This window comes from Micromonospora sp. BL1 (genome assembly GCF_003667485.1).
Classification (GTDB): domain Bacteria; phylum Actinomycetota; class Actinomycetes; order Mycobacteriales; family Micromonosporaceae; genus Micromonospora; species Micromonospora tulbaghiae.
This window is the reverse complement of sequence record NZ_RCVK01000131.1, coordinates 1-48,420: the sequence shown is the minus strand read 5'-3', so window position 1 is coordinate 48,420 and position 48,420 is coordinate 1. Positions and strand designations below refer to the sequence as shown.

At 73.6% G+C, this 48,420-nt stretch carries 49 protein-coding genes and 1 pseudogene; 26 read left to right on the top strand and 24 right to left on the bottom strand.

The window, feature by feature from the left end; all coding sequences use genetic code 11:
- Nucleotides 1-180 precede the first annotated feature (180 nt).
- Nucleotides 181-1,227, top strand: a complete 1,047-nt coding sequence (locus EAD96_RS02645; RefSeq protein WP_121683133.1) for a zinc-dependent alcohol dehydrogenase family protein — start codon at nucleotides 181-183, stop codon at nucleotides 1,225-1,227.
- 62 nt (nucleotides 1,228-1,289) lie between these two features.
- Here EAD96_RS02645 and EAD96_RS02640 read toward each other — a convergent pair whose 3' ends face one another.
- Both EAD96_RS02640 and EAD96_RS02635 read right to left on the bottom strand, forming a co-directional pair.
- The gene (locus EAD96_RS02640) at nucleotides 1,290-4,520 is read right to left on the bottom strand and encodes an Ig-like domain-containing protein (protein WP_121683132.1); all 3,231 of its coding nucleotides are present in this window, start codon (nucleotides 4,518-4,520) and stop codon (nucleotides 1,290-1,292) included.
- Nucleotides 4,521-4,775: 255 nt separating this feature from the next.
- Nucleotides 4,776-5,327, bottom strand: a complete 552-nt coding sequence (locus EAD96_RS02635) for a winged helix-turn-helix domain-containing protein (protein ID WP_120570770.1) — start codon at nucleotides 5,325-5,327, stop codon at nucleotides 4,776-4,778.
- 259 nt (nucleotides 5,328-5,586) lie between these two features.
- Here EAD96_RS02635 and EAD96_RS02630 point away from each other — a divergent pair, with 259 nt between their 5' ends.
- Nucleotides 5,587-9,984, top strand: coding sequence for a S8 family serine peptidase (locus EAD96_RS02630; protein WP_121683131.1), 4,398 nt, complete (start codon nucleotides 5,587-5,589; stop codon nucleotides 9,982-9,984).
- Nucleotides 9,985-10,135: 151 nt separating this feature from the next.
- Here EAD96_RS02630 and EAD96_RS02625 read toward each other — a convergent pair whose 3' ends face one another.
- Nucleotides 10,136-10,627, bottom strand: a complete 492-nt coding sequence (locus EAD96_RS02625; protein WP_120570772.1) for a winged helix-turn-helix domain-containing protein — start codon at nucleotides 10,625-10,627, stop codon at nucleotides 10,136-10,138.
- Between the two features lie 242 nt (nucleotides 10,628-10,869).
- Between EAD96_RS02625 and EAD96_RS31395 the strand changes: the two are divergent.
- Nucleotides 10,870-11,103 (top strand): annotated as a pseudogene (locus tag EAD96_RS31395) (hypothetical protein); the annotation flags it as partial.
- Nucleotides 11,104-11,133: 30 nt separating this feature from the next.
- Here EAD96_RS31395 and EAD96_RS02615 read toward each other — a convergent pair.
- Nucleotides 11,134-12,168, bottom strand: a complete 1,035-nt coding sequence (locus EAD96_RS02615; protein ID WP_120570773.1) for a sigma-70 family RNA polymerase sigma factor — start codon at nucleotides 12,166-12,168, stop codon at nucleotides 11,134-11,136.
- Nucleotides 12,169-12,264: 96 nt separating this feature from the next.
- Between EAD96_RS02615 and EAD96_RS02610 the strand changes: the two genes are divergently transcribed.
- Together EAD96_RS02610 and EAD96_RS02605 are read left to right on the top strand one after the other, a co-directional pair.
- A complete protein-coding gene (locus tag EAD96_RS02610; protein WP_121683130.1) occupies nucleotides 12,265-13,092 on the top strand; it encodes an alpha/beta fold hydrolase in 828 nt (275 codons plus the stop codon).
- A gap of 68 nt (nucleotides 13,093-13,160) precedes the next feature.
- Nucleotides 13,161-13,388 carry a hypothetical protein gene (locus EAD96_RS02605; RefSeq protein ID WP_120570774.1) on the top strand — a complete coding sequence of 76 codons (228 nt, stop codon included), beginning with the start codon at nucleotides 13,161-13,163 and terminating at the stop codon, nucleotides 13,386-13,388.
- Nucleotides 13,389-13,440: 52 nt separating this feature from the next.
- Here EAD96_RS02605 and surE read toward each other — a convergent pair whose 3' ends face one another.
- The 6 genes from surE to EAD96_RS02575 all read right to left on the bottom strand — a co-directional run bounded on the left by surE (nucleotide 13,441) and on the right by EAD96_RS02575 (nucleotide 18,209).
- A complete protein-coding gene (gene surE / locus EAD96_RS02600) occupies nucleotides 13,441-14,271 on the bottom strand; it encodes a 5'/3'-nucleotidase SurE (protein WP_121683129.1) in 831 nt (276 codons plus the stop codon).
- Entirely contained in the window at nucleotides 14,261-15,202 is a 942-nt protein-coding gene (locus EAD96_RS02595) for a 1-phosphofructokinase family hexose kinase (protein WP_233585377.1), read from the bottom strand. The genes surE and EAD96_RS02595 overlap by 11 nt, the downstream gene beginning before the upstream one ends.
- A gap of 42 nt (nucleotides 15,203-15,244) precedes the next feature.
- Entirely contained in the window at nucleotides 15,245-15,457 is a 213-nt protein-coding gene (locus EAD96_RS02590; protein ID WP_121683128.1) for a hypothetical protein, read from the bottom strand.
- A gap of 209 nt (nucleotides 15,458-15,666) precedes the next feature.
- A complete protein-coding gene (locus EAD96_RS02585) occupies nucleotides 15,667-16,620 on the bottom strand; it encodes an FAD-dependent oxidoreductase (RefSeq protein WP_121683127.1) in 954 nt (317 codons plus the stop codon).
- A gap of 70 nt (nucleotides 16,621-16,690) precedes the next feature.
- The gene (locus EAD96_RS02580; RefSeq protein WP_121683126.1) at nucleotides 16,691-17,602 is read right to left on the bottom strand and encodes a CU044_5270 family protein; all 912 of its coding nucleotides are present in this window, start codon (nucleotides 17,600-17,602) and stop codon (nucleotides 16,691-16,693) included.
- Nucleotides 17,595-18,209 carry an RNA polymerase sigma factor gene (locus EAD96_RS02575; protein WP_120570779.1) on the bottom strand — a complete coding sequence of 205 codons (615 nt, stop codon included), beginning with the start codon at nucleotides 18,207-18,209 and terminating at the stop codon, nucleotides 17,595-17,597. Before EAD96_RS02575 ends, EAD96_RS02580 begins: the two co-directional genes overlap by 8 nt.
- Nucleotides 18,210-18,387: 178 nt before the next feature.
- Here EAD96_RS02575 and EAD96_RS02570 point away from each other — a divergent pair, with 178 nt between their 5' ends.
- The 6 genes from EAD96_RS02570 to EAD96_RS02545 are packed head-to-tail and all read left to right on the top strand — an operon-like array spanning nucleotide 18,388 to nucleotide 21,220.
- Nucleotides 18,388-18,801 carry a YbaB/EbfC family nucleoid-associated protein gene (locus tag EAD96_RS02570; RefSeq protein ID WP_121683125.1) on the top strand — a complete coding sequence of 138 codons (414 nt, stop codon included), beginning with the start codon at nucleotides 18,388-18,390 and terminating at the stop codon, nucleotides 18,799-18,801.
- Nucleotides 18,798-19,127, top strand: a complete 330-nt coding sequence (locus EAD96_RS02565) for a hypothetical protein (protein WP_091423449.1) — start codon at nucleotides 18,798-18,800, stop codon at nucleotides 19,125-19,127. Before EAD96_RS02570 ends, EAD96_RS02565 begins: the two co-directional genes overlap by 4 nt.
- 3 nt (nucleotides 19,128-19,130) lie before the next feature.
- Nucleotides 19,131-19,625: a hypothetical protein gene (locus tag EAD96_RS02560; protein ID WP_120570781.1), complete on the top strand. Its 495-nt coding sequence runs from the start codon at nucleotides 19,131-19,133 to the stop codon at nucleotides 19,623-19,625.
- Nucleotides 19,618-20,145, top strand: a complete 528-nt coding sequence (locus EAD96_RS02555; RefSeq protein ID WP_120570782.1) for an endonuclease — start codon at nucleotides 19,618-19,620, stop codon at nucleotides 20,143-20,145. The genes EAD96_RS02560 and EAD96_RS02555 overlap by 8 nt, the downstream gene beginning before the upstream one ends.
- A complete protein-coding gene (locus EAD96_RS02550) occupies nucleotides 20,142-20,687 on the top strand; it encodes an SUKH-4 family immunity protein (protein ID WP_121683124.1) in 546 nt (181 codons plus the stop codon). The genes EAD96_RS02555 and EAD96_RS02550 overlap by 4 nt, the downstream gene beginning before the upstream one ends.
- Nucleotides 20,684-21,220, top strand: a complete 537-nt coding sequence (locus EAD96_RS02545) for an SUKH-4 family immunity protein (RefSeq protein WP_120570784.1) — start codon at nucleotides 20,684-20,686, stop codon at nucleotides 21,218-21,220. Before EAD96_RS02550 ends, EAD96_RS02545 begins: the two co-directional genes overlap by 4 nt.
- A 2-nt stretch (nucleotides 21,221-21,222) precedes the next feature.
- Here the strand turns inward: EAD96_RS02545 and EAD96_RS02540 are convergent, their stop codons facing one another.
- Both EAD96_RS02540 and EAD96_RS02535 read right to left on the bottom strand, forming a co-directional pair.
- Nucleotides 21,223-22,116, bottom strand: a complete 894-nt coding sequence (locus EAD96_RS02540) for a hypothetical protein (RefSeq protein WP_121683123.1) — start codon at nucleotides 22,114-22,116, stop codon at nucleotides 21,223-21,225.
- A gap of 47 nt (nucleotides 22,117-22,163) precedes the next feature.
- Nucleotides 22,164-22,778 carry a dihydrofolate reductase family protein gene (locus EAD96_RS02535; protein ID WP_121683122.1) on the bottom strand — a complete coding sequence of 205 codons (615 nt, stop codon included), beginning with the start codon at nucleotides 22,776-22,778 and terminating at the stop codon, nucleotides 22,164-22,166.
- Nucleotides 22,779-22,938: 160 nt separating this feature from the next.
- On the opposite strand from EAD96_RS02535, the gene EAD96_RS02530 reads away from it, so the two are divergent.
- Entirely contained in the window at nucleotides 22,939-23,301 is a 363-nt protein-coding gene (locus EAD96_RS02530; protein WP_043325166.1) for a hypothetical protein, read from the top strand.
- Between the two features lie 47 nt (nucleotides 23,302-23,348).
- Here the strand turns inward: EAD96_RS02530 and EAD96_RS02525 are convergent, their stop codons facing one another.
- Nucleotides 23,349-24,086 carry a VOC family protein gene (locus tag EAD96_RS02525; RefSeq protein ID WP_121683121.1) on the bottom strand — a complete coding sequence of 246 codons (738 nt, stop codon included), beginning with the start codon at nucleotides 24,084-24,086 and terminating at the stop codon, nucleotides 23,349-23,351.
- A gap of 144 nt (nucleotides 24,087-24,230) precedes the next feature.
- Between EAD96_RS02525 and EAD96_RS02520 the strand changes: the two genes are divergently transcribed.
- Complete coding sequence (locus EAD96_RS02520; RefSeq protein WP_091423431.1) at nucleotides 24,231-24,656, top strand: iron chaperone; 426 nt, start codon at nucleotides 24,231-24,233, stop codon at nucleotides 24,654-24,656.
- 12 nt (nucleotides 24,657-24,668) lie between these two features.
- Here the strand turns inward: EAD96_RS02520 and EAD96_RS02515 are convergent, their stop codons facing one another.
- Entirely contained in the window at nucleotides 24,669-25,622 is a 954-nt protein-coding gene (locus EAD96_RS02515; protein WP_121683120.1) for an FAD-dependent oxidoreductase, read from the bottom strand.
- Nucleotides 25,623-25,784: 162 nt separating this feature from the next.
- Between EAD96_RS02515 and EAD96_RS02510 the strand changes: the two genes are divergently transcribed.
- Nucleotides 25,785-26,924 (top strand): zinc-dependent alcohol dehydrogenase, encoded by a 1,140-nt coding sequence (locus EAD96_RS02510; RefSeq protein ID WP_233585374.1) that lies wholly within the window; start codon nucleotides 25,785-25,787, stop codon nucleotides 26,922-26,924.
- Nucleotides 26,925-26,941: 17 nt separating this feature from the next.
- Nucleotides 26,942-27,511, top strand: coding sequence for a hypothetical protein (locus EAD96_RS02505; protein WP_120570790.1), 570 nt, complete (start codon nucleotides 26,942-26,944; stop codon nucleotides 27,509-27,511).
- On the opposite strand, the gene EAD96_RS02500 is transcribed toward EAD96_RS02505, so the two are convergent.
- Nucleotides 27,508-28,230: a hypothetical protein gene (locus tag EAD96_RS02500; protein WP_120570791.1), complete on the bottom strand. Its 723-nt coding sequence runs from the start codon at nucleotides 28,228-28,230 to the stop codon at nucleotides 27,508-27,510. The genes EAD96_RS02505 and EAD96_RS02500 overlap by 4 nt on opposite strands.
- Before the next feature lie 214 nt (nucleotides 28,231-28,444).
- On the opposite strand from EAD96_RS02500, the gene EAD96_RS02495 reads away from it, so the two are divergent.
- From EAD96_RS02495 to EAD96_RS02485, 3 genes are read left to right on the top strand one after another with little or no spacing between them, the layout of a single operon-like run.
- Nucleotides 28,445-28,777: a helix-turn-helix transcriptional regulator gene (locus EAD96_RS02495; protein ID WP_121683135.1), complete on the top strand. Its 333-nt coding sequence runs from the start codon at nucleotides 28,445-28,447 to the stop codon at nucleotides 28,775-28,777.
- Nucleotides 28,774-29,250, top strand: coding sequence for an SRPBCC domain-containing protein (locus EAD96_RS02490; RefSeq protein WP_121683119.1), 477 nt, complete (start codon nucleotides 28,774-28,776; stop codon nucleotides 29,248-29,250). Before EAD96_RS02495 ends, EAD96_RS02490 begins: the two co-directional genes overlap by 4 nt.
- Nucleotides 29,228-29,596: a nuclear transport factor 2 family protein gene (locus EAD96_RS02485; protein WP_120570794.1), complete on the top strand. Its 369-nt coding sequence runs from the start codon at nucleotides 29,228-29,230 to the stop codon at nucleotides 29,594-29,596. The genes EAD96_RS02490 and EAD96_RS02485 overlap by 23 nt, the downstream gene beginning before the upstream one ends.
- Here the strand turns inward: EAD96_RS02485 and ftrA are convergent.
- On the bottom strand, nucleotides 29,563-30,564 hold the full coding sequence (ftrA, locus tag EAD96_RS02480; RefSeq protein WP_121683118.1) for a transcriptional regulator FtrA: 1,002 nt from the start codon (nucleotides 30,562-30,564) through the stop codon (nucleotides 29,563-29,565). The two genes, EAD96_RS02485 and ftrA, sit on opposite strands and share 34 nt — an antisense overlap.
- A 62-nt stretch (nucleotides 30,565-30,626) precedes the next feature.
- Between ftrA and EAD96_RS02475 the strand changes: the two genes are divergently transcribed.
- Nucleotides 30,627-31,091, top strand: coding sequence for a rhodanese-like domain-containing protein (locus EAD96_RS02475; RefSeq protein ID WP_121683117.1), 465 nt, complete (start codon nucleotides 30,627-30,629; stop codon nucleotides 31,089-31,091).
- 55 nt (nucleotides 31,092-31,146) lie between these two features.
- A complete protein-coding gene (locus tag EAD96_RS02470; RefSeq protein ID WP_120570797.1) occupies nucleotides 31,147-31,725 on the top strand; it encodes a dihydrofolate reductase family protein in 579 nt (192 codons plus the stop codon).
- On the opposite strand, the gene EAD96_RS02465 is transcribed toward EAD96_RS02470, so the two are convergent.
- Nucleotides 31,707-32,417 carry a helix-turn-helix domain-containing protein gene (locus EAD96_RS02465; RefSeq protein ID WP_121683116.1) on the bottom strand — a complete coding sequence of 237 codons (711 nt, stop codon included), beginning with the start codon at nucleotides 32,415-32,417 and terminating at the stop codon, nucleotides 31,707-31,709. The genes EAD96_RS02470 and EAD96_RS02465 overlap by 19 nt on opposite strands.
- Before the next feature lie 151 nt (nucleotides 32,418-32,568).
- On the opposite strand from EAD96_RS02465, the gene EAD96_RS02460 reads away from it, so the two are divergent.
- Nucleotides 32,569-33,033 carry a glyoxalase/bleomycin resistance/extradiol dioxygenase family protein gene (locus EAD96_RS02460; protein WP_121683115.1) on the top strand — a complete coding sequence of 155 codons (465 nt, stop codon included), beginning with the start codon at nucleotides 32,569-32,571 and terminating at the stop codon, nucleotides 33,031-33,033.
- A 49-nt stretch (nucleotides 33,034-33,082) separates the two neighbouring features.
- On the opposite strand, the gene EAD96_RS02455 is transcribed toward EAD96_RS02460, so the two are convergent.
- Nucleotides 33,083-33,976, bottom strand: coding sequence for a sulfotransferase domain-containing protein (locus tag EAD96_RS02455; protein ID WP_121683114.1), 894 nt, complete (start codon nucleotides 33,974-33,976; stop codon nucleotides 33,083-33,085).
- 243 nt (nucleotides 33,977-34,219) lie between these two features.
- On the opposite strand from EAD96_RS02455, the gene EAD96_RS02450 reads away from it, so the two are divergent.
- Together EAD96_RS02450 and EAD96_RS02445 are read left to right on the top strand one after the other, a co-directional pair.
- Nucleotides 34,220-37,492 (top strand): hypothetical protein, encoded by a 3,273-nt coding sequence (locus EAD96_RS02450; protein ID WP_121683113.1) that lies wholly within the window; start codon nucleotides 34,220-34,222, stop codon nucleotides 37,490-37,492.
- Between the two features lie 45 nt (nucleotides 37,493-37,537).
- Nucleotides 37,538-37,963: a VOC family protein gene (locus EAD96_RS02445; RefSeq protein WP_071095991.1), complete on the top strand. Its 426-nt coding sequence runs from the start codon at nucleotides 37,538-37,540 to the stop codon at nucleotides 37,961-37,963.
- 3 nt (nucleotides 37,964-37,966) lie between these two features.
- On the opposite strand, the gene EAD96_RS02440 is transcribed toward EAD96_RS02445, so the two are convergent.
- The gene (locus tag EAD96_RS02440) at nucleotides 37,967-38,956 is read right to left on the bottom strand and encodes a BtrH N-terminal domain-containing protein (RefSeq protein ID WP_121683112.1); all 990 of its coding nucleotides are present in this window, start codon (nucleotides 38,954-38,956) and stop codon (nucleotides 37,967-37,969) included.
- Nucleotides 38,953-40,035 (bottom strand): hypothetical protein, encoded by a 1,083-nt coding sequence (locus EAD96_RS02435; RefSeq protein WP_121683134.1) that lies wholly within the window; start codon nucleotides 40,033-40,035, stop codon nucleotides 38,953-38,955. The genes EAD96_RS02440 and EAD96_RS02435 overlap by 4 nt, the downstream gene beginning before the upstream one ends.
- 349 nt (nucleotides 40,036-40,384) lie before the next feature.
- Here EAD96_RS02435 and EAD96_RS02425 point away from each other — a divergent pair, with 349 nt between their 5' ends.
- Nucleotides 40,385-41,326 carry an ATP-binding cassette domain-containing protein gene (locus EAD96_RS02425; protein ID WP_121683111.1) on the top strand — a complete coding sequence of 314 codons (942 nt, stop codon included), beginning with the start codon at nucleotides 40,385-40,387 and terminating at the stop codon, nucleotides 41,324-41,326.
- Complete coding sequence (locus tag EAD96_RS02420; RefSeq protein ID WP_121683110.1) at nucleotides 41,323-42,069, top strand: ABC transporter permease; 747 nt, start codon at nucleotides 41,323-41,325, stop codon at nucleotides 42,067-42,069. Before EAD96_RS02425 ends, EAD96_RS02420 begins: the two co-directional genes overlap by 4 nt.
- On the opposite strand, the gene EAD96_RS02415 is transcribed toward EAD96_RS02420, so the two are convergent.
- The 4 genes from EAD96_RS02415 to EAD96_RS02400 are packed head-to-tail and all read right to left on the bottom strand — an operon-like array spanning nucleotide 42,053 to nucleotide 47,082.
- The gene (locus EAD96_RS02415) at nucleotides 42,053-45,190 is read right to left on the bottom strand and encodes a BTAD domain-containing putative transcriptional regulator (protein WP_121683109.1); all 3,138 of its coding nucleotides are present in this window, start codon (nucleotides 45,188-45,190) and stop codon (nucleotides 42,053-42,055) included. The genes EAD96_RS02420 and EAD96_RS02415 overlap by 17 nt on opposite strands.
- A 52-nt stretch (nucleotides 45,191-45,242) precedes the next feature.
- Nucleotides 45,243-45,929, bottom strand: a complete 687-nt coding sequence (locus EAD96_RS02410; RefSeq protein WP_120570805.1) for a hypothetical protein — start codon at nucleotides 45,927-45,929, stop codon at nucleotides 45,243-45,245.
- Entirely contained in the window at nucleotides 45,926-46,747 is an 822-nt protein-coding gene (locus tag EAD96_RS02405) for an ATP-binding cassette domain-containing protein (RefSeq protein WP_091423366.1), read from the bottom strand. Before EAD96_RS02405 ends, EAD96_RS02410 begins: the two co-directional genes overlap by 4 nt.
- Nucleotides 46,744-47,082: a PadR family transcriptional regulator gene (locus EAD96_RS02400; protein WP_013285163.1), complete on the bottom strand. Its 339-nt coding sequence runs from the start codon at nucleotides 47,080-47,082 to the stop codon at nucleotides 46,744-46,746. Before EAD96_RS02400 ends, EAD96_RS02405 begins: the two co-directional genes overlap by 4 nt.
- Before the next feature lie 534 nt (nucleotides 47,083-47,616).
- On the opposite strand from EAD96_RS02400, the gene EAD96_RS31390 reads away from it, so the two are divergent.
- On the top strand, nucleotides 47,617-48,204 hold the full coding sequence (locus tag EAD96_RS31390) for a hypothetical protein (RefSeq protein WP_233585372.1): 588 nt from the start codon (nucleotides 47,617-47,619) through the stop codon (nucleotides 48,202-48,204).
- Nucleotides 48,205-48,420 lie beyond the last annotated feature (216 nt).

The window sequence follows — 48,420 nt, the reverse complement described above, 5'->3', positions numbered from 1 at the left end:
CTCGTACCAAGATCAAGGGCTGCTCCCGGGATACGTGACGAGGGGACATGACGCGCCTGGGACCGGCCCTCGTCGGCGATCTTGCACTTTCTGCCCGTTCAGATGGGACATCTGCGACATCTACCGGGCCGCAAGTGCAAGATCGCGGGGAGCGGGCGGGCGGGGTGTGAGGATCGGGGCATGCGTGCGGTGGTGTTCGAGCGGTTCGGGGTGCGGCCGGAGGTCCGGGAGGTGGACGATCCGGTGCCGGCGCCGGACGGGGTGGTCGTCCGGGTCGGCGCGACCGGCCTGTGCCGCAGTGACTGGCACGGCTGGCAGGGCCACGACCCGGACATCCAAGTGCCACACGTACCGGGGCACGAGTTCGCCGGTGTCGTCGTGGCGGCCGGCGCGGACGTACGCGGGTGGCGGCCCGGCGACCGGGTGACCGCTCCGTTCGTCTGCGCGTGCGGGCGGTGCCCCTCGTGTCTCGCGGGTGACCAGCAGGTCTGCGAGCGGCAGACCCAGCCGGGCTTCACCGGGTGGGGCTCGTTCGCCGAGCTGGTCGCGGTGCGGCACGCCGACGTGAACCTGGTCCGGCTGCCGGACGAGCTGGACGAGGCGGCAGCCGCCGCGCTCGGCTGCCGGTTCGCCACCGTGTTCCGGGCCGTCGTGGCGCAGGGCCGGGTGGCGGCGGGCGAGTGGGTCGCAGTGCACGGCTGCGGCGGCGTCGGCCTGTCCGCGGTCATGGTCGCGGCGGCGAGCGGCGCGCGGGTGGTGGCCGTCGACGTGTCGCCCGGCGCGCTGGAGCTGGCCCGCCGCAGCGGTGCCGCGGTGTGCGTGGACGCGAGCACGCTCGGCGGTCCCGGCGAGGTGGCCGCCGCGATCCGGGAGGCCACCGGTGGGGGCGCCCACCTGTCGCTGGACGCGCTCGGCAGTCACGCCACCTGCGTGGCGTCGATCGAGGGCCTGCGCCGGCGCGGCCGGCACGTGCAGGTCGGGCTGCTGCCCGCCGCGCAGGGCCGGCCCGCGCTGCCGATGGACCTGGTGATCGCGTACGAGCTGGAGCTGCGCGGCAGCCACGGCATGCCGGCGCACGCGTACCCGGAGATGCTGCGGCTGGTCACCGCCGGGGTGCTGCGCCCGGCCGAGCTGGTCACCCGCACCGTCGACCTGGACGCCGCGCCGGATGCGCTGGCCACCATGGACCGGCCGGCCACGGCCGGGATGTGCCTGATCCGTCCCTGAACGGGCACGGGCCGGCCCGGCGCCGGGAGACCCGGCGGGGACCGGCCCGCGAAGCCGTCCGGTCAGTCGGTGACGGTCACCGTGACGGTGCGGGGCGGCTGCTGGTACTGCCCCCGGTTGTCCATGCCGCGGATCGTCACCGTGTACGTGCCGGCCGGGATCACCGGCGACGTGTACGCGAAGTTCGATCCCGGCGAGCCCGGGCTGGTGAGGAACGTGGCGATCCACGGCCAGCTGGTCGGCGCGCCCGCCCGGCCGAACGTGCCGGCCGAGTTCATGCCCTGCCCGGCGCTGTTGCCGATCTGCACCTCGACCTTCTGCATCCCGCCGTCGTCCACCGCCCGGCCGCTGATCACGATCCGGCCGCCGGTGTACGCCTGCCCGTCGACCGGCGTGATGCTCGGCTCCAGCGTCGGGTCGGTGTCACCCGGGTAGACGAGGTACCGGGCGGTCGCCCCGTTCGTCGAGTTGTCCTGCTGACCCGCGGTGTCCACGGCCCACGCCTCGACGCTGTACGTGCCCCGGGTGGGCAGGTCGATCGACAGCGTGAACGCGGTGCTGGTCGCGCCGGGCGCGGCGAGCGTCGCGTCGACTGTGGCGAACGCGGCGGCCATGGTGCCGTTGGGCTGCACGTACCGGCCGGTGTCGAGGTCGCGCAGCGCGATCCGGACCGCCCGGACCCCCTTGTCGTCGGTGGCGGTGCCGGCCAGGTCCAGGTGCAGCTGGTCGATGTCCTGGTTGGTGCCGGTGAAGCTGAGCAGCCCGTTCGGGAAGGCGTCGCCTGGCACCTGGGCGGTGACGGTGAGCCGGCCCATGTTGGTGCTGGACGTGGTCAGGCCGAGCTTGTCGGTCGCCCGTACCCGGAAGTCGTAGACGCCGGGGGTGAGCGGCACCGTGGTGAACGACCAGTCGAACGTCGCGGCGTCGAGGTTCGTCGGGGAGATCCGGTGGTAGCCGGCGACCGAGTCGGCGCCCCACGTGCCGTCGCTGGCGAGCGCCTCACGGGTGGTGTTGTTGCGCAGGTAGATCTCGACCGACTTGAGGGCGTCGTCGTCGTTCGCCGTACCGGCGAACGTGACCGCGCCGCCGGGCGCGACGGTGAACGGCGCCGGGTTGCCCGGCGGGGTCATCGCCACCGGCGAGGTGATCGCCACCGTCGGCGGTACGCCGTTGGCGGAGACGGTCCAGTCGCGGGTGTCGCCGCGCAGGTCGCTCTGCCCGGTCGTGTCGACGGCGGTGGCGGTCATCTTCCACTGCCCCTCGACGGGCAGCGTGACCTCGTACTGCCAGGAGGTGGACGTCGCGCCGATCACGTCCGGCTCGCCGCGGAAGGTGTTGTAGACCGCGGCGACCGTGCCGTCGTCCTGGAGGTACCGGTTGTCCGCCGTGCGGAACGAGTAGATGAGCGAGTTGACGCCCTTGTCGTCGGTGGCGGTGCCCGAGGCCACGAACGTCTGCGTGGCGAGCAGGCCTGCGGCCGGCGAGTTGATCCGGGTCGTCGGCGGCAGGTCGTCGAAGCGGAACGCCTCGATCTTCTTGACCGCCTTGGTGGTGTCGCCGGCGCCGTTGCGGTCGAACGTCTTGGCCTGCAACTGGTAGACGCCGGCCGGCAGCGTCACCGGCAGGCTCCACGTGGTGGAGGTGGCGTTCGGCGCGGCCACAGTCGTGTTGATCGCCTTGAACGCGCCCCAGGTGGTCAGGTCGGCCTGGAGGTACTTGCCGCTGTTGCGGTCCTGGATCTCCAGCTGGACGCGGGCCACGCCGGCCAGGGCGAGCGCCTGGCCGCTGATCGTGAACGACTCGCCGGCCGGCTTCACCGCACCCTCGATCGGCGTGGTGACAGTGGTGTCCAGCGCCGCCGGCGTGGGCTCCTTGGAGAGGTCGAAGAAGGCCACCCGGCCGGTGGTCTTGCCGCCCTTGACGTTGCCGTCGCCGCCGACGAGCAGGCCGCGCGAGGTGGCGAGCATCGCCTTCTCGCCCTCGTACGAGTTGGAGCCGGGGTTCCACTCCAGCGCGGTGCCGGTGAGCGGGTCCAGCGCACCGAGGTGGTCGCGGCGGACCACCTGGTCGCCGAGGCCGTAGCCGCTGAGCCCCTGGCCGGTGCCGTAGCCGACGTTGTCCAGGCCGGGCCACGGCACGTTCGACGTGGGCGACTCCTGCCAGCTGAAGTGGCCGCCGACGTAGACGGCGGTGTCGGTGATCGCGACCGAGTAGATGCTGTCGAAGTGCCGGGAGATCCAGAGCGGTTCGACGTGGTCGTTACCGGTCAGCGGGTACGCGATGGCGGTGTCGTTGATCGGCGGACGGTCGCCGCCGGAGCCGCTGGTGACCACGAAGTACGAGTCGTCCGGCGCGATGTCACCGGCGAAGACCCGCTGGATGCCGCCGACGAAGGAGAGGTTGTCCTCCCACAGCCGGGTACGCCACGGCAGCAGCGCCTTGTTGGCCGTACCGATGAGGGCCACGCCGTAGCGGTCCTGGCCGGCGATCTGGCGGCCGGTGTGCACGACCAGCAGCTTGCTGCGGTCGTGGGTGAGCTTGAGCTGCTGCACGGTGAGCATGCCGCCGACGCCGATGCCGCCGGTGACCGGCAGGTTGAAGCCGGTGTCGACGGCGCCGGTGGTGGGGTTGAGCGCGGCCAGGCCGCTGCGGGCGACCCCGTTGACGGTGGCGAACTGGCCGCCGACGTAGACGGCGTTGCCGCTGACCGCGAGCGCGGTGGCCCGCGCGTTGGCGGTGGCGGTGAACGCGGCGACCGGCGCGCCGGTGGTCGGGTTCAGCCGGGCGATCTTGCGCTTGGTGACGCCGTTGATCGTGTTGAACGAGCCGGCGATGTAGAGCGACGAGCCGTCCGGCGACGCCTCCACCGCGGCGACCGCGCCGTCGACGACCGGCTTGAAGCCGGTGTCCACCTTGCCGGTGTCCAGGTTGTACGACGCCAGGGACCGCTGCGCGATGGTGGACCCGCCGACGTTCGCGATCGAGGTGAACGTGCCGGCGATGAAGACGCGGTTGCCGATCACCTCGATGTCGGTGATCTCGCCGTTGTTGATCCGCGGCGTGTCGGTGCGGGGCGTGGTCGGCATCAGCCGGGTGTCCCCGGGGGTGACCAGCGCACGGGTCGCGGTGGTGCGCGCGGCGCCCAGCGCGGCGCTGCTTCCGGTCGCCTGTGCGCCGGTCTGGCCGGCCACGCCGGCGTCCCGCACGGTGACGGTGGCGGCGAGCGCCGGCACTCCCGCCACCACGATCGCGCCGGTGGCGAGCACCGCCACCGCGCGAAGCCAAACTCGCATCGAGACAACTCTCCCTGTCCGCCGGGACGGCCCCCTCGGGTGATTCCCGAGTCCCCTCCGTCCGCGTGCCGGACGCCACCGTAGGAGGCAAAGACCTCTCGCGATACGTGCCGCACCGGTAATCGACCGGTCGCCATCAATTCCGGCCACACCGGCAGCGCGGCTCCACCGATCGGGTCACCGGCTGTCACCGTCCGGCCGTGCGCCCGCCCGGTCCGCGACGTGCGGTCTTCCACAGCGGAACCGAGGGGTGAGTCAGTCGCCCCGTACCCGGGGGTGGCGGTGGTCGGTGAGCCGCAGGCCGACGCCGCGTACCGCCGCGATGGTGACGCCGGTGCCCAGTTCGTCGAGCTTGCGGCGCAGCCGCTTGACCAGGGACTGCACGTCGGCCCGGCCGTGTGTCGGCGCGTCGTGCCAGACCGTGTGGTGCAGTTCGGCGTAGCTCCACACCCGTACCGGCTCGGCGGTCAGGCAGGTCAGCAGGTCACGCTCCAGCCGGGTCAGGGCGGTCTCGCGGTTGCCCCACCGGGCGGTCGACCGGGCCGCGTCGATCACCAGCGCGCCGTCCGGCGCGGGCCTGTCCCTGGGTACGGGCCGGGCCGGCGCGCCGGCCGGGGCCGGCGCGTCCGTGATCAACTCGCGTAGCTCGTCCAGATCGGCGACCATCAGAAGGGGCGCGACGCCGTCCAGCAGCTCGGTCAGCCGCAGCCGCTCGGCCGGGGACGACGTCACCCCGATGACGAGCGAGAAGGGGTGCTCCGGCGGGTCGGTGCCGGAGTTCGCCGCGTTCGTGCCGTCAGTCGTCACCGCGCCCCACCGTGACAAAAACTGTCAACAGGCCGCCCGATCCGGGGGCCTGTTGGTGACATGTTGCTCACGTACGGTCATTGATCGTTCGTCACTGTCGATCATAGTGTCCACTCAGGCGTCCGGCGCAGACCCGCACGGCGCCTAGGGGGCCTGGGGGGTTCTTTTCACACCGGTGTCGTAGTCGGGAGAGCATGTCTCCTGGCCCTTCTGCCATGGCTCGATCATCCGCGGGTCATCGGAACAGGAGGCAGCACCGATGCTGAGACGTCCACACAGATGGGGCCCGGCCCGGCGGCTGGTGAGCGCGGGCGCGGCCCTGGTGCTCGCGGCCACCGCGCTGGCCGCGACCGGCACGGCGGCACAGGCCGGGACCGGCGCGGGCGCGTCGGCCGGCGACAAGATCCGTCCCGAACTCACCCGCCAGCTCCAGGGCAAGAGCGAGGGCGACTTCTGGATCCACTTCGGCGCCAAGGCGGACCTGAGCAAGGCCGCCGCGATCAAGGACTGGAACGAGCGCGGCGCCGCCGTCGCCGCGGCGCTGAAGAAGACCGCCGCCGACAGCCAGTCGAAGATCCGCGCCGAGCTGGACCGCTCGGGCACGAAGTACCAGACCTTCTGGGCGACGAACGCCATCAAGGTCACCGACGGCTCGCTGACCATGGCGCAGAACTTCGCCGCCCACTCCGAGGTGGACGGCCTGTACGCACCGGTGGAGTACAAGCTGCCGGAGACCACCCCGGGCACCGACGAGAAGTCCGCGAACGCCCTGGAGTGGGGCATCGCCAACATCAACGCCGACGACGTCTGGTCCCAGTACGGCGTCAAGGGCGCCGGGATCACCGTGGCCAGCATCGACAGCGGCGTCCAGTTCAACCACCCGGCGCTGGTGAACGCCTACCGGGGCAACAACGGTGACGGCACCTTCGACCACGACTACAACTGGTTCGACGCGGCGGGCGAGTGCGCCACCGCGCCGTGCGACACCGACGGCCACGGCACGCACACCATGGGCACCATGGCCGGCGCCGACGGGGCCAACCAGATCGGTGTCGCCCCCGAGGTCAAGTGGATCGCCGCGAACGGGTGCTGCCCGTCGGACGCCGCGCTGATCTCCTCCGGGCAGTGGATGCTGGAGCCCACCGACCTCAACGGGCAGAACCCGGACGCCAGCAAGCGGCCCAACATCATCAACAACTCGTGGGGCACCACGGCGCCGTCGAACGAGCCGTTCATGGAGGACGTCACCGACGCCTGGACCGCCTCCGGCATCTTCGGCGTCTGGTCCAACGGCAACAACGGCCCGTCCTGCCAGACCAGCGGCTCGCCGGGCAGCCTGGCGAGCAACTACTCGGCCGGCGCGTACGACGTCAACAACAACATCGCCAGCTTCTCGTCCCGGGGCACCGGGCAGAACGGCGAGATCAAGCCGAACATCTCGGCGCCGGGCGTGAACGTGCGCTCCAGCGTGCCGACCAACTCGTACGCCAGCATCAGCGGCACCTCGATGGCGGCGCCGCACCTGGCCGGCGCGATCGCGCTGCTCTGGTCGGCGGCGCCCACGCTGGTCGGCGACGTCACGGCGACCCGCGCGCTGCTCAACGACACGGCGATCGACAAGGGCGACTCGCAGTGCGGCGGCACCACCGACGACAACAACGTCTACGGTGAGGGCCGCCTGGACGCGCTCGCGCTGCTCGCCGCCGCCCCCATCGGGGACAACGGCACGCTGGCCGGCAAGGTCACCGACGCCGCCACCGGCGCCGGGATCGCCGGCGCGACCGTCACCCTGACCGGCCCGGCGGACCGCACGCTGACCACCGGCGCGGACGGGACGTACTCCTCGCTCCTGCCGGCCGGCGACTACCAGGTGGTCGTCTCGGCGTTCGGGTACGCGACCCGCACGCTGTCCGCGACGATCACCGCGAACACGACCACCACGCTCGACGTCGCGCTCACCGCGGTGGCGAGCGTCACGGTGAGCGGGCAGGTCACCGACGGTTCCGGGCACGGCTGGCCGCTGTACGCGAAGGTGAGCGTCGAGGGCACGCCGATCTCCGACTACACGACGCCGTCGACCGGCCGCTACAGCCTGTCACTGCCGTCCGGGGCGACGTACCGGCTCACTGTCGAGCCGCAGTACGCCGGCTACCTGACCACCACCAAGGAGGTCACCGTCGGCACGGCCAACGTGACCGCCAACATCGCGGTGCAGGCGAACCCGGAGGCGTGCACCACGGCCCCCGGCTACACCGTCAGCTCCGACGGCGAGTACGAGACGTTCGACGGCACCGGTGTCCCGGACGGCTGGACCGTGGTGGACAACGCCGGCACCGGCCAGGTCTGGGAGTTCACCGACGCCGGTGAGCGCGGCAACCTGACCGGCGGCAGCGGCAACTTCGCCATCATCGACAGCGACAACTACGGCAGCGGCGGGCGGCAGGACACGTCGCTGGTCAGCCCGGTGGTCGACCTGACCGGCGTGACCACGCCGGTGATCCGGTTCAACCAGGACTACAACTGGCTCAACAGCGACCGCGCGGACGTCGACCTGAGCCTGGACGGCGGCACCACGTGGAGCAACGTGCTCCGGCAGGCCGCCGACGTGCGCGGCCCGCGGGTGACCGAGGTGCCGATCCCGCAGGCGGCCGGCCAGTCGCAGGTGCGGGTGCGCTTCCACTACTACGAGGCGAGCTGGGAATGGTGGTGGCAGGTCGACAACGTGCTCATCGGCAGCAAGCTCGTCTGCAAGCCGGTGAACGGCGGCCTCGTCCTCGGCCACGTCCGCGACAAGAACGACAACGGCTACGTCAACGGCGCCACGGTGACCAGCAAGGACCGCCCGGCGGAGAAGGCCACCACAGTCGCCACGCCGGACGACACCGAACTGCCCGACGGCTTCTACTGGATGTTCTCGTCGCTGACCGGGACGCACCCGTTCACCGCCGCCGCCGGCAACTACGTGAGCCAGACCAAGCAGGTGGCGGTCGAGGAGGACTGGGCCACCACGGCCAACTTCCAGCTCGCCGCCGGCCGGCTGTCGGTGAAGCCGACCTCGATCACCGGCACGGTCCGGATGCCCAGCGGGAAGGTCAGCAAGACCTTCACCGTGACCAACACCGGCGGGGCCCCGGTCACCGCCGAGTTCGGTGAGCGCGACGGCGGGTTCGTGCTGCAACGGGCCGACGGCACCCAGTTGTCCGAGCAGGCGCTGCTGGGCTCCACCGGCGCGCCGGTCCAGCGGCTGACCGCCGCCACGTCGTTCGCGGCCCGCTCGTCCGGCAAGTCGTCGAACGCGATCACCGCCGCCGCACCCCAGGCGGACCCCTGGACCACCATCCCGGGCTACCCGGCGAACGTGATGGACAACCGGGTCGTCAACGTCGACGGCACCGTCTACTCCATCGCCGGTGGCGACGGCACCGCGTCGAGCGCCAAGAACTACAGGTACGACCCGATCACCCAGGCGTGGACCGGAATCGCCGACCTGCCGGGCGCGCGTAACGCCATGACGGTCGGCGTGATCGACGGCAAGATCATCGCCACCGGGGGCTGGGGCGCCGCCGGTCCGGACGCCGCCACCTTCTCGTACGATCCGGCGGCGAACACGTGGACCCGCAAGGCCGACAACCCGGCGCCGCGCGCGGCGGCCGGCCAGGCGGTCGCGGGCGGCAAGCTGTACGCGATCGGCGGCTGCACCACCGCGAGCTGCACGCCGATGGCCAACTCGGTGGTCCGGTACGACCCGGGCGCCGACGCCTGGGAGACGCTGCCGGCGTACCCGAAGTCGGTGGCGTTCCTGTCCTGCGGCGGGATCGACGGCACCGTCTACTGCACCGGCGGCAACGACGGAACCACGTCGCAGAAGGTCGGTTACGCCTTCGACCCGGGTGCAGGAGCCTGGACCGCCATCCCGGACGCGCCGGCCGACAGCTGGGCCGCCTCGTACGCGGTCGCCAACGGCAAGCTCCTGGTCGTCGGCGGGTCGCAGGGTGGCGCCATCACCAACGCCGGCTTCGCCTTCGACCCGGCGACCGACTCGTGGGCCAACCTGCCCAACGCCAACGCCCCCCGCTACCGGGGTGGCGCGGCCTGCGGGTTCTACAAGGTCGGCGGTTCGTCGGGCGGCTTCACGGCCACCAAGGACAGCGAGGTCCTGCCCGGCTTCGGCGAGTGCGCCGAGGGCGCGGCCGACGTGAGCTGGCTGACCGTCGACAAGTCGAAGGTCACGCTGGCGCCGGGCGAGAAGGTCACCGTCACGGTCGGCATGACCGCGAACGTCGACCAGCCCGGCACGTACTCCGCGTCCGTGGTGATCAAGGAGAACACCCCGTACACGGTGGAGCCGGTGGCGGTCACCATGATCGCGCAGCCGCCGACCACCTGGGGCAAGCTGTCCGGCACGGTCTCCGGCAAGAGCTGCCAGGGCGCCACCGCGCCGCTGGCGGGCGTGACCGTGCAGGTCGACTCCTGGGCGAACTCGTACACGTTCACCACCGACGCCGAGGGCCGGTACGCCTACTGGATGGACCGGCGCAACAACCCGCTGACGCTGATCGTCGCGAAGGACGGCTGGAAGCCCCAGACGCGCCAGACGAAGATCAACAGCAGCACGCCCACCGTTGAGGACTTCACCCTCTCCCCCACCCGCTGCTGACCCAGCACCCGAAGGACGGCCCGCCCGGCGCACACACACCGGGCGGGCCGTCCCACGTTCCCGGCGATCTTGCACTTACCGCCCCGGCAAGGCACACAAATACCCCACCCCGAGGGACGCAAGTGCAAGATCGACGGCGAGAAGGGGGGCGTCAGGGAGTGAGGCGGAAACCTACGCCTCGCACCGCGTGGATCGTCGCGGGGGCGTCCAGGCGGCCCAGCTTGCGGCGGAGGCGGCGCACCACGGAGTGCATGTCGGAGCGCCGCCCGAGGTGGTCGTTGCCCCAGACGGCGCGGTGCAGCCGGGCGTACGTCCACACCTGGCCGGGCGTGCCGGTCAGGCAGACGATCAGGTCGTGCTCCAGCGGCGTCAACCCGATCTCCCGCTCCCGCCAGCGCAGCACCCGCCGGTCGGAGTCGACGGCCAGATCCCGTCCGGGCGGCTCGGCCGGCGCCTCGTCACTCGCGGGCGGGTGCGGCGCCGGGGCGAGCGCGGGCCGGCGTACCAGGTCCAGGAAGCGGCGGGCCTGATGGGCGCTGGACACGATCAGGAACGACTCGGTGCCGCCGAGCAGTTGGGCGAGCTGCCGGCGCTCGGCCGACGAGGACGCGATGCCGATGACCAAGGACGGGAGCCCTGTCATCCGTTCCCACCTTTCCGGCAGGCCGAACCACAACGCCGGGCGGTCGCCAGGCACGACGTTGCGGAGGCACCTGGCTTGCGGAGTTCGACCCGAGGGGTGTGGGAGCTGCAGTTTCGTGAGGCTTCGGGGTGAACTACCGGGATCATATAGCCGAGCACCGATGATTGGTATAGCAGTTAACGTCGATGTAACTGCCTGCAACAAGGTGTTCGAGGCAAATTGCGCGGGCCGCGCGCGTACCGATGAGAGCCGGGACGTACGGCGGTCCAATGCGTGTGATCACGCACATGCTCTGCCTGGCCGACGGGACGCCGACCCGCGCGGACATCGCGGCCCGCTGCGCCGAACTGGCCGAGGCGCTGCGCGGCCGCGACCGGGGCGTGGTGGTGTGCGACGTGTCCGCGGTGACCGCGCCCGACCTCGTCACGGTCGAGGTGCTGGCGCGGATGCGCCTGACCGCCCGGCGGCTCGGCTGGCGGATGGAGGTACGCGGCGCGGGCGACGACCTACGCGAGCTGGCCGGCCTGCTCGGGCTGGCCGGCGCCCTCCTCCAGCCGGGCGGGCAGCCCGAACAGCGGGAACAGGCGGTCGACGTCGAGGAAGTTGTTGAGCGACGTGATCCGGCCGCCGGAGACGCCGATCACGATCAGCGCCCAGGGCACGTGGCCTGAGCCGTCGGGGTCGCGCCGGTAGTGCCCGAACGCCGGCATCCCGTTGGCCGCGGTCGGCACCAGGCGGGAGCCGCGGCAGCCGCTGCCGGTGCCGGCCATCCACGCCGCGATGTGCTCCGGGCCGCGCAGCCACAGCGGCAGCGGCGGCATCGACAGCGTCGCGTCCTCGTGCAGCAGCGCGGTGAGCGCCGCCAGGTCGTACGCCTCGAAGGCGCGCACGTAGCGGGCGAGCAGCGCCTGCTGCTCGGTGTCCAGCGGCCGGCGCACGTCGGCCTCGGTGTCGGCCGAGGCGATCGTGGCGCGCGCCCGTTGCAGCGCGCTGTTGACGCTCGCCACCGACGTGTCGAGCAGGTCGGCGACCTCCTGGGCCGACCAGGCCAGCACCTCGCGCAGGATCAGCACGGCCCGCTGCTTCGGCGGCAGGTGCTGCAACGCCGCGACGAACGCCAGCCGGACCGACTCCCGGCCGGCGACCACCTCGGCCGGGTCGGCGACCTCGGGCAGCACCCGGTCGTCGGGCGCCGGCCCGAGCCAGATCTGCTCCGGGCGCGGCTCGCCGGGGTGCGTGGCGGTGCCGCTGCCCGCCGGACCGAGGTCCATCGGCCGGATCCGGCGCTGCGCGCTGGTGGACATGGTGAGGCAGACGTTCGTCGCGATCCGGTAGAGCCAGGTCCGCAGCGCGGACCGCCCCTCGAACTTGTCGAAGTTGCGCCAGGCCCGGACGAAGGTGTCCTGCACCGCGTCCTCGGCCTCGAAGGCCGAACCCAGCATCCGGTAGCAGTAGCCGGTCAGCTCCGACCGGTACGCCTCGAGTTGCGCCTCGACGGGGACGCTCGCCACCTCGCTCACCTGGCTGAAACTAGCCCACATGCTGCGTCGACGCGAGCACGTTCGAGCCCGTGCCGATGAGTACGCCCCGCCCGCCCGGTCCAACAGTGGTCAGGTCACCACGTCCGAGGAGCACCGATGACCACAGCGCAGCGCGACGAGACCCACGCCCCGGGGCGGTACGCCGACGTCAACGGCGTGCACCTCTACTACGAGACGCACGGCGAAGGCCGGCCGATGATCCTGCTGCACGGCGGCCTCACCTCGGGTGAGATGTTCGCGCCGATCCTGCCGGCGCTGACCACGAAGCACCAGGTGATCCTGGTGGACCTGCAGGGGCACGGCCGCACCGCCGACGTGGACCGGCCGCTCGACATGGCGCTGATGGCCGACGACGTCGCCGCGCTGATCGACCTCCTGGGCCTGGACCGGCCGGACGTGGTCGGTTTCTCCCTCGGCGGCGGCGTCGCCCTGCACACCGCGTTCCGGCACCCGGAGAAGGTCGGCCGGCTGGTCGCGGCGTCCGCGCACATCCGCCGCGACGCCGTCCACCCGGAGTTGCTGGCGCAGCAGGGCCAGGTCAACGCCGCGGCCGCCGAGTACATGAAGGGCACCCCGATGTACGAGCTGTACCAGCGGGTCGCGCCCCGTCCGGAGGACTTCCCCCGGCTGCTCGACAAGATCGGCGAGGCGATGCGGAAGGACTTCGACTTCACCGAGCAGGTGCGCGCCCTGCGGGTGCCGACGCTCGTCGTCGCCGCCGACGCCGACATGGCCCCGCCGAGCCACTTCGTCGAGGTGTTCGGGCTGCTCGACGGCGGTCGGCGTGACGGCGGCTGGACGGGCGAGGGCCGGCCCGCGGGCGGGCACGCGCTGGCGATCCTGCCGGGCCTGACCCACTACGACATCGACCAGTCGCCGCTGTTCGCCGCGGTCACCCTGGACTTCCTCGACCGGGGCCGCTGACCCCCGCGCGTGTGCCGCGTCCCGTACCGGGGTACCGCTTGCACAGGAGCACCGGTGAGGAGGACGAGATGACCGACCCCAGGTACGCACCGATCGGGCTGGCCGCCGCCGGGCAGCTGGTCCCCGACGACGGACAGACCGGCGGCGGTGAGGTCGTCGGCGCCGACGACGCGGCCGCCGACGCCGCCCGGGCCGGCGCCGACGTGGACCTGTCCCGGGCCGACCGGGACAGCGACGGCACCCCGGTGGGAGCCGCCGACGCCGAGGCCGACCGCAGGCGCGCCGCCGGCGAGTGAACGACCGGTTCCGCCCCGCCATCCGTACCACTGTGGCGGGGCGGAGCCGTCTTCAGCCGTCGACCGGCAGTTCCACGTCGGGCAGGTGCCCGAGCGCCCGGATCGCGGTGACCGCCGCGTACCCGTCGGCCAGCCAGGCGATGTCGGTGCCGGGGACCGCGCGGACCGCGTTCGCCTCCACCGCCGTACGCACGAAGCCCTCACCGCGCTCGGCGACCGACACCTGCACCTGACCGAACGGGGCCAGCGTCGCCTGGCGCAGCCCGGCCACCCGATCGGCCGGCAGGTCGGGCACGTTGAGGTTGAGCACGGTGCCCGGGTGCGCGCCGGCCAGCCAGGGCAGCAGCGTCCCGGCCAGCTCGGCGGCGGTCGACCAGTGGCGGGACTCGTCGTCCACGCTGTCCAGCACCGCGATCGCCGCGCCACCGCTGCCGGCGCTCGCCGCCGCCGGGGTGAGCACGTCGAGCGACACGGCGAGCGCGCGGATGCCGTTGTTGCCGGCGGTCAGCGCCGCGCCCACGGTGCCGGAGTGCAGGACCGCGTGGCCCGCGTTCGCGCCTCGGTTGATGCCGGACAGCAGCAGGTCCGGCACCGGCCCGAACACGCCCAGGCCGGCCAGCACCGCGATATACGCCGGTGAGGCGGCCACCGCGTACGCGGGCACGTCGGGCAGGCCGTCCAGCTCGGTCTCGCGGAACACCAGACGCCCGTCCTCGGTCACCGCCGACAGCGCCGCGCTCATCCCGCTCGCCTCGGCCTCCGGCGCCGCGACCACCACGTCCAGCCCTCGTTCGTACGCGGCCCGGGCCAGCGCGCGGATGCCGGGGGCGTGCACGCCGTCGTCGTTCGTCACCAGCACCCGGGGCGGCCGGTCAGCCGTCATGGTCGCCGCCGTCCAGCGGGGTCAGCCGCACCCGGCCGGCCAGTTCGCGTACCGCCTCGGCCCGGCCGGTGCCGAGCCCGTGCCGGGTCACGTTCAACGCGCCGGCGGCGGCGCCGACGTGCAGCGCCTCCCGCATGTCCCCGCCCCGGGCCAGCACCGCCGCGACCCCGGCGGTCATCGAGTCACCGGCGCCCCGGTGGTCGGCCAGCTCCAGCGGCGGGGCGTGCACCAGCAGCGGCTCGACGTCCTCCGGCAGTGCCAGCGCCGGCTCCCCGGCCCGGCTGATCAGCACCGTCCGCGCGCCGCGCTCCTGGCAGCGGCGGCCGGCGTCGCGCAGCGCCTCGACGCTGTCGTCCTTGGCCAAGCCGTCGTCGAGCAGTTCCTCGTGGCTGACCTTCAGCACGCTCACGCCGCCGTCGAGCACCGCTTCCAGGTACGGCCCGGACAGGTCCGCCACCACCGTCCCGCCGTTGGCGCTCAGGTCGGCGGCGAGCCGGCGGTAGATGTCCGGGTCCACCACACGCGGGTCGGCCGGTCCGCTGAGCACGCTGACCGGGGCGCGCAGCCCTTCGGTGAGCGTCACCGTGTACAGCTCGTCGATGTCGTGCCGCACCATGGGCGCGCCCGGGTGCTCGGCGATCTCGGTCCGTTCACCGTCGCGCCGGTCGTGCACGTACCAGCCGGTGCCGGACTCCCGCCGCACCACCCGTACCGTGACGTCCTCGTCGTCGAGCAGCTTGCGGACCGCGTCGCCGACCTCTCCCCCGAGGCCCACACACATCGTGACCGGTACGCCGAGCGCCGCGATCATCCGGGTCTGCCACACCCCCTGCCCGCCCGGGTGCAGATGCAGCTCGGTCGCCTCGCCCTGCTGCTCGATGGTCACCGTCAACAGCGGGGCCGGGGCGAACACCATCACCTTCTGGTCCATCCGCCAGTGTTGCCCGCTGACCGGCCCCGGTAATCCCCCAGGTCAGCGCGGACGTGCGGCGGCGCGGTGACGCCGCAGGTACGGCAGCGCGAACAGGTAGAGGCCGCTGATCAGGAGCAGGGCGAGCGGGAGCAGCGGCACGTAGGAGACCCACACGATCGGGTCCTTCTGGGCCAGCGCCACGAACGTGACCACGACGGTCACGGTGAAGGCGATGGAGAACCAGCGGTGCAGCTGACGGATGCGCGTGTCCATGGGTCGACGACCTTTCCCCGGTGGCCGCCCCGGTGGGAGGCCCGTGCCGGAAACGCTAGGTCCGCCCAGCCGCGCGACGCTTCTCGATTCCTGACCGGTCCACGCCGCGCTGCTCCTGGTCAGTCAGTGGCCAGCCCGCGCGCCTGAGCGGACAGGTCACTCGCGTCCCGCCCGCGCGCTCCGGCGGGGGGCCGCCCGCGCCGCGACGGTCAGACACTCAGGGCGAGATCGGCGACCTCGGCGGCGCAGCCCCAGGACAGCGTCACCCCCGCGCCGCCGTGCCCGTACGCGTGCACCAGCCGCCGGTCCGCCGCGTCCACCTCGACCCGGGGGCCGCCGTGCCGGGCCGGGCGCAGCCCGATCCGCTCCCCCAGCACCGGCGCGTCCGCGAGCTGCGGCACCAGCGCCACACACCGGCGCCGGATCGCCGCCGCCTCCTCCGGGTCGGGGCGGGTGTGTCCCACCCCCGCCTCGTAGGTGCCGCCGAGCACCACGTCGTGGCGGCGCGGGTGCACGTACGTGATGCCTGCCGGGTCGTCCTCGTCGCGGACCGAGACGGTCAGGCCGGGGTTCGCCACCAGCAGGACGTGCCCGCGCGCCGGGTACACGGCCGGGTCGGCGGCGAGGCGGCCGGCGGCCAGGCCGGTCGCGTTCACCACGACCGGCGCGAACTCGTACGCCTCGGCGAGCGTGCCCAGCGCGCGACGGACGACCCGCCCGCCGCCGGCCTCCAGGCACTGCCGCAGCCAGGTGAGATAGCCGGTCATCTCCACCGACGGGGCGGTGAACCGCAGCAGCGCGGTGTACGGCGGCTCCGCCGGCTCGGCCGTCAGGTCGCCGCAGGCGTCGGCCCACCAGGGCGGCCCGGCGTAGCGGTGGCGCAGCCACATCCGGGTGGGCCGGTCGACCACCCCCGGCACGCCGTCGGCCGCTTGGCGGCGCAGCTCGGCGTGGGTGTCCCGGGCCCAGCGCAGCACCCGGGGATCCTCCTCGGTGTGGCTCGGGTACCAGACCGCGGCGGCCACCGTCGACACCGTGTCGGCGGGGTCGTGGGCGGTCAGCACGGTGACGTGTGCGCCCCGCCGCTGGAGCGTGAGCGCTGTCGTCATCCCGATCACCCCGCCGCCGACCACCACCACGTCCGCCTTCGTCATGACGCCCATGATGGCGCAGGCCCCGGACGCACGACCGGAGCGGGCGGGCCGCCCAGGGAGGCGACCCGCCCGGCGGGCTTCAGCCCTTCTGGCCGACCCGGTCAACGACCGCGACGGACAGCACCGCGGACGTGCCCGCCTCCCCGCCCACGCCGAGGAACGCGTACGTCTGCGGGTCGAACACCATCACCATCAGGGCCGGGTTCCCCGGGGAGGACCAGCTGACGCCCACACCGGAGCGGCCCGCACCGTCGGTGGCCTTCTCCACCACCTTCAGGCCCGGCGTCGCGGCGGCGGCCTCGAACAGCGCGGCCCGCGACCGTGGCCTCAGGTACGAGTCGTTGAGCAGGAACAGCACGTCCTTGGCGGCGGCGTTGACGTCACCGGGCTCGCCGCTGCGGTGCTTGTCCAGGTAGGCGCGCATCGCGGTGGCGTCGGTGGGCACGGCGGGATCGTAGGCGGGCTCCGGCACGCACGGCTCGGTGCCCGGCATGAGCTGCTGACCCTTGTACCCCTTCGCGCGGCCGTCCCGGCAGCCGGGGAGCACGTATTCCTGTCGGCCGCCCGGCGGGTACTCGACGACCAGGCCGTCCCTGGTCCCGTCCACCGACGCCCAGCTCTCCCGCAGCTCCGCGCCGCCCTGCGAGCGCGTGTAGACGAACTGGTCGGGCCGGGGCTCGACGTCCGGCAGCCGCAACGCCGCCGCCGCCGCGTCGCGCAGCACCTGCCGGGCGTCGGCCCGGGCGGCCGGCGCGCTGCCGCCGATCCGGTCCGGCGCCAGCACCAGCACCGCCGCGAGCGACGCCGCCACCGACGCCGTCGCGACGCCGGCGAGGACCAGCCGCCAGGCCGGCCGTCGCGCCCTCCGAACCGGCGCGGCCTCCGTCGCGGTCAGCGCGCCGACCAACCGGGTACGCGCGGCGCCGAGTCGTTCGCCGGCCGGCAGCTCGGTCTCGTCGCCGAGCCGCTGGAGCAGTCTCATCTCATCCATTGCTCAGTACCTCCTCGATGGTGTCGGCCGGTTCGCCGCCGAGCCGTTCCCGCAGCAGCCGGCGCGCCCGGTTCAGCCGGGACCGCACGGTGCCGACCGGGATGGCCAGCGCGGCGGCGACCTCCTCGTACGTCAGGTCCTCCCAGGCGACGAGCAGCAGCACGTCGCGGTCCCCGTCGGCGAGCCCGGCCAGCGCGTCCAGCAGGTGCCGGCGCAGCGACCGCGCGGTCACCTCGGCGGCTACCCGGTCGGCGGGGGACGCCTCGGACGTCGCCGGGTGGTACGCCTGCCGCAGCCGGTACTCCCGTTCCTCGGTGCGCCGCTGCTGGGCGACGAGGTTCGTGGCGATCCCGTACAGCCAGGGGCGGGCGCTCGGGCAGCCGGTGTCGTACCGGTCCCGGCGCCGGAACGCGGCGAGGAACGTCTCCGCGACCAGGTCGTCAGCGGCCGCGGAGCCGAGGCGGCGCGCCAGGTAGCGGTGGATGTGCGGCGCGTGCCGGTCGAAGATCGCGGCGAAGGTCTCCGGCTCCCGCACGGACCGGGCGACGACCTCGGCGTCGGTGAGCGCGCCGACGTCGACATCCTTCGCCCGTCTCAGTCTTCTCATGCGCGGCCTTTCGGCGAGTGGGGACGTGTCACCTGTTGTCCGCTGCTCGCGTCCGGACGGTTCACGCCCGTGACGGTAGGCCGGTCGGGCGGTCCGTCGTGGACCGTGCGGTCGTACGGGGCGGAATCGCTTTGTCCCTCTCGGTTACGCTCGTGGCGTTTGGCCTTGGGGAGGTCTCATGAGTGCGGATCCTTCGATGAGCGGCGACTTCACCCGCATGCTCGACGCGACGATGGCGGCACTTCGGACGGTCGGTCCGCCGCCGGCGGAGGAGGCGGAGACGCCGGCGGTGGGCGAGGCCGCCGACGGGCAGGTACGCGCCGAGATGGGGCACGACGGCAAGCTCCAGTCGCTGCACGTCGAGCCGCGGCTGATGCGGCTCGCCTCCGAGGAGCTGACCGCGCACGTCGTCACCGCCGTGAACGCGGCGATCGACGGGCTGCGGACCGGCCCGGCGCCACAGGTCGCGGACATGTCGCAGTTGCGGGAGCAGTTGCAGGAGGTGCGGGACACCGCCGTACCCCGGCTCGGGTCGTTCCTCGACGCGCTCACCGAGGCGCAGGAGCGGCTGGCGCGCGGCGGGCAGCGATGAGCGGCGACGGCTTCGAGGTGCACCCGCCGCTGATCCGGGCCGCCGGGCGCGGCGTCACCGACCTCGCCAAGCGGTTCAACGGCGAGCTGGAGGCGTTCGAGGCGCGGATGCAGGGCTACGGCGAACCGTGGGGCGCCGACGACATCGGCTCGCTGATCGGCATCGCCTACACCGAGGTGGCGAACTACATCTTCGACTGCGTCGGCATGGCGGCCGACGAGTTCACCTCGGCGGGCGCCGACATCACCGGGATGGCCGACGCGTACGAGCGGGTCGACGAGGACGGCGCGGGCACCATGCGCTCGCTGGCCGGCGGGCTGGGGTGAGCCGTGGGACTGCAACTACCCGGTGAGCTGATCACCGCGCTCGGCTGGATCGGCTACACCTGGCCGCAGGCCGACGAGGAGAAGCTCTTCGAGATGGGCCAGGCGTGGCTCGAGTTCGGCGGCCGGATCGGGGCGGCGGCCGGCGAGGCGGACGCGGTGGCCGCGCAGGTCTGGACGCAGAACGTCGGCCCGGCGATCGCCGCGTTCCAGAAGTGGTGGGGCGGCGAGCAGAACGGGCCGCTGGTGCTGCACGACAGCATGCCCGCGGCCATGCTCCTCGGCGCCGGGCTGATCATCTGCGCGGCGATCGTGCTGGCGCTGAAGATCGCGGTGATCGTGCAGCTCGCCATCCTCGCGTTCCAGGTCGCCCAGGCCATCGCCACGGCCGTGGTCACGTTCGGCGCCTCGCTGGCCGAGATCCCGATCTTCCAGATCATCACCCGGGAGATCGTCGGCGCGCTGATCGACCAGGTCATCGGAAGACTGCTCGATGCCTAGCCCGAAACGCGGCCGGGGCGCCGCCGCGAAACCGGCGGCCGGCAAGATCGTCCGCAAGGCGGTCGAGAAGCTGGAGAAGCCGATCGTCCGGGTCACCGGGCCCAACCACAGCCTGCCCACGAAGGTCGTGCGGGTGGAGCGCCGGGACTTCCACGCCACCGCCCAGTTCCGGCGCAAGATGGCCGCGCTGAAGAAGCTCAGCGACTCCGGCAAGCTCTACAAGGCCACCAACCCGGTGCAGCGCGACAAGAGCATCACCGACGGATACAAGGACCGGATCCGGCAGAAGATCTGGGACAAGTACTGGCCGCACGACAAGGACCTCGCCAACCGGCTCAGTCAACGGCTCAGCGACTACCATCCCGACCACGTGTGGGAACTGCAGCTCGGCGGGCCGGACACCGTCGACAACCTCAAGCTGCTGCATGGTAGAACCAACACGGACATCGGCTCCCAGATCTGGGGGCAGATCCAGAATCTGCCGGACGGAACCCCGATCCGAATAGAGGTAGTGGATTGACTTCCGATCTCGCGCAGCTTCTCGCCGAACTCCGCGCCGACCTGGCCGCCGACGAGCCGGCCAGTCTCGCGTACGGGCAGATCGGCGACCCGGCCGACGCCGGTGACGTGCCGGCGGACCTGCCGGCGGGCCTGCGCGACCTGCTGCTCGCCGCCGACGGCCTGCGGGCCGGCGCGTTCGAGCTGGCCTCGGCCGGCCGGCTCGCGGGTGTGCAGTACTTCCTCGACTACGCGCCCGACTTCTCCCCGATCCCGCAGGACAAGACCGGCTGGCTGGTCGTCGGCACCCGCAGCGACGAGCCGATCTTCCTGGAGCGGGCGACCGGCGCGGTCTGGTACTTCCCGCCGACCGGCACCGAGTGGTTCATGGGCGACGCGTTCGAGGAACTGGCGCCAGACCTCGACTCGTTCGTGCACTACTACGTGCTCGGCCCCGGCTACGCCGAGCTGGTCACCGACGACGACGGGTGGTACGCGTTCCTGGACCGGCAGGGCCTGCTCGACGAGTCGGACGACGTGGACGAGGACGAGGCGCAGCCGTGACCGTCACCCGGGAGCAGCTCACCGCACTCTGGGGTGAGCGGGGCGTCATCTACTTCCCCGACCAGCGTTTCGACGCGATCCTCGGGCCGCTCGGGCCGGAGGTGTTCCCGCCCGACGGGGCGCTTCCGGTCGAGGTGCCGATCCTGTTCACGGTCGACGTCTCGGTACCCGACGTCGAGCTGTTCTCCACGCTGTCGATCGAGCTGGGCGACCAGGGCCCCCGGCCGTACGTCGTGCTGGGCGCCTCCCCGGAGGATCCGGCGCTGCTGTTCTGCCTGGACGCGGGCACCGGCGCGGTGATCCTGCTGGATTTGGAGACACCGAACCTGGAGACGGTGAACAGCACGTTCGCCGCGTTCGTGGAGTTCCTCTACCGGCTCGGGCAGCTCATCGCCACCGACCCGGGCGGGCGGGAGCGGGCCGCGCGCGCGGCAGCGATCCGCGACGACCTGCGCCCGGTCGACCCGGTCGCGTTCGCGGATCCGGAGTCGTGGTGGAACATGGCCTTCGACGAGCTGGAGTCGACCGCCTGACGTCAGCCGGCCGCCGCCGGTGCGGGCACCGCCGCACGGCGCGAACGGGTCAGGCCCGCGACGAGCAGCAGGTACGCGGTCAGCTCCACCGCCGCCGTCAGCGCCGCCACCGGCTGCGGCATCGCCGCGGTGGGTGTGATGGCGTACCAGGCGAACAGCGCGGTGCCGTCGGCGTCCAACGGATGCGGCACCGCGGCCAGCGCCGCGTCGAGCAGCGGCAGCGCGAGCACCGTCAGCAGGGCCGCGCCGGTCACGGCGAGCCGCCGGCCCCGCCCGGCCAGCAGCGCGGCGAGCGCCAGCGCGGCGAGTGCGAGCGCCAGCGGCGGCAGCACCGCGAGGACGAGCGCGGGCACGGCGTCGGCCTGGTCGTACGCCGGGCCGCCCACCCGGGTCAGCGTGGTCTCGGTGCGGACCTCCACGACCCGGGTGCTCGCGGCCACGGCGGCGCCGACGTCGGCGACCCGGACGGCCGCGTACCCGAGGACGGGGGCGGCGGCGACCGCCGCGGCGATCAGGTGCCGGCGCCGTCCACGGCCCCGGAACGCGACCAGCAGCACCGCCACCGCGACCAGCGCAGCCCAGCTGCCGGCGAACGCCGCGTCGAAGCCGGCCGTGACGTCGAAGCCGCTGTCGCCGCTGCCGTACACCGTCCAGCCGAAGTCCCCCGCGCCCGGCTCGGCCGGCATGGTGCGGACCGCGTCCACGACCAGCGGTACGAGCGCCGCCGGCACCGCCCAGCGCAGGGCCGGCAGTCCGGCGGCGACGGCGTAGCCGAGCAGCAGCGCCAGGCTCAGCACCTCGGCGCCGCGCCAGAGCGGGGCGGCCACCAGGACGCCGACGACGTGTGCGACGGCGGACACCGCCGCGAGGATCAGCAGCAGCGGAGCGCGACGCACCGGCGGATCCTTTCACGACACAGCGGCCCGCCGCGGCCCCGTGGTCGTCAGCTCCCGGCCGGCACCTGGTCCTTGACGTCGTCGTAGCCGACCGCGCCCGGCGCCGGCGCCGGGGTGTAGATCACCCGGATCACGCCGGTCGGGTACGCCTCGGTCGCGGCCACCCGCAGGTGGTACGGCGCGTCGCCCTCGTCGAACAGCCGGCGGCCCTTGCGGGCGGCGACGGGGTGCACCAGCAGCCGCAGCTCGTCCACCAGGCCCGCGGCGAGCAGTTGCTGCACGACCGAGATCGACCCGGGGATGAGGATGCCCTTGATGCCGGCGTCGGCCTTGAGCGCGCGCACGGCGTCCACCAGGTCACCCTGGATCAGCTCGGAGTTGCGCCAGGAGAACTCCAGCGGCTGGCGCGAGACGACGACCTTGCGCATGTCGCCGAGCTGCTTGGCGAACGGCGCGTCCTCACCGCCGGCGGCCTCCCGGTCGGGCCAGGCGCCGGCGAAGCTGTCGTACGTCTCCCGGCCGATCAGCAGGACGTCGGACGTGTCGTAGTCCTCGGTGACGGCGCGGCCCATGTTGTCGTCGAAGTACGGGAAGTGCCAGTCGGGGTCGATCTCGGCGACACCGTCGGCCGAGATGAACAGCGTGGAGATGACAGTGGCCATCGCGGTGCTCCCTACCTGTCTGTCTGGGGATGTCGACGGGTGGACCGCCGAGGCTTCGCGAACTCATCGCACCCGCTGTCGATTCTGCGGCCGAAACCCGATGGCCGGTCGCGGCGCGCCGCCGGTACCGTGCCACGACCGTGGCAGAAGGGGGTACGTGATGACGGAGACGACGACGCTGTGGCGCCCGACCGGCCCACGGGAGCTCGACCTCGTCCGCGCCTCCGGCTGGCGGGCCTGGCCGCCGCGGCTGCCGGACCAGCCGATCTTCTACCCGGTGCTCAACGAGCAGTACGCCGTCATGATCGCCCGGGACTGGAACGTGCCGGCGTCCGGCGCCGGCTACGTGACGCGCTTCCACGTCGAGCGCGCGTTCGCCGCCCGCTACCCGGTCCGGCAGGTGGGTGGCCGGGACATCCTGGAGCTGTGGGTGCCGGCCGAGGAGCTCGACGAGTTCAACCGGCACATCGTCGGGCCGATCGAGGTGGTCCACGAGTTCCGGGCGGAGAACCGGCCGGCCTGACCGGCGCCGGGCGGGCGATCGCACCCGCCCGGCGCGCGGTCCGCGGGTCAGCCCGGGGTGAGCAGGCAGAACTCGTTGCCCTCCGGGTCGACGAGCACCCGCCAGTGGATGTCGGCCCCACCCAGGTCGGCGGCGGTGGCGCCGAGCGCCAGCAGCCGGGCCTCCTCGGCGTCCAGGTCGTCGCCCGGGTAGGGGCGGACGTCGAGGTGGACGCGGTTCCAGCCGGTCTTTGCGTCGGTGCTGCGGGCGAACCGCAGGTACGGCCCGACGCCCTTGGCGGAGCGCAGCACGGCCTGCTGGTCGGTCACCTCGTGCACGGTCCAGTCGGTGGCCCGGCTCCAGAAGCCGGCCATGGCGCCCGGGTCGGCGCAGTCGACCACCACCTCGGCGATCGGCCCGGTGTCCGCGTGCCGCGGGTCCGGCTCCCGTACGCAGAACTCGTTGCCCTCCGGGTCGGCCAGGACCGTCCACGGCACGTCGCCCTGACCCACGTCGGCGGGCTTGGCACCGAGCGCGGTCAGGCGCGCGACCACCGCCGCGTGGTGCGCGGCCGAGGTGGTCGCGAGGTCGACGTGGACGCGGTTCTTCGCCGCCTTCGGTTCGGAGGAGACGACGAGGTCGACGTAGAGGAAGCGGGGGTCCGGGTAGGTGAAGCCCTCGGGTTCGAGGTTCGTCACGCCGGGGGCCTCGCTGGAGATCCCCCAGCCGAGCACCTTCGCCCAGAAGCCACCGAGAGTGATCTCGTCGTGGGCCTTCATGTTGATCTGCACGAGCCGCGTTGCCATGGCCGCGATGCTAGGGCCTGGGCCGTGCCGGCGTGGTCCCGGCAGGTGATCAGGAATCGAGAAGCGCACCGTGACCGCCGCGCCATAGCGTTGTCCTCGGGCGGTCGGCACCACGCGGACCGCGAGCCACGAGGGGGAATCGAGATGTCCGACGGTTTCAGCGCCGAGGAACGCGCCGCGATGAAGGAGCGCGCGGCCGAGCTGCGCGCCGAGGGCAAGAAGGGCGCCAAGAAGGCCGACGACCTCCAGGCCGTGCTCGACCGGATCGCGCAGATGGCGCCGGAGGACCGCGAGCTGGCCGAGCGCGTGCACATGACCATCACCTCCGCCGCGCCGGAGCTGGCGCCGAAGACCTGGTACGGCATGCCCGCGTACGCCGACGCGGCCGGCAAGATCGTCGTCTTCTTCCAGGACGCGGGGAAGTTCAAGTACCGCTACTCGACGCTGGGCTTCCAGGAGGCGGCGAAGCTCGACGACGGCGACATGTGGCCGGCGTCGTTCGCGCTGGTGAAGTGGAGCCCGGAGGTGGAGAAGAGGATCACCGAGCTGGTGCGGGCCGCCGTCTCCTGACCGGCGGCCCCGTCAGGCGGCGGGCGCCGCGCCGAGGGCGAGCGCCGCGGCGTCGCGGGCGCAGCCCCAGGACAGCATCACGCCGTTGCCCGCGTGGCCGTAGTTGTGCACGACGAGCGCGTCACCGCGCCGCTCGGCCTCCACGCGCGGCGCCGCCCGGCCGGGGCGCAACCCGACGCGGTGTTCGAGGATCTCGGCGGCGGCCAGGGCGGGTTCGATCGCGACGCACCGGGCGAGGACGTCGGCCTCCTCGGCCGGATCGGGGGTGGTGTCGTCGCTGCGTCGCTGGCCGCCGCCGAGCACCACGTGGTCGCCGTGCGGGAAGATCGACGCCCATGTCGGCGCCATCGGCGCCTCCATGAAGAACCGGTCCAGGCCGGGGTTGCGCACCACGATCCGGGGGCCGCGCACCGGGTGCAGGCCGGTGTCGCCGGTCAGCGTCCGCGCCGCCAGCCCGGCGCAGTTGACCACCACCGGGGCCGACGTCGCCGCCTCGTCGAGCGAGCCCACCGGCGCGACCCGCACCTCACCGCCGGCGTCGCGGAAGCGCTCCAGGAGGTACGCGAGGTAGACCGGCATGTCGACCAGCGGCAGCCGGACGGCGAACGCGGTGCCGAAGCCGGCGGGGCGCTCGTCGTCGCCCAACTGCCGGAAGCCCGGCGCCTGGTCGGCGAACGGGGGCGTCGCCCCTTCCGGCCGGGCGGCGAGCGTGCCGTCGCGCCACGCCACGCCCGGCAGCGGCTCGGCGCCGAGCACCCGCAGCGTCTCGTCGGTCCAGGCGCGCTGCGGGTCGCCGGGTGGGGACAGATTGGGGCCGACCATCGCCCCGGCCAGCGCCGACGTCGTGTGCGCGGGCGGCGCCGCGGTGCGGACGAGCACCCGGGCGCCGCTCTCGACCAGCCGGATGCCGGTGCTGAGGCCGCTCACGCCGGCTCCGAGGACGACGACGTCCGGACGTGCGGTCATGGCGGACTCCCATCGCGTCACGGCTGTGGCCGCCCACCCATTCTGCCCGGTGACCCCGCTCCCGTTTGTCCCTCGTCGTCGGGGGTAGCCCTCCCAGTGCTCCGGACGATCCGGGGCGAGTCGAACAGGGCACGGGCATCCGGGAGGCGTCGAGTGCGAGCAATGGTCTACCGCGGTCCGTACCGGGTGCGGGTACAGGAGAAGGACCGGCCCGTCGTGGAGCATCCCAACGACGCGATCGTGCGGGTGACACGGGCCGCCATCTGCGGCTCCGATCTGCACCTCTATCACGGGATGATGCCGGACACCCGGGTCGGGATGACGTTCGGTCACGAGTTCGTCGGCGTGGTCGACGAGGTCGGGCCGTCGGTGCGCAACCTCAAGCCCGGCGACCGGGTGATGGTGCCCTTCAACGTGTACTGCGGGTCGTGCTTCTTCTGCGCCCGGGGCCTCTACAGCAACTGCCACAACGTGAACCCGAACGCCACAGCCGTGGGCGGCATCTACGGCTACTCGCACACCTGCGGCGGCTACGACGGCGGCCAGGCCGAGTACGTCCGGGTGCCGTTCGCCGACGTCGGGCCGAGCCCGATTCCGGAGTGGATGGACGACGACGACGCGGTGCTGCTCACCGACGCGCTCGCCACCGGCTACTTCGGGGCGCAGCTCGGCGACATCGCCGAGGGTGACGTGGTGGTGGTGTTCGGCGCCGGGCCGGTCGGCCTGTACGCCGCCAAGTCGGCGTGGCTGATGGGCGCCGGCCGGGTCATCGTCATCGACCACCTCGACTACCGGCTGGAGAAGGCCGCCTCCTTCGCCCACGCCGAGACGTACAACTTCGCCGAGTACGACGACATCGTCGTGCACATGAAGAAGATCACCGACCACCTGGGCGCGGACGTCGCCATCGACGCGGTCGGCGCGGAGGCGGACGGCAACCTGCTCCAGCACGTCACCGCGGCGAAGCTGAAGTTGCAGGGCGGCTCGCCGGTGGCGCTGAACTGGGCCATCGACTCGGTACGCAAGGGCGGCACGATCTCGGTGATGGGCGCGTACGGGCCGATGTTCAGCGCCGTGAAGTTCGGCGACGCGATGAACAAGGGGCTCACGCTGCGGACGAACCAGTGCCCGGTGAAGCGGCAGTGGCCGCGCCTGTTCGAGCACATCCGCAACGGCTACCTCAAGCCCAGCGACATCGTGACCCACCGGATCCCGCTGGAGCACGTCGCCGAGGCGTACCACATCTTCTCCGCCAAGCTCGACGGCTGCATCAAGCCGCTCATCGTCCCGAACGCCGCCTGAGAGGACCGGAGCCGACCATGCCGTACACGCCGGACAAGCCGAAACTCGCCGAGTCCCCGGACGAGCTGCGTGCCCGTATCCCCGGGTGGGGCGCCGACCTCGACCCGGCCGACCGGCCCGCCGTACCGAAGGAGCGCTTCGCCCCGGAGATCACCGGCGCGCACTGGGAGTTCCCCGAGCGGCAGCCGGAGAAGTGGCCGCGCGAGCGGTCGATCGAGCACAGGTTCCTCACCCCGGTCTTCGGCACCTCGTGCCCGCCCAAGGGGCTCTCCGGCGTGATCCGCCGCTACTCGTACCGCCGGTTCAGCGAGGGCCGCGCGGCGCACTGGCTGCTGCTGCTCGCCGCCGACCGGGTCGACACCGCGGAGAGCAGGCTGGGGTCGCTGTTCAGCCGTCACCCGGACAACCCGGTGGCCGAGACGGGCGTACGCAGCGAGTTCACCCACCACGGGCTGTCGTCGCGGCGCGGCAACCGGGTCGACCGCGTGCACCACCCGCTCGACCCGGTCGTGGTCGCCGCGCCCTGGGTGCTGGCCGGAGGCGTCGCCTTCCTGCTCGTACGCCGGGTGGCGCGCCGCCGTCGTTAGCGCTGCCAGGAGTCGAGACCGCGGACCGCGGCCCGGGCGACGTCGTCGGCCAGGCCGGGGTCGTTGCTGGTGCCCTCCCAGCCCTGGTCGTGCACGACAGTGACCGCGTCGGCGACCCGGATCACGAGGATCTGGCTGGTGGTCCGGCCCTCGGCCGGGCTGCCGTCCAGGCCGGTCGCCGGCCGGCTCACGGTGACCAGCAGGGCCTCGTCCCCGGTCCCGGCCATCGGCTGGGACCGGACGGTGACGGTGCCGCCCGAGGCCTGGAACGACCGGCAGTCCGCCACCGCGCCGCGGACCCGGCGCAGGTAGTCGGCCGCGCCGGTGCCCTCGAAGGCGAAGACGGTCTGGTGCAGCGTGCCGTAGGGGACGTTCTCCGGCGGGTCTTTCGGCTGCTTGTAGGCGCTCATCATGGCGGCGCTCGCGGTGACCGACCGTCCGCCGCTGCGGAACTCCTGGTCGCACAACCCGGGCAGCGCGTCGGTGACCTCCATCGGTTGCGCGTCGGACTTGCGCAGTTCCGGCGGCAGGTCGGCGAAGGCGGACGTCGGAATCGTCACGCGCCCGCCGGACGACTGCGACGCCGACGGCGTGACGGCCGTGGGCGCCGGGGCCGCCGAGGTCGCGCCCGGCCCCGCGTCGCCGCCGCCGTCGTTCTCACCGCCGTCGCCACACGCGCCGGCCAGCAGCGCGGTGACGAGCAGGGGTACGCCAAGCATCCGCCTACGGCGACCCGGTGTCCTCACGTCGACCTCCGTCCCGTGCCCGTCCCGACGACGTTCCCGATGCCACGCCGCCCGAAACGGCCGCTCCCGTCCCTGCTTCCCCAACGCCGACACCCCGTGCCACGTTCCGGCGCGGAGGCCACCCGCCTGACCAGCAATACGCAAAGACTTGTTTGCACAAACGTGTGTTTGCGATAGCGTGCGGGTCATGCGCTCCGATCCGGACCTCGACCTCGCGTTCGCCGCCCTCGGCGACCCGGTCCGCCGCGCCCTGGTGACCCGCCTCGCCCGGGGTGAGGCCACAGTCGGCGAGCTGGGTGAGCCGTTCGACCTGACGCCGCAGGCCATCTCCCACCACGTCGGCGTGCTGCGCCGGTGTGGCCTGGTCGAGCAACGACGGGAGGGCACGCGGCGACCGTGCCGGCTGCGCGTCGACCGGCTCACCCGGCTGAGTACGTGGATCGACGAGCAGCGCCGCGCCTGGGACGACCGTCTCGACGCGCTCGAAGACCACCTCGCCCGACCGGAGGCGACCCGGTGAGGGCCCGTACCGAGCGGCACGGCGACGAGCTGATCGCCCGGCGCCACCTACCGGCCGGGCCGGACCGGGTGTGGATGGCCTTCACCTCGCCGGCGGGCATCGCCGCGTTCTGGGGCGGCTCACACGCCACGGTGCCGCGGGCGTCGGTGACTGTCGACCTGCGACCGGGCGGCGAGTTCGCGCTCGACACGCGCGCGCCGGACGGCCGGACCGGACGGCTGCGGTTCGTCTACGTGAGCATCGACAGGCCACGTGAGCTGGTTTTCGACGAGCCGGTCACCGGGCTGCGCACGACCGTCACGCTGCGGCCCGCCGGAGACGGCACCGACCTCACCGTGCACCAGCGCAAGCTCCCGCCCGAGTTGCGCACCGACCAGGCCGCCGACGGGCTCGCCTCGATCCTCGACGCCCTCGCCGCGCACCTCCGACACCACGACGATGGAGACGACAGTGACCCGAGCAACCCAGCGTGACCTGGTCGCCGAATACTTCGCCGGCTTCCGGGCCGGCGACCACGCACGCATCCTCGCCACGCTCACCGACGACGTCGAGTGGGTCATCCACGGCCACCGGACCACGCGGGGCCGGGCGGAGTTCGACGGCGAGATCGAGAATCCGGCGTTCACCGGCAGCCCGCGGCTCGACGTCGAGCGCGTGCACGAGGACGGGCCGGTCGTCGTGGTGACCGGCGAGGGCCGGGGCGTCAGCGTCGAGCACGGGCCGTTCCGGTTCGCCTTCAACGACCTGTTCACGTTCCGGGACGGGCTCATCGCCCGCGTCGACTCCTACGTCGTACCGCTGGGGGCCGCCGGGTCGTGAGCGCGGCGGCCGCCGGGCCGGGTGAAGGCCCGGCGGTACGCCGACGGCGAGGTCCGCATCGCGGCGGTGAAGTGGTGCCGGAACGTCACAGCCGTCTCGAAACCGACGGTCGTGGCGACCTCCTCGATCGGCACGGTGGTCGTCTCCAGCAGCGGCAGGCTGGCCTGGACGCGCCGGTCGATCAGCCACCGGATCGGTGTGGTGCCGGTGGCCCGCGCGAAGTGCCGCAGGTAGGTACGCGCCGACATGTGGGCCTGCCGCGCCAGCCGGTCGACTGTGATCGGGGTGCCGAGGTTCGCCAGCGCCCACGACATGCTCGCGGCGAGCCGGTCGTCCTCCGGGTCGCCGGGCACCGGCGACTCGATGAACTGCGCCTGGCCGCCCTCGCGGTGCGGCGGTACGACCAGCCGGCGGGCGACCGCGTTGGCGACCGTCGGGCCGTGGTCGCGGCGTACCAGGTGGACGCAGAGGTCGAGACCGGCGGCGCTGCCGGCGCTGGTGAGGATGTCGCCGTCGTCGACGTAGAGCACGTCCGGGTCGACGCGTACCGCCGGGTGGCGCCGGGCGAGCAGGTCGGCGTACCGCCAGTGGGTGGTGGCCCGGCGGCCGTCGAGCAGGCCGGCGCCGGCCAGCGCGAACGCGCCCGAGCAGATCGACACGATCCGGGCGCCGCGCCGGTGGGCCGCACGGAGCGCGCCGGTGAGCGCCGGTGTCGGGTCGGCGTGCACGTCGGCGACCCCGGGCACGATCAGCGTGCCGACGGCGGCGAACGCGTCGAGGCCGTGGCCGGTGTGCAGGGTGGCGCCGCCGACCAGCCGCACCGTGCCGGGGGTCTCCGCGCAGACGGTCAGCTCGTACCAGGGCACGTCGAACTCGGGGCGGGGCAGGCCGAAGACCTCGGTGACGATGCCGGTCTCGAACACCGACATGCCCTCGTACGCCAGCACCGACACGGTGGCGCGGTTCATGGCGGGATCTTAGCGAAGGGCGTCGCTCGCGCCACTGGAGCGGCCGGACGGCGGCCACCACGATGGGTGCCATGTCGAACGTCCTGCGCATTCCCGCCGCCCGCCGCGCCGACGCCCTCGCCCACTTCGCGGCCCGCCTCTCGTTCGAGGCCGACGTGAGCGACGTGCACGCCGACCTGGAGGCGGGCGTCCCCGGCCTGGTCGTGGTCGACTCGCGCTCCCTTCCGGCGTGGCGGCAGGGGCACATCCCCGGCGCCGTGCACCTGCCCACCGCCGAGGTCGCCGCGCGGGCGGGCGAGCTGGTCCCGCCGGACGCCACGGTGGTCACCTACTGCTGGGGGCCGGGCTGCAACGGCGCCACCCGCGCGGCGCTGGAGTTCGCCCGGCTCGGCCGGCCGGTCAAGGAGATGATCGGCGGGTACGAGTACTGGGTGCGGGAGGGGTTCCCGGTGCGTACCGGGGCGGGGTTCGTCCGGCGGCCCGCCGACGACCTCACCGCCCCGGCCGGCGTCTCGTGCGGCTGCTGAGGCGTGTCGGTTCCGTACAAGACGGCAGATGGCGGCCGTTCCTAGCATGGCCCGCATGCGTGATCTTGTGTACACCGGATTCATGTCGCTCGACGGCGTCGTGGACTCCCCCGGCGGCGGCCCGGGCGAGGAGCACCGCAGCGGCGGCTGGGTCGTCAAGGACGTCGAGTTCCTGCCGGAGGCGTTCTCGCTCAAGGGCGAGGAACTGGCGCAGACCACGGCGCTGATGTTCGGCCGGCGCAGCTACGAGGCGTTCGCGCCGACCTGGCGCGACTCCGAGGACCACGCCGCCTACCGGGACCTGCCGAAGTACGTGGTGTCGTCCAGTCTGCCCGAGGACGCCCTGGTCGACGGCTGGGGGCCGACGACGGTCCTGCGGAGCACCGCCGACGTGGCCGCGCTCAAGCAGGGCGACGGCGGCGACGTCTTCATCCACGGCAGCGCGGAACTCGCCCGCCGTCTCGCCGAGGCGGACCTGATCGACAGGTACCACCTGCTCGTCTTCCCGGTGCTGCTCGGCGCCGGCAAGAGCCTGTTCAGCCAGGCCGACCGGGACCGGCAGACGCTGCGTCTGCGCGACTCCGCCGCCTACCCCAACGGCGTGGTCAAGCTGATCTACGACGTGACCCGCTGAGCCGGGTCCAGCGCTATCGCACCACCGGCGCCCGCGCGCAGCTCACCGGCCGTCCGTCCGACGTACCGGCGCAGCGCGCGGGCCAGGTGCGGTTCGTCCACGTACCCGAAGCTGGTGACCGCGTCGGCGGGCGGGCCGCCGGCGGCCAGCAGCACGGCGGCGCGGCGCGCGCGGTCGATCTGCCGCACCGCGCCCCGGGTCAGGCCGGTCGCGGCGCGGAACCGGCGTTCGAGGGTACGGGGTGAGGCCGGTGGGCGGCCGCCGCGCAGGGTCTCGGTGACGAGCGGGTCGCGGACCACCGCACCGGCACGGACCAGCCGGTCGACCAGGGCCTCGGCGTCGTCCGGGCCGGGTGTGGGCCACCGGCCGCCGTCGAGCCGGAACGTGCGGCGGCTCACGTCGGGCAGCTCGGCGCCGCCGTCGACCAGCGCGGGCGTGGATACGAGCCGCAGCGAGGTGCCCACCGCGAACTCGATGCCGACGAACGTGGCGCCCTCGGGCACCGGCGCGGTGCCGGTCGCGGTCTCGGGGCCGGAGACGGCCGCGTACGAGCGCCCGTCGCGCTGCCAGAACACGAGTCCCCAGCACGGGGTCGCCACCGACGTCATCTCGTCGACCCGATCGCTGGTGCAGGCCCACACGGTGTCGATCCAGTCCGAGTCGGACGTCCGGGTGATGAACCGCAGCTCCACGGCAGGAGCATACGGCGGTCCAGGTGGGGATCATTCGCTCACCGCCTCGCACGATCCTTCGCGTTCCGGAAAGGACCGTCGAGATACGGAGGTGGAATGGACCGGTTGGGTGAGCGTTGCGCGCAGTGTGCCGAATCGCTACCGTCGCGGGATGACCGACGAGCCACCGGTACGGGTCGCGCTGCGGGTCAATGACGTAACGGCGGCCTCGACGTTGTATCAGAGTTTTGGTTTTGTCCCGGTGGGCACGGTGCCTGGCGCTGATGGTGGTCTCGCCATGGCAATCCTCCGGCGGGGTCCGTTGCAGTTGCTGGTCGACGCGCTGGTTGGCATCCCGTTCCCGGACAGCGCCCGGGAACGTCAGACGAAGACCGGCCCGCGCGGGCTCGGCGTTGTCATCGGGCTCGAGGTAGACGACATCGACGAAGCCGCCCTGCGGTGTGAAGCTGCCGGCTGCGTCATCAGTGCCGGTCCGGCGAACGCACCGTGGGGAGAGAGGTACGTCGAGTTCGAGGACCCCTTCGGCTATGCGTGGAAGTTCTTCCGAGTGACCGACTCGACGCACGACGGCTTGCAGTCTGTCCACGATCTGTGGTTCGGGCAGGCAGGCTCGTGATGATGCGTCCCCTTCCGAGCGGGACGAACACCGTACCGCCGTCACCGCTCTACCGTGCGGCGGATTCCTGCCCGTTCCGCTCGTCGTCCCGGGCGGGGTAGCCGAGGATCTCCGCGAGGTCACCGGCCGCCTTCGTGTACGCGGCGTAGATGTCGTCGTCGAAGTGGTTGCGCCAGTCGCCGGACGCGCCCTTGCGGTAGTGGGAGATCCGCCCGGGCGTCTCCTTCGACTTCTTCATCCTGGTGAAGCTGTAGCGGGCCAGCAGGGCCTCCAGCTCGGCCGGGGGCAGCGTGATGCCGCAGTGCCGCAGGAGCTGGTCGACCTCGTCGGCCTGCCGCTCGCCGGTCAGGTCCTCGTAGCGGAACAGCCGGAACGTCTCGTCGCTCGGCGCGACCGCCCAGGACCGCATCTGCCCGAACTGCTTCTTGTCGCGCAGGCGGTCGATGACGTAGAGCATGCCCTCCTTCTTCGGCAGTTCCTGGAGGGCCTTGCGTGCCTGCGGGATGTCGCCCATCGGGGCGTGCGAGTTGCGCAGCGAGAAGTAGCTGGACACGACCACGTCGCGCGGGTCGCGGATCACGAAGAACGCGCGGTAGCCGCCGGCCTTGGGCACCGCCTCGAACCGCTTGTGGGAGAGGAAGATCGCCAGGCCGATGCGGCCGGCCGGCACCGGCGCGGTCGCGCCGCCGGAGTAGAAGCGCGGGTCGTAGGGCAGCAGCCCGCTGTGGCGGTAGACGGCCGGGTCGCTGAACAACGCCTTGATCCACTGGCTGCCGGTCTTGCGGACGGTGCAGTGGAAGATGTTGTCGAACTCGCTGTGGGCCACCACCGGAACGGTGAGTCGCATACGGGCGTTGCGCGCTTCCATCTGCGCCCGCCGGGCCTTGACCCGCAGAGAATTCGGCGAATTGTGCTTGGCGAATTCGACGGCCCGATTAATCATTTCCCAACCTCATCCGGACCCCGCGGAGCAGGGGCAGCACGAACACCTTTCCGCACGTCACGCAGGTGAAGTCCGCAGACCTCGCCTGCTCCGCCCCGCGCCCCGACGCGCCGCTAGGAATATCCCCGACGGTCCGATTGATGTCAATCCCGGGCGGCTGGGAGAACGCTGAAAATCTACAATTTCCATAGGAATTGCGGAATAGGCGCGACGGGCACCCGCGGCGACCCGCGCACCGGCACAATGAGCGCCGTGCCCACCGCCACCCGCGACCTGCTCGCCGCCCTCGACCCGCTGCCCCACCGCGACCGGACGCGGCGCCTCGTGGCGTGGGCACGCATCGCGCCCGACCGGGCGCAGGTCTGCGCCGACCTGCGCCGGCACGGGCCCTACGAGCGGCGTCTCGCGCTGCTCGCCGCGCTGGCGACCCGGGACACCGCGGCCGTCCTGGCCGCGACGTTCGACCCGGAACCCTCGATCGCCGCCACCGCGCTGACCGCCGCCGTGCGGGCCGGCGTGACGCCCGCCGACCTCACCGACCGGCCGGCCGGCGCGCGGCGGCGCGTCTACCGGGCGCTGCGCCGCAACCCGGTGCCGGCCGTCGCCGACGCGCTGATCATCGGGGTACGCGAGCGGTTCGGTGACCACGAGGCCGCCGCGTTGCTGCCGGCGTGCGGCCCCGAGACGGTACGGGCGTGGCTGCCCGATCTGGAACACGCGCTGAACCCGGAACGGCTGATGCGGTCGCATTCCGACATCGTGCTGACGCGCACCGGTGAGCGGATGGCCGTGGCCCCACCGGAGTCACGCGGGCGGATCTGGGCGGAGGTCGCCGGCGCGGTGCTGCACGGCGATCCGGCGCGGGCGCTGGACCTGCTCGACGGGTACGCGCCCGAGGAGTCGCTGCCCGGCCCGCCCGTCGCGTACGGGCGGCTCGCCGCGCACGACGCCCGCCGGGTCGTCCGCCTGCTCACGTCGCCCGCACGCGCGGCCTGGCTGGCACGGACCACGCTGCCCCGGGCGCTGCTGCGCCGCCTCGCCGCGCTGCCCACGGCCGAGCTGGTCCTGCTGGCCGCCCGGCTGCGGGAGCACGACCACGCGCTGGCCGCGTTGCTGCGCGCCGTCGCGCCGAGCCGCCGCGCGGAGCTGTACGACGGGGCGCTGGCCGACACCGACACCACGGCGCTGCTGCCCGGCGCCCAGGTGATGGAGGTGCTGCCGGCGGCGGTACGGGCGCGCGAGGCGGCCCGCGTGCTGACCCTGCCGTCGGTCCGCGAGCGGGAGGAGCAGGTGCGGTTCTGGAGCGCGTACCTGCCCTGGCCGGAGGCGTCCGCGTCGGCGAGCGCGGCGCTGCGCTCGGGCGACGCGGACGAGCGGGCGGACGGCTGGCGGCTGCTGGTGGCGGCCGCGCGACGCTCCCGCGACCCGCGCACGGTGGCCCAGGTGGTGGTCCGGCTCGGCCGGCTGCGCAACGAGCAGGACCCGGTACGCGCGGCCGCGCTCACCGCGCTCGCCACTGTGGCGCCGCTGCTCACCGCCACGAGCGCCGGTGGACTGACCGGGCTCACCACCGACGCGGTCGACGCGCGGGACGCCTCGGCGACCACCACCACCGCGTTGAGCCGGCTCGCCGTCGACGTCCTCACCCACCACGTGGACGTGCCGGAACTGGTCGAATGGGCACTGCGCACGATCGACGCGGTGAGCAGCGACGCGAACGTTCCGGTGCTGCGCCGGCTCGACACCGTGCTGCGGCACGGCCAGGAGGCGGTGGTGTTCGACCGGCTGCGCGGCCGGATCGAGGCCGGCATGGCGCGCGGCCGGTACGGGCTGCTGTTCGCGTTCACCCACGCGCTCGGCCGGCGGGCCTGGCGTCTGCCGGAGCTGCAGGACCTGCTGCGCCGGACCATCGGGCCGGACACCCTGCCCGCCGTGGCCCGGACGGCGGCCGGGCTCTGGCTCGCCGATCCGCGTACCCGCTCGCGGCGCGTCGCCGAGGTGCTCGACGTCGACGCGTCGGCGATCGCGATCGGCGAGGTGTGGGCGATCGTCTGCACGTCCCGCACCGACCTGCTCGACCGGGTGCTGGACCGGCCCCCGCGCGGCCGGTTCGTGGAGAACGGGAAACGGTGGGTGCCCGGCCCGGCGCCGCACGCGCAACGGTGGCTCCCCCGCCACCAGGAACGCTTCGTGGCGCTCCAGGCGCGCGTCGTCGCCGACTCCGGTCACCGGGTGTGGCAGCGGGCGGCGGCGATCCGGGCCGCCGCCGGGGCCGGACCGGCCGGACGCGAGCTGGTGCTGCGCCACGTCGACGCGTCCGAGGTGCCGGTCGCCGAGGCGGCGCTGGGCGCGCTGGTCTGGACCGACCGGCCGGACGAGGCGTTCCCGGTGCTGCTCCGGTACGCCGACGGTGACCGGGCACGCGTCGCGCTGTACGCCGCCGGGCGGGCCGCCCGGTACGTCCCGCCGGCCCGGCTGGCCGAGCTGCTGGGCGGGGTGCTGACCGGTGCCGCGAAGGTCACCAGCCGCAAGGAGGCCGCCCGGCTCCTGGCCCGCTACGCGCAGGTGGACGTGATGGCGGCGCTCGGTGAGGCGTACGCCGATCCGGACACGCACCGCGACGTGCGCGCGGCGATCGTCTCCGCCGCCCGGCAGCGGCTGGGGACCGAGGCGGGCTGGGCGGTCCTGCGCGCGGCGGTGCACGCCAGCCGGGAGGAGCGGCGGGCGGTGCTCGGCGCGTACCCGTCCGGGATCTCGCAGCGCCACCGCCGCACCTACGCCGCGCTGGTGGTGCAGGCGTGCCGGGCCGACGACCGGGAGGTCCGCCGCGCGGCGTTCGACGCGCTCGGCGAGTGGTGGCAGTGGCTGACCGGCGTCACCGACCTGGTCGTGGACCGGCTCACCGACCCGGACGAGACGACGCCGGGCATTGGGGTGGCGAACCTGCTGCGGGCCGGCGGCGACGGGGCGTTCCGGGCCGCGCTGGCCCGGCTGGTGGAGCGGGACGCCGCCGACGACGACCCGGGCGGTCCGGCCGCCGACCGGCCCGCCCGGCGGCGCGTCGAGCTGCTCGCGGAGGGCGCGGCCCTGTGGTCCGACAGCCGCCCGGCCGCCGCCGACCGGGCCGGGCTGGTCGAGGCCGCGCGGTGGCTCGCCGGCCGGGACACCTTCCTGGGTACAGCCACCGGGCTGCTCGTCGACCTCGGCCGCCTCGACGACCTGGACGAGGTCGCCGCGCTCTGCGCGGGCCGGCCCGTGGTCGCGGTGCGCACCGCGCAACGCGTCGGCGATCGCCTGCTCACCATGCGGCGGCGGCCCGACCCGGCGGCCCTCGCCGGCACGGTGGCCCGCCTCGCCGGGCGCGGCGACCTGGCCGGTGGGCTGTTCGCGGTGGCGCTCGTCGCGCACGGGTCGGAGTTCGGCTGGAAGACACCGTGGCGGGACCTGCTCGTCGGCTTGCGCCGCCATCCGGACGCCGACGTGCGGGAGGCCGCGTACACGCTCGACATGAGCTGACCGGGCCGGGCGTCGCCCTATGCTCGGGGGGTGACGCTTCAGCGGATGGACCACGTCAGCGTCGTGGTGGACGACCTGCCGGCCGCCATCGCCTTCTTCACCGAACTCGGCATGGAGGTGGAGGGCGAGACGCCGGTCGAGGGGGCCTGGGTGGACCGGGTCAACGGCATGGACGGCGTGCGGGTGGACATCGCGATGATGCGCACCCCGGACGGCCACGGCAAGCTCGAACTGACGCGGTTCCGGGCGCCGGCGCTCGTCGCCGCCGAACCGTCGGACGCGCCGCCGAACACGCTCGGCCTGCGGTCGGTCATGTTCGCCGTGGACGACGTCGACGACACGGTGGCCCGCCTGCGGGCCCACGGCGGCGAGCTGATCGGTGAGGTGGCGGACTACGGCGACGTCTACCGGCTGTGTTACCTGCGCGGCCCGGCGGGAGTCATCGTGGCGCTGGCCCAGCAGCTCGGCTGACCGCTACCCGGCGTCCACGGCGGCCAGCACCGTCATCGCCTCGCGTTCGCGGACGGCCAGGTCGGCGAGGACCGCCGACGCGCGGGTCAGGTGGCTGGCGTCGCCGGTCCGCCCGGCGGTGGCGATGTGGTCGGCGACGGCGGTCCACAGCGGCGCGATGTCGGCGTACATCCGCTGTGCCCGCCGCACCCGCACGTCGCCGGTGACGGCGGCGGCCTCGGCGAGGAAGTCGCGGTACACGGCGCGGAACAGCGCGCCGCCGGTGCCGCCGCGTTCCATCAGCGTCGCGGCGAGCGGCAGGTCGCGGGCCGGATCGGCGGCGCGGTCCAGCCAGCGGGTCACCCGGGCGGCGGCGGTGGCGATCCCCCGGTGGCCGAGGTTGGCGATCGGCGGGTCGAGGAACGCCCCGGCGTTGGCGCGTACCGCCGCGCGGACGGCGGCGGCCAGGTCCGGCGGGCCGCCGGGCGCGGTGAGCGTGTACGACAGGTGGCGCGCGGTCATCGGTCCACGCGCGGCGCGCGCCCGCGCCAGGCTCTCCAGCGTGGTGGTCACCGCGCCGCCCTGCTGGGCGGTGTCGACCAGGTGGGCGTGGGTGTCGTCGTAGCCGTACACGGCGACCGTGTGCCCGCCGAAGTGGACCTTGGTGGTGAAGTAGTCCAGGTGGTACGAGTCCAGTTGCAGGCCGACCGGGTGCCCGGCGTCCAGCGCGTCGGTGACGTCGCGCCACGCCTTGGCCGCCGACGTCGTCTCGCGGACGCGCAGGTCCAGGCCGAGGCGGCCGGCGGCGGCCCGGGTCACGCACAGCGGCTTGGTGCGCCCGCCGAGGAACGGCACGTCCATGCTCCTGGCGTCCCAGTAGACGAAGCCGAGCCCTTCGCCGAGGCCGAACAGCATGGGCTCGGACAGGTCCAGGCCGGCGTGCCGCGTCAGCACGCCGAGCGTGGTGGTCTCGCAGTGCACTCCGGCGCGCGGCGTCACGTCGTCGAGGATCACGTCGGCTCCTGTTCCGCCGTCACGGCGTTCGGGTCGTGCGCCACGGCTGCGGCGCCCGCTTCGTGCGTCGCGACGACGGCGCCCGGGTCGTGGCCGGGGGCCGGGGACAGCAGCGGGCGCAGCGGCCCGTCGCCGGGGACGCCGGGCATCCGGCGGGCCACCCCGGCGAGCAGGTCGGCGGCCTGGACGCGCGGGTCGTCGCGCGAGTCGGCCATCACCAGCCCGGCCAGCGGCGACGGGCCGGCCGGATCGCCCGCGGCCAGTGCCGCCTGGAGGCGGCGCAGCCGGTCCTCGGTGAGGGCGCTCTGCTCGTCGTGGATCACCAGCACCCGCCACCGGCCGCCGCTCCAGTGCAGGACGGTCTCGGCCAGCGCCGGCAGCAGCGGCTCCAGCGGCGGCGGGATCGTCCGGTCGCCCGCGTACAACCGGGCCTGCACGGCTGCCACCCGGGCCGGGTCGAGCGCGTCGAGGACGGCACCGGCCTGCGTGTCGTCGACGTGGCGGCGCAGCGCGTCCCGCGCGGCGAAGAACCGTGCCACGCTCCGGTCGTCGGCCCGGTCCCGCCGCTTGGTGCGCAGCATCTCGACCACGGCGGCGAGGAAGACCGCCCAGCCGGGTCCGGCCGCCCGCCCGGCCCGGTGCAGCGCCGCCGCGGCCGGACGCCGGTCACCGGCGAGGCGGGTGCCCGCCGCGTACGACGGCTCGGCCAGCAGCAGGTCGACGACCCGGGTGGCGAGGAAGAACTCCTTGTCGACCAGGTGCACGTGCGCCCGGCCGCGCAACGCCGACAGGAACCACTCCACCGCCTCGGCGGCTTCGCGGCGGCGCAGGACCTGCCGCGACTTGACCTCGTCGGGCGAGAACCGGAACCCGGACCGCAGCGTACCGATCAACGCGGCCGCCTCGTCACGGCTCAGGTCGACGCTGGCGTGGACGATCACCGGGGTGGCCGGGTCGAGCAGGTTGGTGCCGGAGAAGCCGGACTCGTCGCAGGCGATCTCCCGCACCGCGCCGGTCAGCGCCTCGCCGGGTGGCAGCCCGCCCTGGAGCGGCAGCCTCGCACCCGTCGACCCGGCCATGCCGACCATGCTCGCCCACCCGGCCCGCGGCGGACCAGCGGTTAACCCGGATCGGGTCGGCGGCAGGCCGTGACGCGTCATTCCACCGGCCGGTAGATCGCCGCGAGGCGCGGCAGGCGGGCGCGCATCTGCTCGTCGTCGCCGAAGTCGAAGTCCTCACCGGCCGGGTCGGCCGGCGCCGGGCCGGGGGGAGCAGCGCGGTCGGCGGCGTCGAGCGCGCCCGCTCCACGATGTCCCAGAACGTCTCCCGATCCACGGCGGGACCGTACGCCGCCCCACCGACAAGCTGTCAGCGGCCGTGTCAGCGCCGTGTCAGGGCGGTGGCGGTACGGTCGCCCATGGTGGGCGCATGACGAGTTCAGCGATAGCGGTCTCCGGGCTGCGCAAGGCGTACAAGGACCGGGTGGTGCTCGACGGCATCGACCTGGACGTCCCCGCCGGGACGATCTTCTCCCTGCTCGGGCCGAACGGGGCGGGCAAGACGACGACAGTGAACATCCTGACCACCCTGATCCGCGCCGACGCCGGGTCGGTGCGGGTCGCCGGGCACGACGTGGTCACCGAGGCCAAGGCGGTCCGCGCGGCGATCGGCGTGACCGGGCAGTTCGCGGCGGTGGACGAGCTGCTGACCGGGCGGGAGAACCTGCAACTCATGGTCGACCTCGGCCCGCGCGACCGCGTGCCCGGCAAGCGGGTCGTCGCGGAACTGCTGGAACGGTTCGACCTGGTCGAGGCCGCCGACAAGCTCGTGTCGACGTACTCCGGGGGCATGCGCCGCAAGCTGGACCTGGCGATGACGCTGGTCGGCGAGCCGCGGATCATCTTCCTGGACGAGCCGACGACCGGGCTGGACCCGCGCAGCCGCCGCACCATGTGGTCGATCATCAGGGAGCTGGTGGCCGGCGGCGTGACGGTCTTCCTCACCACCCAGTACCTCGACGAGGCCGACCGCCTCGCCGACCGGATCGTGGTGCTCGACCAGGGCCGGCTGGTCGCCCAGGGCACGCCGGAGGAGCTCAAGCGCCGGATCCCCGGCACGCACGTGCGGTTGCGGTTCGGCACCGTCGCCGAACTCGACGCGGCGGCGCTGGTGCTGCCCGACGCGGTACGCGACGAGGAGGCGCTGGCGCTGCGCGTGCCCACCGACGGCGGGACCGCGGCGCTGCGCGCCCTGCTCGACCGGCTCGACGCGCACTCGATCGCCGCCGGCGACCTGTCCGTACAGACCCCCGACCTCGACGACGTCTTCCTGGCCCTGACGGGCCGCACCCCGGAGGTGGCCGCGAAATGAGCAGGAACCACTCGGTCGTCATGCTGCGCCGCAACCTGACGCACCTGCGCCGTAACCCCACCTCGGTGTTCAACGCGGTGCTGATGCCGATCATCGTCATGCTGATGTTCGTCTACATGCTCGGCGACGCGTTCTCCGTCGGCGTCGACTACGTCGACTACGCGACGCCGGGCCTGATGCTGCTGGCGGTCTGCTACGGCCTCGGCGGCACCGCGACGTCGGTCAGCTCCGACATGACCAAGGGCATCATCAACCGGTTCAAGGTCATGCACGTCTCCCGGGGCGCGGTGCTGACCGGCCACGTCGTCGCCACCGTGCTGACGAACGTCCTCGCGGTCGCGGCCCTGGTCGGGGTGGCGTTCCTGCTCGGCTTCCGCCCGGCCGCCGATCCGCTGCACTGGCTCGGTGTGGCCGGCATGGTGGTGCTGCTCAGCGTCGCCGTCAGCTGGTTCACAGTCGCGCTGGGCCTGTTCGCGAAGTCGCCGGAGTCGGCGGGCATGGCCGCCGTGCCGCTGGTCCTGCTGCCGTTCTTCAGCAGCGCGATCGTGCCGGCGGACAAGATGGGGCCGGGACTGCGGCAGTTCGCCGAGTACCAGCCGTTCACGCCGATCATCGAGACCCTGCGCGGCCTGTTGGGCGGCGCGCCGTCGGCCGGTGACGTGATCCCCGCGATCGCCTGGTGCGCCGGCATCGCGCTGGTCGGCTACCTGTGGGCGCGGTCCACGTTCACGAAGCGAGCGTGATCTCGACCAGCCGCTCCCAGCCGGTCTCCCGGCCCTGTGCGACCGCCTCGGCGAACCCCGCGTCGCCGAGGCGGTCGCGCGCCGCCGCCTCGATCCGGGGCACGTCGGGGTGGGTGCGGTCGGGCAGCCCGCGTACCGCGTCGCCCGCGCCCAGCAGCCGCGCCGCCTGGTCCGGCCGGTCCAGCCGCAACGCCAGGTCCGCGACGCCGACGAGCACCTGCGCGGTCAGCGGCGCGTAGCCGCCCTCGCGCGCCGCCCGGCACGCCGCCGCCCGATGGGTACGGGCCTGCTCGACGTCCTCGGCCAGGTAGCCCAGCAGATCCTGGGTGCCCGCCCGGACGCCGGCCAGGTCCGCCTCGTCCCCGAGCAGCGCCGACACCGCCCGCAGTTGCGCGTACGCCTCGTCCGCGTCGCCGTCGTGGCGGGCCATGTACGCCTCGGCCAGCGCCAGCTCGGCCAGCGCGCCCGGCCAGGCGACCCGGGCGGCGAGCCGTTGCGCCTCGGCCACGGCCGCGGCGCTCGCCGCCTCGTCGCCGCCCAGCCGGTACAGCCAGGCCAGCCGCGCCCGCATCCGGATCACGTCCTCGACGGCGCCGACCTCGGTGACCGCCGCGGCGGCCTGCTCGTAGTACGCGCAGGCGGCGGCGACGTCACCGCGTACGGCGATCAGCTCGGCCAGCTCGCTGAGCGCGAACGAGATCCCGAAGCGTTCGCCCACCGCCCGGAACTCGGCGAGCGCCTGCCGCAGGCACGCCTCCGCCTGCGCCGCCTCGATGCCGAGGATGACCCGCAGCTTGCCCAGGTGCAGCCGGGCAAGCGCGCGTACCCACGGGTCCTCGTGGTCGAGCAGCGACTCCCAGGCGGGCAGCAGCGCGTCCGGCTCCCGCAGCATGCGCTCCATCGGCACGACCAGGGCCAGCTCCGGGTGACCGCCGCGGCCTTCCCCGCTCAACCGGTACGCCTTGTGGATCCACTCGGCCGCGTGCTGCGCGTCGCCCGGGCCGGAACTGAGGAACAGCACCACCAGCCCGTACACCACGGCGCGGATGTGGTCGGGCACCTCGCCGGGCGTCTCGGTGGCCGCGATGATCAGTTCCATGCCCTCGGTCCGGTGGCCGCCGAGCCACCAGTACCAGCCGGCGCCGGCCGCGAGCCGCATCGCCTCGCGCCCCTCACCCGCGGCGAGCGCACCGCGCATCGCGGCGGTGATGTTGTCGTGCTCGGCTTCGAGCCGGGCGAGCCAGGTGAGCTGGTCGGCGCGGCGCAGCCGCGGCTCGGCGGTCTCGGCCAGTTCGGTGAAGTACGCCAGGTGCGCGTGGCGCGCGAGGTCCGCCTCCCCCGCCTCGGCGAGCCGCTGCGCGGCGTACTCCTTGATCGTGCCGAGCATGCGGTAGCGCGGCACGACGTCGCCGGCGGCGACCAGCAGCGACTTCTCGGTCAGCGCGGTGAGCAGGTCGAGCACGTCGCCCGGCTCGACGGCGCCGCCGGCGCAGACCCGCTCGGCCGCGTCCAGGCCCGCCCCGCCGGAGAACACCGACAGCCGGCGCAGCACCGCGCGTTCGGCGTCGGTGAGCAGTTCCCAGCTCCAGTCGACCATCGCGCGCAACGTCCGGTGCCGGGGCAGGGCGGTCCGGCTGCCACCGGTGAGCAGCCGGAACCGGTCGTCGAGCCGGGTGGCGAGCTGGTCGACGGACATGGCGCGCAGCCGCGCCGCGGCCAGCTCGATCGCCAGCGGCATGCCGTCGAGCGCGCGGCAGATCCGCGCCATCGTCATCGCCGTGCGGGCGTCCGACGCGAGGTCCCGGCGGACCGCGACGGCCCGGTCCCGCAGCAGGCGGACGGCGGGCGACGACTCGACCTCGGCGACCGCGGCGTCGCCGTCCGGCAGGCCCAGCGGCGCGACCGGCCACAACACCTCCCCGGTGATGCCGAGCGGTTCCCGGCTGGTGGCCAGGATCCGCAGCCGCCGGCACTCGCCGAGCAGCCGGTGCGCCAGCGCCGCCGCCTGCTCCACGACGTGTTCGCAGTTGTCCAGGATCAGCAGCATCTCCCGGTCCCGGATCGCCGCGACGAGCCGGTCGTCCGGTTCCGCGCTGCCCGCGTCGCCGAGCAACGCGTCGCGCAGGCCGAGCCCGGAGATCGTCGCCTGTGCCACGTCCCCGTCGGCGCCGATCGCGGCGAACTCCACCAGCCACACGCCGTCCGGCAGGTCGCCCGTCATCCGGCGTCCGGTCTCGGTGGCCAGCCTGGTCTTCCCGGAGCCACCCGGGCCGGTGAGCGTGGTGAGCCGGTGCTCGGCCACCAGCGCGCCGACGGCGGTGAGGTCGGCGTCCCGGCCGACGAAGCTGGTCAGCTCGGCGCGCAGGTTGGTCCGGCGGATGTCGTCGCGGCGAGTCGTCTCGCCCCGCAGCAGGGCGACGTGCAGCGCCGACAGTTCCGGCGACGGGTCGGCGCCCAGCGCGTCGGCGAGCGCGTCGGCGGTGCGCTGGTAGACCAGCAGCGCCTCGGTGTCCCGGCCGACCGCGGCGAGCGCACGCATCAGTGCCATGGCGAGCCGCTCGCGTACCGGATGGGCGGCCACCACGTCGGTCAGCTCCGGGATCAGGTCCGCTTCCCCGCCGAGCCCGGTCTCGGCGTCGTACCGGTCCTCCGTCGCGGTCAGGCGCAGCCGTTCCAGCCGGGTCGCCGCCGCGTCGAGCGCCGGGCTGTCGGGCAGGCCGACGTCGCGCAGCGCGTCGCCGCGCCACAGGCCCAGCGCCTCGCGCAGCAGCCGTACCCGCTGCGGCCCGTCGCCGTCGCGGGCCCGCCGGACGAGACGTTCGAACCGTACGGCGTCGACGGCGTCGGGCTCGACGGCGAGCCGGTAGCCGTCCGGCAGCCCGTCGACGGCGCCCGCCGGCAGCGCCTTGCGCAGCCGGGACACCAGCCGTTGCAGCGCGTTCGCGGCGTCGGCGGGCGGCTGCTCGCCCCAGATCCAGTCGACGAGCGCGGCCTTCGGGACCACCCGGCCGGGCTGGAGCGCGAGGGCGGCCAGCAGTCCGCGCAGCCGTGCGCCCGGCACGTCGGCCGGTAGGCCGCCGTCCGTGGTGACCTGGAACGGCCCGAGCAACCCGATCTGCACGCGCCGATCCTGCCACGGCCCGCGCCCCGGTTCGGTCCGCCGCCCCCGCCGGTCAGGTGGCCAGGCGCAGATGCCGGCGCTGCCGCAGCCGCACCGCGGCGGCCACCACGACCAGCACCGTGAGCGCGACAGCGAAGACCAGCCCGTGGGTCAGGCCCCGGGTGAGGTAGCCGCCGTCGGTGTGGTCCACGGCGTACGTGGCGAGCTCGCGGCTGAACCAGAACGGCAGCGCCCGGGTGGCGCTGCCCGCCGGGTCCATCACCATCTGGAGACCGACCACTGTCAGCAGCACCAGCGTGCCCTCCAGCTCGCGCGGCAGCACGGCGCTCAGCAGCAGGCCGAACGGCACCGACACGAACACGGTCAACGCCATGATCAGCGCGATCGCGCCGTACCGCACGTCGCGCTGGTCGACCAGGACGAGCAGGAAGTACGGCGTGGAGAGCAGCACGCCGACGGTCCAGAGCGCGAGCAGCCGGCCGAGCACCAGGTGCCGGCTGCCGTAGCCGGAGAGCCGCAGGCGGGGTTCCATGCCCCGCGCCGCGCTGCCCGCGAACAGCGCGGCGGTGCTGAGCGCCCAGGCCAGGCCGAGACAGACGAAGCGGATCGACTGCCCGAGAAAGTCGCCGCGGCGGCTCAGGTAGAAGGCCAGCGGCATCAGCAGCAGGATGACCAGCACGGTACGGCGGCGCAGCAGCTCGCGCAGGGCGGCCTCGGCCACCACGAGGGTCCGGCTCATGCGTTCCGCTCCCCGGAAAGATCAAGCACGACGTCGACCCGGTCGAGCTGGTTGAGCAGGTGGGTGACGACCACGACGGCCTTGCCGGCGTCGCGCCACCGCCACACCTCGTGCCAGAAGTCGAGGTAGGTGCCCCGGTCGAACCCCTGGTAGGGCTCGTCGAGCAGCAGCACGTCCGGCTCGCCGAGCCGGGCCAGCACCAGGTTGAGCTTCTGCCGCGTGCCGCCGGAGAGGTGCCGGGCCTGGGTGCGCCGCGGCGGTGTCCACTCCAGCCCGGCCGCCTCCGCGCGCCCGGCCCGCCGCGCCGCCGTCCGGCCCAGCCCTCGGCCGGCGCCGATGAGCACGAAGTGCTCGTCCGGGCTGAGGAACTCGGCGGTGCCGCCGTCCTGCGGGCAGTATCCGAGCGTGCCGTGCACCTCGACGGTGCCCGCCTCCGGGCTCAGCAGGCCGGCGCAGATCCGCAGGAACGTGCTCTTGCCGGCGCCGTTGGCGCCGACCACCGCCGCGATCTGGCCGGCCCGGACGGTGAGGTCGACCCGGTCCAGGACGGTGCGTCCCCGGTAGCGCTTGGTGACTCCCCGGGCGGCGAGCCGCACCGGTCCGGGCTGGCGGCGCGGCGGCCGCACGTCGGGGCCGCCGAGGCTGTCGACCACCGCCCGGGCGTACGTCTCCGGCGCGCCGAAGACCCGCAGCGGCGATTCCCCGCTGTCGAGCAGGTGGGTGGCCGCCTCGGCGACGACGTGACCGGTCAGGTCGGGCCCCACCCCGTGCCGGCGCAGCTCGCCGGTCAGGGCGGCGAGCCAGGGTTCGTGGTTCACCGCTTCGGCTCCTCGCGCAGTATCGTGCCCACGCTCGACGCGAAGGCGCTCCAGTCGATCGCGGCGGCCCGCAACGCCGCGCTGCCGGCCGGGCTGATCCGGTAGTACTTCCTCGCGGGCCCGGTCCCGCCCTCCCGCCAGTGCGCGGTGAGCAGGCCGGAGCGCTGCAACCGCAGCAGCACCGGGTAGAGGGTGCCGCCCTGCACGGCGCCCAGCCCGTGGGCCCGCAGCGCCTGGGACAGCTCGTAGCCGTAGGACTCGCCGCGGCTCAGCAGCGCGAGCACGCAGAGGTCGAGCACCCCGCGCAGCCACTGCGCCCGCCGTTCCTGGTTCATTCCGCTCCGCACTGTCCCGACCGGACGACATCCGGCGATGACGGTAGCGCCGCCATCTAGGTAGCGCAACCATCTAGTGGGCCTCCTCCGGCCCGGCGAGGCTGATAGGTTGCGCGCTCCGCACGGGTTCGACGGGGGATTGCGCATGTCCGACACGGGGGCCGGATCCGAGCAGGGACCGGCGGGGGACGCGGAACAGCGGGGAGAGACCGCCTGGATGCGGCCGGCCGGCGAGCCGCCCGGCGTTCCCGGGCCGCCACCACCGCCCGCCACCGGGCCGGGTCACGGGTCGCCCGTTGCGGGCTACGGGTCGCCCACCGCTGGTCCGCCGTACGGTCCGGCCACGCCGGCTCCGCCGTACGGGCCGTACCCGCCACCCGGCCCGCCGTCGGCCGGCCGCGGCCGCGCTCTGGTCGTCGCCGTCGCGGTGCTGAGCGTGCTGCTGCTGGTGGCGTGCTCGGGCCTGATCGGCGGCGCGTTCCTGCTGGGTTCCTCGCCCCGCGAGACGGCCGAGCGGAGCCGGCCGCGCCGCCGGTGGCGCCCTGGCGGTCGTCCGGCGCGACGCCCACGCCGGGTGCGACGGCGAGCGCGGAGCCGTCGGCGCGCGGGCCGCAGCCGAGCGACTTCCCGGCGGCGCAGATCTCCGATCTGAACGACGTGTGCGACGGGGTTCTCTACTTCCCACAGTCGCCGAGGCGCACCGGAGCGGCGCCGCACCCGGTGGCGCTGCTCGTCGGCACCGACCTGGGCACGGGCAACCGCCGCCACGACCAGGTCTACTACTACGACGAGGGCCTGTCGAAACGGGTGGAGCGGACCTGGGCGTCGGAGGACCCGAAGGTCGTGCAGATGGTCGCCTGCCTGGATCGCACGAGCACCGGCGCGACGATCCGCAAGTGCCGCTACGACGACCCGGAGCCGGACACGCTGACGCTGCTGAAGGCCACCTACCGCCTGCGGGTGTACGAGGTGGCGACCGGCCGCAGGCTGCTGGACAAGACCATGGGCGGGGACGACCAGCAGTGCCCGTACGTGGTCCTGTACGGCCAGGACAAGAAGATCTACGCCGAGGTCAGCCACCGATCGCTGCTCTCGGCGCTGCGCAACCTGGTGAAGCGGTAGACGCCGGCCCGCCGGGCCGGCGTCTACCGCTGTCGGGGTCAGAGTGTGGTTTCGCCGGTGAGGCCGAAGTAGTCGTGCCATTTGGTGGAGGGGGCGAAGGTGGTGCCGGTGGACAGGGCGACGTAGATGTCGTTGGTGGTGTTTTTGGTGAAGACGATGAGGTCGTCTTTGCCGTCGCCGTTGGTGTCGGCGAGGTAGGGGAATTCGCCGGGTAGG

Coding starts and splice junctions, on each gene's coding strand:
- EAD96_RS02420 (WP_121683110.1), top strand. CDS start 41,323: ATGAGCAGGAACCACTCGGTCGTCATGCTGCGCCGCAACCTGACGCAC.
- EAD96_RS02595 (WP_233585377.1), bottom strand. CDS start 15,202: ATGGACCAGAAGGTGATGGTGTTCGCCCCGGCCCCGCTGTTGACGGTG.
- EAD96_RS02535 (WP_121683122.1), bottom strand. CDS start 22,778: ATGGCCACTGTCATCTCCACGCTGTTCATCTCGGCCGACGGTGTCGCC.
- EAD96_RS02500 (WP_120570791.1), bottom strand. CDS start 28,230: ATGCTTGGCGTACCCCTGCTCGTCACCGCGCTGCTGGCCGGCGCGTGT.
- EAD96_RS02590 (WP_121683128.1), bottom strand. CDS start 15,457: ATGGACACGCGCATCCGTCAGCTGCACCGCTGGTTCTCCATCGCCTTC.
- EAD96_RS02510 (WP_233585374.1), top strand. CDS start 25,785: ATGGTCTACCGCGGTCCGTACCGGGTGCGGGTACAGGAGAAGGACCGG.
- EAD96_RS02585 (WP_121683127.1), bottom strand. CDS start 16,620: ATGGGCGTCATGACGAAGGCGGACGTGGTGGTGGTCGGCGGCGGGGTG.
- EAD96_RS02575 (WP_120570779.1), bottom strand. CDS start 18,209: ATGAGAAGACTGAGACGGGCGAAGGATGTCGACGTCGGCGCGCTCACC.
- EAD96_RS02645 (WP_121683133.1), top strand. CDS start 181: ATGCGTGCGGTGGTGTTCGAGCGGTTCGGGGTGCGGCCGGAGGTCCGG.
- EAD96_RS02445 (WP_071095991.1), top strand. CDS start 37,538: ATGGACCACGTCAGCGTCGTGGTGGACGACCTGCCGGCCGCCATCGCC.
- EAD96_RS02640 (WP_121683132.1), bottom strand. CDS start 4,520: ATGCGAGTTTGGCTTCGCGCGGTGGCGGTGCTCGCCACCGGCGCGATC.
- EAD96_RS02460 (WP_121683115.1), top strand. CDS start 32,569: ATGACCGACGAGCCACCGGTACGGGTCGCGCTGCGGGTCAATGACGTA.
- EAD96_RS02580 (WP_121683126.1), bottom strand. CDS start 17,602: ATGGATGAGATGAGACTGCTCCAGCGGCTCGGCGACGAGACCGAGCTG.
- EAD96_RS02610 (WP_121683130.1), top strand. CDS start 12,265: ATGACCACAGCGCAGCGCGACGAGACCCACGCCCCGGGGCGGTACGCC.
- EAD96_RS02570 (WP_121683125.1), top strand. CDS start 18,388: ATGAGTGCGGATCCTTCGATGAGCGGCGACTTCACCCGCATGCTCGAC.
- EAD96_RS02505 (WP_120570790.1), top strand. CDS start 26,942: ATGCCGTACACGCCGGACAAGCCGAAACTCGCCGAGTCCCCGGACGAG.
- EAD96_RS02435 (WP_121683134.1), bottom strand. CDS start 40,035: ATGGCCGGGTCGACGGGTGCGAGGCTGCCGCTCCAGGGCGGGCTGCCA.
- EAD96_RS02555 (WP_120570782.1), top strand. CDS start 19,618: ATGCCTAGCCCGAAACGCGGCCGGGGCGCCGCCGCGAAACCGGCGGCC.
- EAD96_RS02565 (WP_091423449.1), top strand. CDS start 18,798: ATGAGCGGCGACGGCTTCGAGGTGCACCCGCCGCTGATCCGGGCCGCC.
- ftrA (WP_121683118.1), bottom strand. CDS start 30,564: ATGAACCGCGCCACCGTGTCGGTGCTGGCGTACGAGGGCATGTCGGTG.
- EAD96_RS02410 (WP_120570805.1), bottom strand. CDS start 45,929: ATGAGCCGGACCCTCGTGGTGGCCGAGGCCGCCCTGCGCGAGCTGCTG.
- EAD96_RS02495 (WP_121683135.1), top strand. CDS start 28,445: ATGCGCTCCGATCCGGACCTCGACCTCGCGTTCGCCGCCCTCGGCGAC.
- EAD96_RS02515 (WP_121683120.1), bottom strand. CDS start 25,622: ATGACCGCACGTCCGGACGTCGTCGTCCTCGGAGCCGGCGTGAGCGGC.
- EAD96_RS02470 (WP_120570797.1), top strand. CDS start 31,147: ATGCGTGATCTTGTGTACACCGGATTCATGTCGCTCGACGGCGTCGTG.
- EAD96_RS02615 (WP_120570773.1), bottom strand. CDS start 12,168: ATGTGGGCTAGTTTCAGCCAGGTGAGCGAGGTGGCGAGCGTCCCCGTC.
- EAD96_RS02625 (WP_120570772.1), bottom strand. CDS start 10,627: ATGACAGGGCTCCCGTCCTTGGTCATCGGCATCGCGTCCTCGTCGGCC.
- EAD96_RS02475 (WP_121683117.1), top strand. CDS start 30,627: ATGGGTGCCATGTCGAACGTCCTGCGCATTCCCGCCGCCCGCCGCGCC.
- EAD96_RS02425 (WP_121683111.1), top strand. CDS start 40,385: ATGACGAGTTCAGCGATAGCGGTCTCCGGGCTGCGCAAGGCGTACAAG.
- EAD96_RS02530 (WP_043325166.1), top strand. CDS start 22,939: ATGACGGAGACGACGACGCTGTGGCGCCCGACCGGCCCACGGGAGCTC.
- surE (WP_121683129.1), bottom strand. CDS start 14,271: ATGACGGCTGACCGGCCGCCCCGGGTGCTGGTGACGAACGACGACGGC.
- EAD96_RS02520 (WP_091423431.1), top strand. CDS start 24,231: ATGTCCGACGGTTTCAGCGCCGAGGAACGCGCCGCGATGAAGGAGCGC.
- EAD96_RS02525 (WP_121683121.1), bottom strand. CDS start 24,086: ATGGCAACGCGGCTCGTGCAGATCAACATGAAGGCCCACGACGAGATC.
- EAD96_RS02605 (WP_120570774.1), top strand. CDS start 13,161: ATGACCGACCCCAGGTACGCACCGATCGGGCTGGCCGCCGCCGGGCAG.
- EAD96_RS02450 (WP_121683113.1), top strand. CDS start 34,220: ATGAGCGCCGTGCCCACCGCCACCCGCGACCTGCTCGCCGCCCTCGAC.
- EAD96_RS02400 (WP_013285163.1), bottom strand. CDS start 47,082: ATGAACCAGGAACGGCGGGCGCAGTGGCTGCGCGGGGTGCTCGACCTC.
- EAD96_RS02455 (WP_121683114.1), bottom strand. CDS start 33,976: ATGATTAATCGGGCCGTCGAATTCGCCAAGCACAATTCGCCGAATTCT.
- EAD96_RS02630 (WP_121683131.1), top strand. CDS start 5,587: ATGCTGAGACGTCCACACAGATGGGGCCCGGCCCGGCGGCTGGTGAGC.